The following is a 55815-nucleotide window of genomic DNA, read 5'->3' as shown; positions in this document are numbered from 1 at the left end:
CTCGGGGCCGGCGATGCGCGCGCCGCTGGGGGCGGTCAGGAGCGACAGCGCCCGGAGGTCGGCGCGGACGATTCGCTCGCGGGGCGTCCCGTCGGGGACGAACACCTCGGCCTGCTCGCGGGCGGCATCGCGGAGCGCGTCGGCGGTGGCGTGCTGGACGGAACAGTGTCGGAGGTCGGCGAGGGCGTCGGTCCGCGCCATCTCGTTGTGGTCCGAAAGCTGGGTGACGAGGGTGGTCCGCGCGGCGCGGCCCTCCTGTTCGAGCGGGGCGCTGACGACCACGTCGCCCGAGAGATGGGTGTCCTCGTAGCGGTCGAGGACGGCCTCCCGCGGGAAGTCGAAGGTGTCGTCGGAGAGAATCTCGTCGAATCGCTCGGGAATCTGGCCGCGAACGTCGGTGAGGCCGGTCGACGCGGTGACGTAGTCGTGTTCGTTTCGGTGGAACACCTCGACCGCTTGGGTGTCGTTCGGGCCGCCGGCCTCGTGGATGAGCCGGCCGACTCGCGTCTCTCGCCCCTCGGGTGCGAAGGTGAGGAAGGCGGTCAGGTGGGCGTCGGTGGGAATCGCACCGCGGAGTTCGACGTGCGTCACGTGGGCGCGACCGAGCGTCAGGTCGTACTGGTGGACGGTGTACTCCCCGGCGTCGTACTCGGTCTCGACGAGGCTCGTCTCCCGGTAGTAGTGCTGCCGCACGGACTCCAACTCGTCGAACCAGTGCGTCTCGCCGTCCGTCTCGATGCCGAACCGAGAGCGGTCGATACCGTAGAGACCCGAAAGCGGAGCGGAATAATCCCGGAGAGAGCCGTCGAGTCCGACGTAGACGAGTCGGTCCCCGTGACCCGAAAACGCGCCGTCCGAGGTCCGACACTCCTCTGGGAAGCGCCCGCCCCGGTCGCGTTTGTATTCGTTTAACGCGGTCCGAAGTCGCATAGAGGTAGACGAGGGTCCCGAACCATAAGTATTGGCCGCCCGTTTGCCATCGGTTATGCCTGTGAACCGACGAATTCGGGAGACGCCGAGGCGACTCGGTAGAACCCGTCTCTCACCGGAACGCCGGTCCCACCAGGGGTAAACTCAAAGTCACCCGGCACGTTGATTGTGAGTATGCAACACCCAGGACCGCCGCAGTTCATGGCTGTCGGCGAGTCAGTACAACTCGCGCCTCGCGACCCGGACCCCGACGCCGACTACTCGTGGCGGGTTCGGAGCGCGCCGGTCGCCAGTAGCCTCGAACTCGACGAAGACACGGCAGTCGTGCAGTTCACGCCCGACGCGGCCGGCCAGTACGTGGTCGAACTCGACGCGCCCGACGTGACGTACACGCTCACCGTCCGCGTCTTCCCCGGTTCCTACCTGCCCGCCGGCTCCGCCAGAAGCGGCGCGAGCGGAATGAGCGGAATGAGCGGGTACAGCGGACAGAGCGGCTCAGCGCGCCCGACGGGATTCAGCGGCGGCGCGTCCGGCTCCGGGAGCGCCATCGGGGACGCCGACCGGGGACGGGGGGGTCGCCCGCGCATCAGGCTCGACGCGACCGTCGAAGACGGCGTGGTCGTCGTCCGCGCCGACCCGCAACCGAACCCCGACAGCGACACCGACCGCGACGACCTCGTCGTCGAGTTCGTCGTCGACGACCGCGACGAGGTCGACGACGCGGCCGTCGAGACCGACGGCTGGGAACTCCGCGTCCCGCTTTCGGCGGTCGGAGACCGACTCCGCGTCCACGCGGTCGCCCTCGACGAGACGTACAGCGTCCCCGACGCGGTGACCGTCGAGCGCGAGGCCGTTGCCGACGGCGGATTCGCCGAGGCGGAGACAGAAGCGGTCCAGACCGACGTGACGAGCCACGCCGACGGCTCCGGCGCGGGGAGCGCGTCAGTCTCCCGCCCCAACGACCCGCCGCAGTGGTCTCGGGAGGTGACGCTCTACGAGATTTACGTCCGCGGCTACGCCTCGGACGACGAGGACGCCGACAACACCTTCGAGGCGCTCGAAAAACGCCTCGACTACCTCGAATCGCTCGGCATCGACTGCCTGTGGCTCACGCCCGTCCTCCAGAACGACCACGCGCCCCACGGCTACAACATCGTGGACTTCTACTCCATCGCGGAGGACCTCGGCACCCGCGAGGACTACGAGCGGTTCGTCGAGGCCGCCCACGACCGCGGCATGAAGGTGCTTTTCGACCTCGTGCTCAACCACTCCGCGCGGGACCACCCCTTCTTCGAGGACGCCTACAAGAACCCCGACTCCGAGTACTACGACTGGTACGAGTGGCGCGAAGACGGCGAGCCGGGAACGTACTTCGACTGGGAGTACATCGCCAACTTCGACCACCGGAACCTCGACGTCCGGCGCTACCTGCTCGACGCGGTGGACATGTGGGCCGAGGTGGTCGACGGCTTTCGCTGCGACATGGCGTGGGCCGTCCCCGACACGTTCTGGCAGGAGATTCGGGACCGCGTGAAGGCGAAGGACCCCGAGTTCCTGCTTTTGGACGAGACCATCCCCTACATCGCCGACTTCCACGAGGGCATGTTCGACATGCACTTCGACACGACGCTGTACTTCACGCTCCGGCAGGTCGGCCGCGGCGACGAGCCCGCAGAACGCATCCTCGACGCCATCGAACAGCGAACGCAGGTCGGCTTCCCCGACCACGCGGCGTTCATGCTCTACCTCGAAAACCACGACGAGACGCGCTACATCGTCGAGTGCGGCGAGGACGAGGCGCTGGCCGCCGCGGGCGCGCTGTTTACGCTCCCCGGCGTGCCGATGGTCTACGGCGGCCAGGAAATCGGCCAGCGCGGCCGCCGCGACGCCCTCGCGTGGGACCACGCCCGCGACGACATCCGCGAGCACTACGAGCGACTCATCGAGGTCCGCGACGAGACGCCCGCGCTCCGGTACGACGGGACGTTCCGCCGCATCGACTACGAGACCGACACCGACCGCGCCATCGCCTTCGTCCGCGACCACGACGACGGCTCGTACCTCTGTGCGCTCAACTTCGCGCCCGGCGCGACCACGGTCGATGTCGGTGACCTCGCGGTCGACGCGACCGATGTCGTCTCCGGCGACTCGGTCGCCGCCGAGGGCGGTATCCGCGTCGACGACGTGGTCGTCTGCCCGCTCGCCTGACGCCCGCTCGCTGACGGACCGCCCCAGTCGGAGCGGCCCTCACCACCAGATTCATACGCCCAGAAAACTTTTGGACGCATGTCCACCTCGTAACGAGGTGTATTATCGGGTAATATCGATAATATTCTCCTTATCTAGTTCATTTCTCTAAACATTCGGTAGGTGTTTATGGCTCATTGTGGGCAGCACTTTTCTATGATAGCCCTGTGCGTTTCGCTACATGATGTCCAAACCAATGCAAGGAAATGGTAGAAGTGTGCACGATTGTGTAGGTTCTTCGGGGGATAGCGTATGGGACTCGTAAAGATGACCAAGTGGCGGACGCTGCTTCTCGCCACTATCGGGTTCAACTTCTCGTTTCTCATCTGGTTCTCGTTCGCGCCCTTCACGGGGCCGATGGCGGAGGAGTTCGGCCTCTCGCTGGCCGAAATCGGAATCCTCGCGAGCGCGGCAATCTGGCTCGCGCCCTTCGGCCGCATCCTCACCGGCTGGCTCTCGGATAAATTCGGTGCGCCGGTGGTGTTCGCCATCGTCCTCGGCTACGTCGGGGTGTTCTCGATGGCGAGCGCCTTCGCGGAGAGCTATACCGTGTTCTTCGTCGAGCGCCTCATCGTCGCCACGGCGGGCATCACGTTCGTCATCGGCATCCAGCACGTCTCTGAGTGGTTCGAAGAGGAGAACCTCGGCATGGCCGAGGGCATCTACGCCGGCATCGGGAACGCCGGGGCCGCCGGCGGCGCGCTCATCCTGCCCCGCGTGTTCGGGGCCGACTGGAGCGGCCCCCTGTTCCAGAGCAACTGGCGCGCGGCGTTCTTCTACACCGGCGTCGTCTCGATTCTGCTCGCAATCGCCTACTACGTCCTCGGCGAGGCGGCGTCGAGCAAGGAGCGCCGGCAGGCGACCGCCGACAACGCGACGCTCAAGCAGTGGGTCCACACCGCGACCCGGTACGGGACCGTCGCGCTCGCGCTCGCCTACGTCATGAGCTTCGGCCTCGAACTCTCGATGAACGGCTGGCTCGCCACCTACTACCGCGAGGCGTTCAACACGGACAACCTCGTTCTCGCGAGCACATTCGCGGCCACGTTCTCCATCGCGGCCGGCCTGCTCCGGCCCATCGGCGGCTACGTCAGCGACGTGCTGGCGCGCAAGGAGATGGACATCCTGCCCGTGTTCGAGGGTCGCTACCGCGAACAGTGGACGTTCGTGGCGCTCTCGTTCATCGTCGTCTCCATGCTCGTGATGACGCTCGCCGGCCTCTCGGGGACCGTCCTCGTCGCGGTGGCCGCCGGCTTCATGGTCGGCATGGCCTGCGCGTTCGCTGAGGGCGCTATCTTCGCGCAGGTTCCCGCGATGTTCCCCAACAGTTCCGGGGCCGTCGCGGGCGTCGTCGGCGGCGTCGGCACCATCGGCGGCATCACCTACCCGCTCGTCTACTCGTCGGTGCTCCTGCCGAACCTGCACGTCGGCTACGCGCTCGTCGCGGCGACGATGGTTCCCATCGTCCTCCTGAACGCGTGGGTGTACCGCCCGCACATCGCGAAGCGCGCGACCGTCGACGGCTTCCTCGGCTCGTCGGGCTCGACCGGCCCGGCCGACGACTGAGCCGCCGACCGCGACTGCGACGTTTCATTTTTTTCGCCCGCCCGACTGCCCGCGAGCCGCCGGCTTTCGACGCTCGCCTCAGGCGACGCGCGCGTCGGTCTCGACCGAGACGCCGTCGAGGTAGTCGCCGTCGGGGCCGACCCACTCGCGCTCGTTCCCGCAGTCGGTGGTCAGCCGGCAGACGCGGGTCTCCGGCGGCCAGACGACGCGCACCTCGTCGCCGGAGCGCTCGACCGTCGCGGTCTGTCGGTACGTAACCGTCTCACCGAAGTCGCCGATATAGGTCACCACGAGGTCGACCTCGCTCGCGCCCGCCGGAACCGACAACCGTTCTGGACCGGCGGCCAGCGGGCGGTTCGTCACGGCCACGCCCGCCGACGAGACCGACCACTCGACGGTCAGGTTCTCGGCCGTCGTCGCGTCGTAGCGGGCGTAGCCCTCGTCGGTCTCGACGCGGACCGACGCCGTGTTCGTCCCCTCGGGCGCGCCGAGCGTCGTCGTCGCGTCGACCCGCTCGCCGGCGAGCACGTCGAGTCGGGTCAGTTCGGGTTCGACGGGGTCAACAGCTCCGGTCCACGTCCCCCGATAGGTGAAGCGATACGGCGTCCGGTTCGTCGCGTCGAGGACCGCGAGGTCCCGTTCGGCCCCGCCGTCGATGGCGTACATCACCGGGCCGTCGAAGCCGGGGTCGTTGCGGAGCGCTTGGAAGGGATGGGCCGACCAGTCGCCGTACGGGTCGGGGTGGAAGACGAGCGCCTTCGTCTCGTTGCCCGGCGCGGCCGAGCCACCGCCGATGCCGAGACCGTCGTCACCGCCCCCGAGACCGCCGGCATCGACGCCCGGCACGGACGGGGTCAGCGGCGGCTGTTCGAAGCCGGCGTCGAGGAGCGGTTCGTAGGTCGCCGCGAGGTTCTCAGTTCGGAGCCGGTTTTCGTCGTAGGGGTCTTCGACCGCGCCGACCGTCACGCCGCCAGCGAACAGCGCCGACACGAGAAGCACCGAGAAGACGACGCCGCGGGCCTCCGACGCCGAAAAGCGACGGTGGGCCAGCCGACGGAGGAGGCGAGCGCCGGCAACGACGCCGGCCGCGCCGAACACCGCGAGCGGGACGAGCGCGTCGAAGTGGTAGAACGGGCCGAGAAGGTCGATGAGGCCGTTTCGGAGGCCGTTGTGCGTCCCCCAGAAGGCGGCGTTGCCGACGAACACCGAGGCGAACACGCCCGCGACGACGCAGGCGAGGGCGTCGTCGGAGAGTTCGGTGAACGCGCGGTCGCGGCCGCCGAGGCCGTGGTGGCGGCGTCTCGCGCTCCCGCGGAGGTTCCGGCCGGTCTCGTGGCCCCACCAGCGGCGGGCGGTGACGCCGAGGCCGACCACCGCGGCGACGGTGCCGAGCCAGCCCATCGGCCCCCACTGCGTCACGAGCAGGTCGAGCGCCTCGGCGGCGGTCTCGACGCCCATCGCGGGCGTGTAGACGACTTCGTAGCCGAGGATTGCCCGCTCTCCAAAGCCGATGCCGTCCCGCGGGGCGAAGGCGATGTAGGGGAACGTGAGCGGGTCGCCCGTCACGACGGCGTTGTACGCGAGCGTCAGGCCGACGAACGCGAGGCCGGGGAGCGCGATGGCGGCGTACCGACGGAAGACGACCCAGCCGGTCCCCGCGCGCCGGGCGGTCGCCAGCGCCCACAGCGAGTGGGCGATGAAGGGCAGCGCGAACAGCACGGCGGTGTAGGGGCGGGCGAAAAACGCCGCGCCGACGAGCGCGCCGGCGACGACCGCGTAGCCCGAGGAGTCGCGGCGGGCGGCCCGGACGTAACAGACGGCGAACCCGAGGTTGAGCATCGTCGTCGGCGCGTACGCGAGGAACGTCGACGACGTGAGGAGAAACAACGGCGAGAGGCCGAGCAGGCCCGCCGCGACGACGCCGGTCGTCCGGTCGAACGCGTCGGCCGCGAGCGCGTAGACCAGCGCGGCGGATATCGCGGCGATAGCGCCCAACACGAGGTTCGGAAGCCCGACCGCGAGGCCGACCGCGAACAGCGCCGGCACCGCCGGCGAGTACTTCGAGTAGAGCTGGACGCCGCCGGGGGCGCTCGGCGTCTCCTGTACCACGAAGAACCACGGCCTGACGGCCTCGGTCAGCCGGCCGGGATAGAGAAACAGCTTGCCTTCGAGGAGCATCGCGGCCTGCGTGAGGTAGACGCCCTCGTCGTCGTTGACGGTGTGGTACGGAAAGAGGTCGACCGCGAGCCACGTCACGACGAGCCCGACCAGAAGCGAGACACAGAGCGCTGCGAGTCGCCGCTGCGTCCGGGTTCGGTCGATGTCGATGGTACCGTCAAAATCGAATGCGAGTCCGCGGACTGCGGCTCGCACGCGTTCGCCAAGCGGGAGGGAGCCGCCCGTGTTCGAGTCTCGCCGGCCCATCCTCAGTCCGAGTAGAGGCCGCTCTCGGGGCGCTGTTCGCGCGGGAACCACGCGAGTTCGTGGCCGGCGTCGAGCGTCACCTCGACGCAGCCGTCGGTCGGGACGGTCTCGTCGTGGTTGTGCATACACAGCAGATTGTCGCCGCCGTGAAGTTCGACCTCGTAGAGGATTGTCGGCCCGAGGTAGCGCTTGCCGACGACTTTGCCGTGGCCGTCGCCGCCGCCGTCGCAGGGATGGGCCGACACGTCGTCGGGGCGGACGAGGATGTCGATGTCCGTGTCGTCGTACTCGGGCGCGAGGCCGTGAATCTGGTCGCGGTCGACCGTCCCCAGTTCGGTCTCGACCGCGTCGCCCGCGATGCGTCCCGGCAGGAACCCGGCGTAGCCGAGGAAGCCGGCGACGAACCGCGACTCGGGGTGTTGGAACACCTGTTCCGGTTCGCCCACCTGTTCGAGGTCGCCGTCGTTCATCACGGCCACGCGGTCGGAGATGGACATCGCCTCCTCCTGGTCGTGGGTGACGGAGACGGCCGTCACGCCGGCCTCCTTGAGGATGCGGCGGACCTCCTCGCGCATCTGGACGCGGAGGTCCACGTCGAGATTCGAGAACGGCTCGTCGAGGAGCAGAATAGCCGGCTCCGGCGCGAGCGAGCGGGCGAGGGCGACCCGCTGTTGCTGGCCGCCGGAGAGCTCGTCGGGGTAGCTGTCGCCTTGGGTCTCCAGCCCCACGAGGTCGAGGAGGTCGGCCACGCGCTCGTCGCGCTCGGACTCACTGAGGTCCTTCAGGCCGAACGCGATGTTCTCGGCCGCGGTGAGGTGCGGGAACAGCGCGAACTCCTGGAAGACGACGCCGACGCCGCGCTCTTCGGGCGCGCGGAAGGTGTCGCCGCCGGAGACGACGTTTCCGTTCAGCCGGACCTCGCCCCCGTCGGGGCGGTCGAGGCCGGCGATGAGCCGGAGCGTCGTCGTCTTCCCGCAGCCCGACGGCCCGAGCAGCGTGAGAATCTCGCCCTCCTCGACGCTGAGCGAGAGGTCGTCGATGACCGACTCGGTGCCGTAGGACTTCGAGACGCCGTCGAGTTCGAGGACGCCGCCGGCGTCCGCGTCGTCGGTCTCGGAGTCGGTGGCTTCCGCGCGGTTCGAGCGGTCGGTGGTCGAGAGTGTGCTATTTGACATCGTATCCCTCTTGGGTGATGATGACGAGCATCGAGAGCCCGGAGACGAAAAGCAGGATGAACGCGGGCACGACGGCCTGACCGAAGTAGCCCTGCTCGTAGGCCGTCCAGATGTGGGTCACGAGCGTGCTGAACCCCGAGGGGCGAAGCAGGAGCGTCGCGGGCAGTTCCTTCATCGTGGTCAGGAAGACGAGCGCCGCGCCGCCGAACAGGCCGGGCGCGACGAGCGGGAGCGTGACGTGACGGAACGCCCCCGACGGGGTCTCGCCGAGCGTCCGCGCCGCCTCCGGGAGCGCGGGGTCGACCCGGAGGAACGACGCCCGGAGCGACCCGATGGCCTGCGGGAGAAAGCGGATGACGTACGCGAACACGAGGAGGTAGAGCGTCTGGTAGATGGGCGTCGCGTACGAACTGCCGAAGAAGACGAGCGCCAGCCCGAGGACGACGCCCGGCACCGCGTAGCCGACGTAGGTCGCGCGCTCGAAGACGGAACTCAGCCGCGAGGGGTGCCGGGCGGCGAGGTACGCGACGGGGAGGCCGGCGAGCGTCGCCGCGCCGGCCGTCGCGGCCGCCACGAGGACCGAGTTGAGCGCGTACTCCGGCTGGAACGCGAGCGACCCGCTCGTCGCGGCGACGCCCTGCGCGAGCCACGTAAAGAGGATGCCGAGCGGGACGAGGAGCGCGACGGTGGCGACGAGCGCCGCGAAGCCGAGCGCCGGGTACTTCCAGCGGCCGAGCGGCATCGGGGCTCCCGAGCGCCCGCCGGTCGTCGTGCGCTCGTCGCCCCGAATCTTCGATTCGAGGGTCAGGATGAGGAGCGTCACGGCGACCAGTTGGAGCGACAGGAGCGTCGCGGTGTCGCGGCCGAACGTCCCGAACTCGACGTAGATGACGCGGGTGAAGGCGTCGAACCGCATGATGGCCGGCGTGCCGAAGTCCGAGAGGACGTACAGCGCCGCCAGGAGCGAGCCGGCGGCGACCGCCGGGCGAATCTGGGGGACGGTCACCCGTTTGAACGCCTCCCAGCGGCTGTGGTTCAGCGTCCGCGCGGCGTCGATGAGCGTGGTGTCCATCGACTTCAGCGCGGCCCGGGTGGTGATGAACACGTACGGGTACGTGTAGAGCGTCAGCACTAAAACGGCACCGGGTAGCCCGTAAATCTCCGGGAGCGACTCGATACCGAGGGGAGCTAACAGCCGCTGAAACGCGCCCTGCGGGCCGAACGCCGAGACGAACGCGAACGCGCCGATGTAGCTCGGAATGACGAGCGGGAGCGAGACGACGACGGTCCAAAAGCGTCTGAACGGCAGGTCGGTCCGGACGGTGAGATACGCCAGCGGGACGCCCAGACCGATACACGCGGCGGTGACGAGCGTGACGAGGACGGCGCTGTTCAGAAACACCTCGACGGTCGCCGGCCGGGTGACGAGCGCCACCGCCTCGGCGAACCCCACGTCGAGCGCGGTCCTGACGAGCCACAACAGCGGGACGACGACCGCGGCGGCGACGGCCCCGCTGGCGACGGTCAGGCCGAGCGGTTGCTCGTCGTCTCCCCCACCGGTCCCCGTCTGCTGTTCGGTCGCCATGAGTGAGCTACCTCAGAGAACGCCCACCTCACGCAAGAGTTCCACGGTTCCTTCGAGGTCCGAAAGCTGCGTCAGGTCGAGCCCCTCGGGCGGGCTGAGTTCGTCGATGCTCGGCAGTTCGCCGATGGGGTCGACGCCCGAGACCAGCGGGTACTCGAAGGTGGTCCGCGCGAAGTAGTCCTGCGCTTCGGCCGAAAGCAGGTGGCGGACGAAGTTGCTCGCCAACTCGGTGTCGTCGGCGGTGTCGAGGACGAGCGCGCCCGCGACGTTGAAAATCGAGCCGGCGTCGCCCGCGGTGAACGCGGTCGAAAGCGGCGCGTTCGGCCGCCCCGCGAGGATGCGCTGGATGTAGTAGTGGTTGGCGAAGCCCGCGTTGATTTCGCCGTCCGCGACGGCCTGCGAGACGAGGAACTCGTTGTTGTACTCCGTGACGCCGAGGTCCTGCATCCCTTGGAGCCACTCTCTCGTGGCGTCTTCGCCTTCGAGGACGCGCATCGCCGTGATGAACGCCTGGAACGAGGAGTACGTCGGTGCCCAGCCGATGTTGTCGCGGAACGCCTCCGTGTCCGGGAAGGCCATGATGTCGTCGGGGATGCCCGACTCGTCGAACTGGTCGGTGTTGAACGGGACGGTCCGGGCGCGACCGGAGGTCCCGGTCCACTGGCCGTCGGGGTCGTGGAACTCGTCGCGGACGAGGTCGAGCACCTCGCTCGGGAGGTCCTGCGTGCGACCGGCGTCCTTCAGCGCGCCGAGCGAGCCGGCGTTGACCGAGAAGAACACGTCCGCGGGGCTGTTCTGCCCCTCGGTCTGAATCTGGTTGACCAGTTCGGCCGCCGAGTTGTACCGCGGGCGGATGGTGAAGTCGTCGTAGTACTCCTCGAAGAAGGTGATAAGCTCACCGACGAGCGCCTGCCCGCGCCCGGAGTAGAGCGTGAGTTCGCCCGAGAGGTCCGGCATCTCCGTGACGGACACGCCGCCGGTGATGTCGCGGTCACCGAACGGCGAGCGCCCGGACCCAATCTGCCCGACCGACTCGTTCGTACTTGATTCGGTCGTCGTTTCCGTCTCCTCGTCGCTTCCGCCGGTACACCCGGCGAGTGCGCCGACCCCGAGGGCCGCCGTCGTCGCGATGAACCGCCGACGACTGTGGCCGCGAGGCTCTCGGTCGCGTTCGTGCATATGTGAATTTAGGTCTCCCTAAACCATTTATACCTACCGATTCGTCGGGCGAAGCGGCCGAATCGCGGGCCACGGGTCAGCTTTCTCCCGCGGCGGCGCGGGGTGGCGTTCGCCGTCGCTCACTCAGTCGTCGGCCGGCGCGGCGGCCCGCGGTGCGGCGAGCGCGTCGAGGCAGTCCAGCCAGTCGCGCATGTGCTCGCCGACGTAGTTGAAGAAGTCGCCGTTGCGGTAGTCGGACCAGTCGCCGTCGGCGAGGGCGTCGGCCATCGCCTCGAAGACGCCGGCGTAGCTGTCGGCGTCCCCGCCGACCGCGTCGACGACTTCCCAGAGGTGCTCGTTGAGTTCGAGACCCGGTACCTCGTTGTTGAGGTCGTCGAACGTCGGCCGCGCGGCCTTGTTGTGCTCGCACAGCGGGTAGCCCGTCACGATGTCTTTCCCGAGCACGTCGGCGGCGCGCTTGAGGAACACGCCCGACCAGATGTCGTCGAAGCGGCCGACCTCCCACTCGTTGTCGTCCATCGGGAGCTGGTAGAACGCCGGGATGACCTCGCGCTCGAACGCGAGGTTCATCGAGCAGACGGTGAGGTACTGCCCCGGTTCGGCGACGAAGTCGCCGTCGAAGTCGTCGAAGTCCGTCCGAGTCTGGGCCTGCCCTTCGAGGTCGCCGTCCATCAGGATGCGGACCGCGTCGAGGTCGGGGACGTTCGTCCACAGCCCCTGCGAGGCCACCACGTCGCGGAGTTCGCGCGTCCCGGTCTCGACCGTCTCGTCCATCGCGGAGTAGGGATACCCGCGGGGGTACAGCCCGTGTTCGTCGGCGTTCTGGTAGAGCACGTTCACCCAGCGCTCGTCGCTCGACACCGACTCCACCTCGTCGGTGCGGTCGAGGTTCGCCATGTGGCGACCGAAGAAGTCCCACTCGTCGTGCGGGAGCGTGTCGTCGTCGATGAAGACGCCGTAGTCGAACTCGGAGTGCGCCCACATGTACAGCAGGCCGAAGCTCGTCTGGGCGTGGCTCGCCGCCGGAACGAGATGCGAGTACTCCGAGATGTCGTGGTCGTCGTACCACTCCTCGCGGGCCGTCCCGTCGAAAACCGCGCCCGAAATCCCCTCGTCGTCCAGCATCGACGCCATCCCCTCGGTGTCGCAGAAGTCCTCGGTCACGAGGAGGACGAACAGCCGGTCGAGGTCGAAACCGTGTGCCCGCGCGTTGTCGAAGTACGCCCGCATGCACTCGTACTCCCGGATAGTCGGGACGATAACACAGATATCCGCGTTCATTGCTCCTATGGATTTAGGCAACCCAAAAATAGCTGTTGGTTCGAAATAGCGGCCCTGAAATGCCGATGTAGTGATAATTACTCCGTCGGGCCGACGAAGGCGGGCGATTCACGCCCGACCGCCCGCTTTAGGCTCGCGTCCCCGTCAGCGACTCCAACAGCAGGACCGCCTCGGCTTTCGCCAGCGGGTCGTTCGCGTTCCCGCACTGCGGCGACTGCACGCAGGAGGGACAGCCGTCCTCGCAGTCGCAGTCCGAAATCAACTCGGCCGTCTGGCGCATCAGCCCCTCGACGATGTCGTAGCCGGCGCGCGTGATGCCGACCCCGCCGGGGTGGCCGTCGTAGATGAAGATGGTCGACTGGTCGGTGTGGGCGTGGTACGGCGTCGAGAGCCCGCCGATGTCGCCGCGGTCACAGAGCAGTCGGAGCGGAAACAGCGAAATCATCCCGTGTTCGGCGGCGTGGATGCCGCCGTTGAAGCCGTAGTCGCGGCCCTCCGCGCGGTCGCTCGATAGCTCGCGCATCTCCGATTCCACGTCGCCGGGCACGGTGAAATACAGCGCCTTCGTCCGCAGGCTCGTCTCCGGGAGGTCGAGTAGCTGCTGGCCGATGGTCGTCCCCCGCTTCGGGTCGCGGCGCTCGAACCCCGTTATCTGCTTTCGCATCGTCACCTCCGCGAACCGGACCTCCACGTCGGACCGCGCCGACAGCGGTTTCGACAGGATGTCCCGCTCGACCGTGATGTGTTTGTCGTGGAGGACGCGGGTGTAGTAGTCCGCCCACGTCGGCCGGAGCCGGGCCACGTCGCGGTCCAAATCCAACTCCGCGACCTCGTACGTCTGGCCCTGATGGTGGTAGACTGCGCCGGGGTGGGCGTCCCGGAGCGCGTCGTCGAACGCCAGCGTAGCGATGGTCTCGTCGTTCCGCGAGTCCATCAGTTGCACCTCGCGGTCGGTGATGGTCCGGAGGCTCATCGCGTGCTGCGGGCTCTCGCCCCCGTCGTGGGTCCACCGGAGGCCGTCGTCCGTCTCCCGGCGCGCCAGCGTCCCGTCGGCTTCGAGGTCGGAGACGATACCGGGGAACGACGCGCCGAACTTCGATTCGTCTTCCGTCGAGAGCCAGTTTTCCGCGGCCGCGCAGGCGACGTGCGAGGGGAGGAGATGGTCGTTTTCCGGGTCGGAGACGGCGCGTTCGGGGTCGCCGTCGAAGAACTCGGCGGGGTGGTTCATGAGGTACTGGTCGAGTTGGTCCTCGCCGCCGACGAGGACGACCAGTGCGGGCCTGTCGCCGCGACCCGCCCGGCCGGCCTGTTGCCACGCGGACATCCGCGTGCCGGGGTAGCCGTCGATGAGCACCACGTCGAGGCCGCCCACGTCGACGCCGAGTTCGAGCGCGTTGGTGCTCCAGACGCCCGCGATGTCGCCGTCGTGGAGGCCGGCCTCTATCTCCCGTCGTCGGTCGTGGGTCAGCGAGGCCTGATACGCCGCCACCTCGCCCGCGAGGTCGTGTTCGCCGCGACTCCGGAGGTCGCTCGCGCTCTCGGAGGCGTACCGCTCGGCGGCCTGTCGGGCGCGGGTGAACGCCAGCGTCTGGTGGCCGCGCGCGACGAGGTCGACGAAGAGGTTCTTCGTCTCGACGTGGCCCGAGCGCCGCCGCCCCGACCCGCCGGCGTCGGGGTTCTCGTACTCCGGGGGGTTCCAGAGGAGCCAGTTGGTCTCGCCGGTCCCGCTCGTGTCCTCGTCCACGAGCGTAAAGGAGTCCTCCCGCTCGCCCGTGATGCGCGCGGCGTGTTCGACGGGGTTGCCGATGGTGGCCGAACAGCAGACGAACTGCGGGTCGGCCCCGAACCGCTCGCAGACGCGCTTGAGTCGGCGGATGAGCAGGGCGACGTGGCTCCCGAACACCCCGCGATAGCCGTGGACTTCGTCGATGACGACCGTCTCCAGCGAGGAGAAGAACCACTCCCACAGCCGGTGGGCGTGCGGGAGCAGCGCGTAGTGAACCATGTCGGGGTTCGAAAGCAGCACCGTCGGCATCCGCTTTCTCACCTCGCGTTTCTCCGATTTCGACAGCCGGCCGGTGTACTGGTCGACCGAGACGCGACTGCCGAAGCCGAGGCCGCGCGCGAGGTCCGACAGCGTGTCGAGTTGGTCGGCGACGAGCGCGTTCTGCGGGCCGAGATAGAGCGTCCGCCCGCCGTGGTCCATCGCCCGCTCGAACGCCGGCACGGTGTACGCGAGGCTCTTGCCGCTCGCGGTCCGCGTCGCCAACACGACGTTGTCCCCGTCGCGGACCGCCTCGACCGCCTCGGCCTGATGCCGGTAGAGCCGGTCGATGCCGCGGTCTTCGAGCGCCGACGCCAACCGCGGTTCGAGGTCCACGCCGGCGAACGCCGGCGCGCGCGCCTCGAACCGGCGGCGGGACCGAATCTGCCCCTCGTAGTACGGTCTGGTCCGAAGCCACTCGATGAGGTCGTCCACACGTCTACTGCGGACGTGGTCGCCCTAACGCTGTCGCAGGCCGTAACTGATAGCACACGGCACGCCCGCCGCGCCGTTTTTGTTCTTCGCGTCCCGACGGAAGATATGAACGAGTCCGCGGCCGCCGTGCTCATCTACGACGGCGAGTGCGCCTACTGTTCCGTCGCCGCGTCGGCGCTGAAGCGCCTCGACGACGTGGAAGCTATCTCGTGGTACGACGACGCGGCGCAGGCGTTTCTCGACGCCCAGTTCGCGGACGTGCCGTTCGCCATGGTCTTCGTCGACCGCCGGGAGGGGCGCGTGTACGCCGGCCGCGCCGCCGCCAAAGAACTCACCGACCGAGCCGGAATGCCCGGACTCCTCGGCAGTCTCGTCCGCGACAACTACGACAGAATCGCCAAGGTCGTCGGCGTCGCCAGCGGCCGCGGCCGCGACCCCGACGACGTCCACAGCGTCTACGACCTCGAACCCGACGCAGCCGCCCTGTTTGCGCCCCTCCTCGACAACGCCGAGCCACGACCCGCCGAACTTTCGTAGCCGGGGCGACGCACTCCGACCGATGACTGAACCGAACCACTCCACCGACGACGCGCCGACGATACACTCCCTCGACCCCGCTGCCCTCGGCACCGACGACGACCCGCTGGCGCTCGGCTCTCGGTCGCCCGTCGGAACCTACGCGCTCGTTTTCGACGCGCCCGAGGCGACCGTCGAGGTCGGCGCGCTGGGCGAACACCGCTTTCCGGCCGGTGCGTACGTCTACGTCGGGAGCGCGTTCGGAACCGGCGGCTTACGCCGCGTCCGCCGCCACCGGCGCGTCGCGGCCGGCGACCACGACGCCCGCCACTGGCACGTCGACTACCTCGGCGGCCATCCGGCCGTCGACCTCGCGCGCGTCGTCTGCGTCACCGACCGCGACGTGGAGTGTGCGGTCGCGACCGAACTCGCGTCGTCGCTCGGTTCGGCCCCAATCGACGGCTTCGGCTCGTCGGACTGTTCGTGCGACGCGCACCTCGCGCGCGGCGACTCGGTCGAGACGGTGACGCCGCTCGTCGAAGCAGCGTTTCGAAGCAAAATGTGAAGGGGAATGTCTTCCCCTTCTGACGTCCGAACCGGACCGGGCACCCCGGTTCGAACGATAAGCCGGTTGTCAGAGGCACCCCGGCGTACCTCCATACTCCGGCTACACGCTTTACTTCACCCATCGCATCACTCACTCAGTCAGTGATTTCGAGTATAAAAACGATTCGTTTGTTTATATGCTGATGGCGGGTTCTCCTGTGACTTAAGTAGTGACACGTTCATGCAGTTCGACATGGTTCGGTCCGAGGTCGCCGGGGTGTTCGACGTGCTCGCGTCGCGGGCCGACGTGCTCGAGGCCGTCGTTCGACAGTCTCGAACGACCGCGGAACTCGCGAGCGACCTCCCGGTGTCGCGGTCGACCGTCGACCGCGGCCTCCGCGAGCTAGAGCGCGCGGGCTTCGTCGAGACGCGCGACGCCGTCCACTACTCGACGCTCGCCGGCCGCATGGCGCTCGAAACGTACTCGCAGTTCGTCGAGTGCTTGGACGACATCGACGCCGCCGCCGCGGTGCTCGACGCGCTCGATTCGGACGCGCCGCTCGCGCCGGTGTTCCTCGACGGCTGCGAGGTCGTCCCCGTCACCGACGGCGGCCCCGGGCCCGCGCTCTCGAAGCTCACGTCCTTCGTCGAGGAGGCGGAGTCGGTCCGCGGGTGCGTCCGGGGAGCGTTCCCCTCGCAGGTCGACGCCTACTATCGGGCCGTCGTCGACGACGGCACGCCGGTCGACATCGTCGCCACCGACGACGTGGTCCAACGCCTCGTCACCGCCTACCGACCGCAACTCGCCGAGGCGTGGTCGGTTGACTCTTTTTCGCTTCGGTCGACCGCGGCGCTTCCGTACGGCCTCGTCGTTTCGGACCTCCCGGATGGCCCCGTCGCGTTCCTGGTCGCGTACTCCGAGCGAGGTCTCGCGGGCGTCATCTACAACGACTCGCGGCCGGCGGTGTCGTGGGCCAGCCGGCGCATCGAAGACTGGCGGTCGGACGCCTCGCCGCTCCCCCGGCCGCCGGGCGACGAACCCTGACGACCCGCCGCCGGCAGCCGATGTTCCCGAGACCCCAACGACTTACGGGGGCGGCCGCGAAGGGGTCCCAATGACGGCAACGTTTCCTGGAATCCCCTATCTGGAGTGGATTGTCGACCGGGTGGACGAGGCCACCCACGACCTCGCGACGAGCGACCTCGGCTCCTCCCGGCGCGGTGACGACCTCGTCCCGCCGGTTCTCGCCGGTCGCTCAGACCCCGAAGACGCGACGCTCAGCGGTCAGCTCGCTGCGCGCTACGGCGTCTCCGAGTCGTCGGTCCTCGTCACCGCGGGCGCGACGAACGCGAACTTCCTCGCCGCCTGCGCGCTTCTCGAACTTGCGTCCGGCGACGACGAAGACGGCGACGACGACTCCGACGCCTCGCGCCCGCAGGTGCTCGTGGAAAAGCCCGGCTACCAGCCGCTCGTGGCCACGTCGGAGGCGCTCGGCGCGCGCGTCGACCGTTTCGTCCGGCCGCCGGAGTACGACTACGAACTCGAACCGCACCGCCTCGACGGGGCGTCGACCGACGACTTCGCCTACGCCATCGTCACTAACCGCCACAACCCGTCGGGGAAACTCACGCCGCGCGCCGAACTCGCCGAAGTCGCGTCGGCCGCGGCCGCCGCCGGCGGTTACCTCCTCGTCGACGAGGTGTACGCGCCCTTCGTCGACCCCGCCGCCGACGGTCCCTTCGGCGGCACCACGGCGTCCGGCCTCGACAACACCGTCGTCACCGGGTCGCTGACGAAGTTCTACGGTCTCGGCGGCCTCCGCGTCGGCTGGATTATCGGCCCCGAGGAGGTCGTCGAGCGCGCCCGCTCGGCGTCGATGTACCTGCCCGCGGTCGCCGAGCCGAGCACCAAACTCGCCCGGCGCGCGCTCCACCACGGCGACGAGATAGAGGCCGCCGCCCGCGAACACCTCTCGGCCAACCACGACCTGCTGGCGACGTTCGTCGCTGACCGCGACGAACTCGACGGGCGCATCCACGCCGGCGGGACGTTCGCCTTCCTCGACCACGCCACTGCCGACGGCGACGCGGTCGTCGACGCCGCGTGGGACCGCGGCGTCCTCGTCGTTCCCGGCCGATTTTTCGACGCGCCGGAGTCGTTCCGCATCTCGCTGGGCGGCGCCCCCGAGGCGATGGAAACCGGCCTCGAAGCCTTCGGTGACGCGCTCGACGACCTCGACGAGTAACGCGGCGTTTCTTACTGTTCGGTCTTCTCGATGAGCGGGTGTTGGAGGTAGTCGTTGACCTCCACGTCAGCGAGCGACCGGAGGCCCCCGACGCGAGCCATCCGGCGCAGGCCCAACTCGTCGACGTCCTCCGGCGAGACCGTGAGCACGTGCGCGAGCATCCGGTCGATATCGAGTCGCCTCGCGGCCATCGCCCGGTGGTGACCGTCGACGAGCAGCGTCTCGGAGCCGTGAGAGACGACGATGAGCGGCTCCGCGAGCCCGTTTTGGAGTTCGTACTTCCGGCCTTCGAGCTCGTCGCCGTACACCTCCCGCTGGGTCGGAATCAGCGAGCCGACCTCGACTTCCCGCTCGCCGACGCCGATGGACGTGTCGTGGGTCCGTTCGAGCATCTCGCGGGTGCTCTGGACCTTCGAGGGCGTCGTCCGCTCGATTTGGCTCCGCACCGCGTCGCCGTTCGAAAACAGGCCGAGCAGCACTCGGTCGTCGTCGACGACGGGCAGGAACTGGTGGCCGGTGCGGAAGATGACGCGCGCGGCGTTCTTCACCGTCATCTCCGGGCGGACGACCACGAGGTCGCGGCTCATCACCGACTCGACACGCACGTCGCCGTGGACTTCCAAGAGGTCTATCGCGCCGACGAACCCGAGGAGGTGGTCTTCGTCGTCGACGACCGGGAGCCCGCCGTACTGCGGTCCCGCTTTGAGTCGGTCGACCACGTCCGTGACCCACGCGTCGGGCCCGACCGTCTCCACGCCGGTCGTCATGTACGCGTCGACGCGCACGTCGTCGAGTTCCATCGGTGTCATGGCTGGTTCCCTCGCATCTCGGTCGTTCCGCGGTTGGCCGCCGAGCGTCCTAAACGTATCTGCGGCGAAAAACGAGGGAAGACTGCGACCCGCGTCGCGTCCGAGTCGGGCCCGCAGTGCCGCGCCGTCGGAGCGTCGCCTACGCGTCGCCTACGCGTCGATGGCGCGCGCGAGCACCTCGACGGGGTGCGGCGGGTCGTCGGTCGCGCCGTCCATGTCTTCGAGTTGCGTCCGACACGACGCGCCGGGGGCGACGACCACGTCGCCGGGGCTCTCGGCCACTTGGCCTTCGAGGATGTCCCCGATGGCCTTCGACATGGAGTAGTGTTCGGCCTCGTAGCCGAACGACCCGGACATCCCGCAGCACGTCGAGTCCAGCGGGTCCACCTCGAAGCCGGCGCGGCGGAGGACGCCCACCGCGTGGTGGTCCTTCTTCGTGGACTTCTGGTGGCAGTGGCCGTGGTACGTCAGGGAGTCGTCCTGCGGGCGGAACGACAGCGACTCGTCCAGCCGGAACGCGTCGACGTACTCCATGACGCCGTAGGCGTTGGCCGAAACGGCCTCCACGTCGTCGCCGGAGAGCAGGTCGAGGTAGTCCGACTGGAACATCACCGCGTCGGAGGGCTCACAGAGGACGATGTCCCAGCCCTCTTCGACGGACGGTGCGAGCGCCTCGACGTTCTGCTCGGCGTCGGCGCGGGCCTTGTCGAGAAAGCCCTTCGAGTGCGGCGGCCGGCCGGAGCCGGCGACGCCGTCCGGAATCCGGACGTGGACGTTCGCGGCCTCCAGCGCCTTCACGGCGGCCTTGCCGACCTCGGGGTGGTTGTAGTTCGTGTAGGTGTCGGGGAACAACAGCGCCTTGCGGTCGGCCTCGGCCTTCGGGACGCCGGCTCCTCCGCGGCTCTCGAACCAGTCGACGAAGCTCGTCGAGTGGAACGTCGGGAGCGAGCGCTCCTTGGCGATACCGACGGTCTTCTCCATGACCGTCCGCGCGCCCGGAACTTTCGTCGCCGCGTTGGCGAGCGGGGCGAACGCCGACCCGAGTTTGGAAAGCGAGTCGATGTTGGCGAACAGTTTGTCGCGGAGGCTGGAGCCGTTGCGCTGGTGGTACTCGTGGACGACCTCGGCTTTCATCTTCGCCATGTCGACCTCGCTCGGGCAGTCCTTCGAACAGCCCTTACAGCCGACACAGAGGTCGAGCACCTCGTCGACGAACTCGTCGGTGAACATCTCGTCTTCCGGGAGCCCGCCGCTCATGGCCTGCCGGAGCATGTTGGCGCGGCCGCGAGTCGCCTGAATCTCCTCTTCGGCGGCGCGGAACGTCGGGCACATGACCCCGCCGACCGTGGACTGCTGGCCGCGACAGCCGGCACAGCCGTGGCAGAGTTCGACCATGCCCTCGAACCCGTTGTCGTTGTCCCAGTTCAGCGCCGGTTCGAAGCCGGCGTCGAACTCGTAGTCGGGCGAAAACCGGAGGTTCTCGGTCATGTCGTAGTCGCCGCAGATGTTCCCCGGATTCAGGAGCCAGTCGGGGTCGAACGCGGTCTTGAGGTCGCGGAAGACGTTCCAGAGGTGGTCGCCGTACAGCTTGCGGTTCCACTGGGTCCGCGCGCGGCCGTCGCCGTGTTCGCCCGAGACGGAGCCGCCGTACTTGACGACCAAGTCCGTCACCTCGTCGGCGATGGCCTCGAACGTCTCGACGCCCTCGGCGGTCTTCGTGTTGACCAGCGGGCGGATGTGCAGGACGCCCGGCCCCGCGTGGGCGTAGTACGACGCGAAGGTGTCGTGTTCGTCGAGGATGTCTTGGAAGTCAGAGACGTACGCCGGAAGGTTCTCGGCGGGGATGGCAGTGTCCTCGATGTACGCGATGTGCTTCTCGTCGGTCGTCCGCGAGAGGAGAATCGGCAGCCCCGACTTGCGCATCTTCCAGAACTTCGCGCGGGTGTCGGCGTCGTGGGCCTCCATGAAGTCGGTCGCGCGGCGTTCCGTTTCGGTCACCGAGGCCGAGCCCTCGTCGGGGGTGAACTCGGTCCCGTCGGGGTCGATGACGCGGTCTTCGATGAGGTTCGCCACCTTCTGTTTGCCCGCCTCGTCGGAGTCGGCGTAGAACTCCACGAGGAGCGTCGAGTCCGTCCCCTCGGGGAGCATCCCGACCACGTCCGCGAACTCGGCGGTGTCCCGAGCGAGGTCGAGCAGCACGTCGTCCATCACCTCGACGGCCGCGGGTTCGTGTTCGAGGATGGGCGCGACGTCGTGCATCGCGTCGATGACGTCGTCGTAGGTGAGAAGCGCCACCGACGCGGTGTTCGGAATCTCCTCCAGCGAGACGGTCGCCTTCGTCACGATGCCGAGGGTGCCCTCGCTCCCGGCGATGAGCCGACCGAGGTTGACGCGGCCGGCCTCCCAGTCCTCGTCGATGCCGGTATCGTCCGGCGTGCGGCGCTCGCCGCGCATCTCGTCGACGAGCATGTCGAGGTTGTAGCCCGAGACGTTGCGCTTCAGGTCGGGGAAGCGCTCGGAAATCTCGTCGGCCTCCTCGTCGAGTATCCGCGCGACTTCGGCGTAAACGCGCGCTTCGAGGTCGCCGTCGGGGTCGCCGGACTCGCGGAGTTCGTCGACGCTCACTTCTCCGAACGTCGTCACCGTGCCGTCCGCGAGGACGAGTTCCAACTCCTCGATGTAGTAGTCGGTCTTGCCGTACTTCAGCGAGTGCGAGCCGGTGGAGTTGTTGCCGATTGCGCCGCCGAGTGCGGAGCGGTCGCCCCACGCCGGGTCTGGCGCGAACTTCAGGCCGTGGGGGGCGAGCTCCTCGTTGAGTTCGCCGAGGCGGACGCCCGCTTCGGCCGTGGCCGTCCGCGCTTCGGGGTCGATTTCCTCGACGCCGCCCATGTGGCGGACGAGGTCGAGGACGACGGCCTCGCTGACGGTCTGGCCGGCGAGGCTCGTGCCGCCGCCGCGGGGGAGGACGGGAATCTCGCGGTCGGCGCAGTACTCCATCACCGCCGCCACGTCGGCCGTCGAGGTCGGCATGACGACGCCGATGGGGACTTGCTCGTAGGCCGACGCGTCGGTCGCGTACAGCGTTCTCGTGTAGGTGTCGAAGCGCACGTCGCCCTCGACGAGGGATTCGAGGTCTTCGACCAGCCCCGGCCGCTCGACGTCGTCGCTGACGTAGTCGTAATCGCCAGCGAGCGCGGGGTCGGTGGCCGGTTCGTGCGTGTTGGATGCCATTGATTAGCTCTGTCGTATGTCGGTTTGCGTGAACGGATAAAGACACCCGGTGACGGGCGTCGCTCCGGGTCGCGCGCGGGTGGTTTGCGAGTCGATTCGCGGCCCGAATCGAGTCGAGTCGGGCCGAGGCAAGTCGGCCCGAGTCACGTCTGGTCGGTTCGGACCGAGGTAGCTCAGCCGAACCGAGTCAGGTCGGGCCGGGTCGAAAGCGCCGACCGGTCAGAACACGCCCGGGAACAGCACGTAGCTGAACAGGAGCGTGAGGACGCCGGTCGCGGTCCCGTAGTACAGAAGCGGGATGAGTTCGAGGCGGATGACGCGGCCCTCCTCGCCGACGAGGCCGACGACCGCGAGCGCGGCGACGACGTTGTGGACGGCGATGAGGTTGCCGATGGCCCCGCCGACCGCCTGCGCGCCCAGCATGACGGTCTTCGGCGTGCCGATTTGGTCAGCGACGCCGTACTGGAAGGTGCCGAACAGGATGTCGGAGACGGTGTTCGACCCCGCGAGGAACGCGCCGAACGCGCCCACGAAGGCGGCGAAGAACGGGTAGACGCCGCCCGCGATGCCGGCCATGCCCTCCGAGAGGACGATGAGCATGCTGTCGGTGCCCGTGGCGTTCCCCGACTGGAGCATGATTTGGACGGTCGCGACCGCGAACAACAGCGCGACGACCGCCGGAGTGACTTTCTCGACGGTCTCCGCCCACGTCGCTTTGACCTGTCTCGCGTCCATGTCGTGGAGGCCGATGGTGACGGCGTGGACCACGAGGAACACCGCGCCGGGCAGGTAGAGCAGTTGGAAGTCGCCGGCCAACTCCGTACCCCAGATGTCCGCGTACTCGAAGACGAGATTCGACGTGAGGAAGCTCGTCAGCGGGTCGAACACGCGGGTGACGACGAGGAGCGCCGCGACGAGGACGTACGGCGTCCACGCCTTCCACAGCGACATCTGCTGGACGGCTCCGCCGTCGGCGGCGACCGCGCCGCCGCGCTGGCTCGTCTCGCCGGGTTGGATGTCACCGACCCAGTGGTCTGGCCACTCGGTCTGCGGCGCGAAGTCCCACTCCTCGTCGGGGTGGAAGAAGCCGGCTTTGAGCGCGGAGACGGTGAGGAGCAGTCCGACCATCGCGCCGACGAGGCCGGGGAACACCGGGCCGAGGAAGTAGGCCGTCAGGAAGTACGGCACCGAGAAGGACGCCCACGCGAACAGCGTGAGGGGCAGCACTTCGAGCGCCGGCTTGATGGAGCGCTCCTCGCCGAAGAAGCGCGTCATCATGGCGACGCCGATGAAGGGGAGCACGACGCCGACGACGACGTGGTTCATCGCCGCGAAGACGGCGATTTCGGAGACCCACTGTTCGACGCCCATGCCCTGCGCGTCGAGCGCGTTCGTGATGACCGGCACGTCGTCGAAGATGTCTATCATCCCGATGATGAGCGGCGTGCCGACCGCGCCGAAGGTGATGGCCATGAGGTTCCCCGTCAGCGCGACCACGACGGCCGCGAGCGGTGGGAAGCCGAGGCCCACGAGGAGCGGGCCGACGATTGCCGCGGGCGTGCCGAAGCCGGCGGCCGCCTCGATGAACGAGCCCATGAGGAACACGAGCAGGACGACCTGTACGCGGCGGTCCTCGCTGATGGAGGCGAAGCCGTTGTTGATGGCGTCGAACGCGCCCGTCTGCTTGAGCGTGTACAGGAGCAGAATCGCGCCGAAGACGATGTACAGGATGTTCGAGGCGGTGATGAAGCCGTTGATGGTCGAGGCGATAATCCACTGCGGCGTCATGCCCCAGCCGAGGACGCCGGCTCCGATTGCGACGACCCACGCGACGGGCATCGCCCGCGTCGCGGGCCAGTACCGCCCGACCATCAGATAGGCGATGGTGATGAGCGGGAGCAGTGCGATGAGCGCGTTCGTCGCGCTAACCATGCCGCACACCTCCGCAGTTCGTTCCAGCCTGTGCCGTTCCAGATTCGTGCCTGATGCGGTGCATCGTGGCATCCGCTACACAACTTTTGTGATATATATCTATCGTTCGTCGCTATTCATGGCATATCGGTTGGGGCCGCCTTACTCGGAGTACACAACCCGGTACACTCGTGGATATTCGGTCAAATACGCGGTTAAACGCCGAATCCGTGTTCTACATGGTCTATCCTGTCGGTTCGCGTTCGGAGTCGATTTTGGGAAACCGATTCTCGAAATAGCCACTACATACGTGTTTCACGGTTACAACACACGAATGAACTGGTAATTCACTCGTGTGTAAAGGCTTATGCAGTCGTGTGAAAAGGGATTCTCATGGGCGATGAGTCTCGCGCGCGCTCTCGGAACGAGCACGGACAGTACGTGGGACGCATCTCGCTGGACGCCGTCTTGGAGGTGTTCGAGGCGCGCGACGACGCCGCTCGCCCCCTGACCGCCACCGACGTGATGGAGGCGCTCGACTGCTCGCGGCGTACCGCGCACAACAAACTGAACGAACTCGAAGCACGCGGCGACCTCGCGACCCGGAAAGTCGGCGCTCGGAGCCGGGTGTTCTGGATTCCGATGCCCGCCCGCGGGGAGCCGACTGCGGGGCGGGCCGCCGACTCGACTGACTCGGCTTCGACCGCCGAAACCGCGGCCACGGACGAGGTGGAGGCCGACGGTTCTGACGACCTCGACCACCCGCCCGCCGTCTCGTCGGCCATCGAGCGCGCCGACCTGCCGGGGAGCGGCCCGATGCTCGACGCTCGCCGCGAGGCGCTGTCGGCGGCGTACCAGTACCTCACCGACCACCCGGAGGCGAAGAAGGCGGATTTCCTGCGGGACGTGTACCACGACTACCCCGCCGGCTTCGAGTCCGCCGAGGGCTGGTGGAACGCGATTCAGCCGGCGCTCAAGCAACTGCCCGGCGTCGACCCGCCGGAAGAGCGCGGCCACATCTGGCACTTCCTCGGCGGGTAGTCCGGTTTTCGAACGCGACAGCCACCCTACGAATTTATACACCATCGGGCCACAATTCCGGCAAACGCATCGATGTCAAGCGATTCGCCGTCCGATAGTGTCGTTCCGGGGGGTCTCGTCTCGTGAGCGACGGTCGCCCCGGTTCCGACGCCGACGGGTCCGCGCGGTCGGACGCGCTCGACGACTCGGACGACTCGGACGAGTCTAACACGCACCCCTCGGCGTCCGCGCCCTCGACGGAGCCGAGCGTCGCCGGCGGCGACGACGTCTACGCCTCCGAAGTCGAGGGAAAACAGTACCGCGGGACGTGGTATCTCCCGCTTCGCTACGAGGAGTTGGAGGAGTCCGACGACTCGGACGACTACCCCGAATCGGGCGAAGGCGGGTCGTTCCGCCTCGCTGACCTCCCGCGCGTCCCGCGGGTCGGCCACGTCGTCGGCCCCTCGGCCATCATGCTCGGGGCGTCGCTCGGGAGCGGCGAGACGCTCTTTTGGCCGGTGTTGACCGCGCAGTACGGTTGGGCGGTGTTCTGGGCGTTCGTCGTCGGCGTCTTCACGCAGTTCCTCATCAACACGGAGCTTCAGCGCTGGACGCTCGCCACCGGCGAGAGCATCTTCCGCGCGTTCGCACGCGTGGGGTCGTACTGGCCGTGGGCGTTCCTCGTCGGCGGGCTCATCAGCCTCGGCTGGCCCGGGTGGGCCGCCGGCGCGGCGCAGGTCGCCACGACGGCGCTCGGACTCGACGGGACGGTGGCGCTGTTCGGCGCGTCGCTCGCGACGTGGAAACTCGTCGCCGCCGCCCTCATGGGCGTCATCTGGCTCTCGTACCAGGTGTCGTCGGTCATGTACAACGCCGTCGAGGTGTTCCAAATCGGCCTCCTGTTCGTCGCCATCGGCGCGGCCCTGCTCCTCGTCGCCGTTACCGGCTCGTGGGTCGAGTTCGCTGACCTCCCCGCGGCCGCGGGGTCGGTCGGAACGCTCCCCGAGGGGCTGGACATCGCGGTCTTCCTCGGCGGCCTCGCCTTCGCCGGCGCGGGCGGCTATCTGAACCTCTCCCAGAGCCTCTGGATGCGGGAGAAGGGCTACGGCATGGGCAACTATCAGGGGCGCGTGAAGAACCCGCTCCGCGGCGACGACCCCGAACCCATCGAGCGCGACGGCTTCGCGTTCCGCCCGACGCTAACGAACCTCCGCCGCTGGCGCGGCTGGTGGCGCGTCGTTCAACTCGAACACCTGCTCACGTTCGCGTTCGGCCTGCTCCTCGTCGCCCCCGCGCTGATGAGCGTCGCCATGCGCTACGCCTCGGGGTCGACCGCCAACGCCATCCAGATGTGGCTCGGCGACGTCGTCCCGCTTTTAGGCCCGGTCGGCTCGTTTCTCGTCTTCGCCGTCCTCTTCGTCGCGCTGTTTACCACCGAGTACGCCATCGTCGAGTCGTTCGTCCGCAACAGCGCCGACGCCCTCTACGAGTCCTACGGCCGCGAGGCCGGCTGGGACCTCCCGAAACTGTTCTGGCGGCTCCTCACCGCTTTCTGCGTCTGGGGCGTCGTCATCATCCTCCTGTTTAGCTCGCCGTTCGAGGGCCAAGAGCCGTTTTTCTTCCTCGTCGTCGGGGCCGCGATGTCCGGTGTGATGATGTGGCCCTACACCGCGCTCGTCCTCGTGATGAACACGACGCGGCTCCCCGAACACGTCCAGCCCGGCTGGGCGCGCGTCGTCGGCATGTGGTGGGCGACGGGCTTCTACGGCTACTTCAGCGTCCTCCTCATCGGGACGTGGCTCAACGGCCTCGGGGTCGCGACGTTCCGAACGGTCCCGACGGTCATCGGGAGCGGGACCGGCGGCTACCTCCTCTGGGCGGGCTACTTCGCCGTGCAGGCCTACGCGGTGGCGAAGTCCGCCGCCGGAAAGCGCGGGGCGGCCGGCACGGTCGCCGACGCGGACGAGGCGGTCGGCCGGTTCTCCTGACTTCTATCCTTCATAATTAACCGACAGCATGGTGCTCGAACCCGAAGAACGATTATGTAGAACGCGCTAGCTCAACGTATGTCAACCGGCACGGTTGCGACGTTCGAGGACTCGCTCGAACGACTCGAAGTAGGCTGGACACACGCGTCGCCCGACGGGCTGGCGGACGTACTCGAAGAACGCTGTCCGGAGCCGGCCGTCGGCGTGGAACTCCCGTACGACGGCGTCGACCTCCCCGACTGGGTGAACACCGACCCGACCCCCGCGGACCTCCGGGAGGCGAACGCGGGCGTCACGGCGGCCGGTCTGGGCATCGCGGACTACGGGAGCGTCGTCGTGCAGGGCACGCCCGACGGCATCGAACCCGTGAGCCTGTTCGGCGACCTCCACATCGCCGTTCTCCGGCGGTCGGACATCGTCCCCGGAATGCCCGAGGCGTTCGACTGGCTGGGCGAGGAGTTCCGCACGGGCCACTCCTCGGCCATCATCGCCACCGGTCCCAGCGCCACCGCCGACATGGGCGCGCTGGTGAAAGGAGCGCACGGCCCGAAGGACGTCCACGTGGTGATTCTCGATGAGTAAGGCGCGCGAGGCCAAGGCGGCGAAGATTCGACAGCTGATGGAGACCGAGGGCGACGCCGTCGGCACGAGCACCCGCGGGTTCAACGAGGGCCGCTACGAGTCGGTCCGGTCGCTCGACGACTACGAGGGGCTGAAGTCCGAAGCGCGGGCTATCAAGGAAGATGCCATCGAACGCCTCCCCGAACTCATCGACCAACTGCGCGAGACGGTCGAATCCAACGGCGGCACGCTCTACATCGCCGACGACGCGGCCGACGCGAATCGGTACGTCCGCGAGGTCTGCGAGGACAAGGAGGCCGAACGCGTCGTCAAGTCGAAGTCGATGACATCCGAGGAAATCGAGGTCAACGAGGACCTCGAAGCCGCCGACATCGACGTGGTCGAGACCGACCTCGGCGAGTGGGTCTTGCAGGTCGCAGACGAGTCGCCGTCGCACATCGTCGCGCCCGCCATCCACAAGTCGCGGGAGGCCATCGCCGACCTGTTCAACGAGACGTTCGAGCCCGACGAGCCCCTCGAAACCGCGGAGGAACTCACCATGTTCGCCCGCGAACAGCTCGGCGACCTCATCGAGGGCGCGGACGTGGGGATGACCGGCGCGAACTTCATCACCGCCGACACCGGCACGATGGCGCTCGTCACCTCCGAGGGCAACGCCCGGAAGACGGCCGTCGTCCCCGACACGCACGTCGCGGTCGCCGGCGTCGAGAAGGTCATCCCGACCGTCGAGGACCTCCGGCCCTTCGTCGAACTCATCGGCAAGTCGGGGACGGGTCAGGACATCACCTCCTACATCTCGCTTCTGACGCCGCCGGTCGAGTCGCCAACCGTCGATTTCGACGCCCCCGACACGCCGCTTTCGGAGACCGAGACGGACCGCGACTTCCATCTCGTCCTCATCGACAACGGGCGGTTCGACATGCGCGAGGACGACCAACTCCGCGAGACGCTCTACTGCATCCGGTGTTCGGCGTGTTCCAACGTCTGCGCCAACTTCCAGCACGTCGGCGGCCACGCCTTCGGCGGCGAGACCTACTCCGGCGGCATCGGCACCGGCTGGGAGGCCGGCGTCGAGGGCCTCGACAGCGCCGCCGAGTTCAACGACCTCTGTACCGGTTGTAGCCGGTGCACCACCGCCTGTCCGGTCGAAATCGATATTCCGTGGATTAACACGGTCGTCCGCGACCGGGTCAACCGCGGCGAGGTGTCCGAACTCGACTGGCTCGTCGAGGGGCTCACCCCCGACGAGGAGCCCGGCAGCGTCAGCCTCCAGAAGCGCTTCTTCGGCAACTTCGAGACGGCCGCGAAGGTCGGGAGCTTCTTCGCCCCGGTCTCCAACTGGGCCGCCGGCCTCGGCGTCTCTCGGGACCTCATGGAGCGGTTCCTCGGTATCGACGCCCGCCGCGAACTCCCCGAATTCCAGCGCGAGACGCTGAAAGACTGGTTCGAGAGCCGCACCTCGCGTGTCGACGACCCGGTCCGCACCGCCGTGCTCTACCCCGACGTGTACACGAATCACGTGCAGGTCGAACGCGGGAAGGCCGCCGTCCGCGCCCTCGAAGCCCTCGGCGTCGACGTCGTCGTCCCCGACGTTCGCTCGTCGGGCCGCGCGCCGCTCTCGCAGGGCATGATTGCGACCGCGGAGGACCACGCTCACGACGTGTATGCCGGCCTCGCGGAGCACATCGACGACGGCCGCGACATCGTCGTCATCGAGCCCTCTGACCTGGCGATGTTCCAAAGCGAGTACGAGAAGTTCCTCCCCGAGAAGTCCTTCGAGCGCATCTCCGAGGCCAGCTACGAGGTCATGGAGTACGTCTTCGGCCTGCTGGACAACGGCGCTGACGCCGACGCGCTGTCGGCGGGCGCGGGCGAGGAAATCGCCTACCACAGCCACTGCCAGCAGCGCACCCTCGGCCTCGAAGGCCACACCGAGGCCGTCCTCTCGGACCTCGGCTACGACGTCGCCACCTCCGACGTGGAGTGCTGCGGCATGGCCGGCTCGTTCGGCTACAAATCCGAGTACTACGAACTCAGCGTCGATGTCGGCTCCGAGCTACGGGGACAGTTCCAGACCGACGAGAACAGAGACCGCACCGTGGTCGCCAGCGGCACCTCCTGTCTCGAACAGCTCGATTCGCTCCTCAGCCGACCGACGCAACACCCGATTCAACTGGTCGCGCCGCGGCGGTAACGCGCCCCGTCTCGACCCCGGTCTCGGCCGTCGGCCGCGACGCCCTTTCCCCGTCTTCTCAACCGACCAACACGTCTTCGTCCGGTGATTTCTCGCCGGCGTCGGACGCCCGTCTGCCGCGCGTCTGCGCCCCGACTCGCGGGCTACGAACAATTAAGACCCGGCATCCCATGTTGGCGGATATGGACGGGACGCCCGAAGAGATTACGACGCTCGTAGGCCGAGAGGTCTACTCGAACAACGGTGTGTTCGTCGGCGAGGTCGAAGACGTCCGCCTCGACTTGGACCACGAGACGGTCACCGGCCTCGCGCTGACGGCGCTGAACGACGAACTGTTCCGTAACCAGATCGAACCCGGGAAGGGCGTTCTCATCCCGTATCGGTGGGTCCGCGCCGTCGGCGACGTCATCCTCATCAACGACGTCATCGAACGCCTGAAGAACCCAGAAGAAGACGAAGAGTCGCTGGTCGCCTGACGTTCTAACTCCCGTTTCCGCTCTCGCTGCCCTCGACGCCCATCGCACGGAAGAGCTTGCGCTTCACCGCCTCTTCGGTGAGTTGCAAGAGCGTGTCGCGGTTGTCGTCGTTGGATTCGATGCCCGTGAAGATGCCGAGCGGAATCTCGACCGACCCCTGCGTGGAGTGGCCGCCGGCCTCACCGATGCCGGTGAAGGCGTCGCTCAGAATCTTCCCGATGTTCATGCGGATGTCCTTCGACCGCGCCGCGAGGTAGATGGTGTCGTCGGCGATGCCGAACACCGCCGTCGTGGTGATGCCCTCCAGATTGAGGAGGTGCTGGGCCGCCTGCGTCAGCGCGTCGCGGTCGCGGATGAACCCCGCGTTCGAGACGAGATGCGAGCCCTGTACGTCGCGGTTCTGGATGGCCTCGGCGAGCACGTCCAGCGTCTCCGGCGACATCGACGGCGACTCCACTTTCTCCAGGGTATCGTGGTCAGCGAAGGGGTAGAGATACGCCGCCGCGGTCAGGTCGGCGGGCGTCGTGTCGCGCTTGAAGTCGAGCGTCTCGGCGCGAATCCCGTAGAGGAGCGCCGTGGCGACCGCCTGCGACGGGCTGAGGTCGAACTCCTGGATGTACTTCGTGAGAATCGTCGAGGTCGACGAGACGTTCGGTCGCACGTCGGTAAAGCGGGCGTCGATGCCGTCGTCGGGTTCGAAGTGGTCGATAAAGACCGTGATGTCGGCGTCGCCGAGGTCGGGCATTCCCGACTTCATGTGGTCGACGAGCGCGACCGCGCCGTACTCTTGGAGCGGCTTCGAGTCACTCCGCGGGGTGAGTTCGATGCCGAGGATGTTCACGAACGCCCGGTTCTCCTGATGGCCCATATCGCCCGAGTAGAGGATGTCGGCCTCGACGTCGTACTCGCGGGCGATGGCTTGGAGGGCGACCGCCGAGGCGAGCGAGTCGGGGTCGGGGTTGTCGTGGGTGAGGATTGCCATCCCGTGGTCGGTGTCGCGCAGGATATCGGCCAGTTGGCGGGCCTTGTATTCGAGTTCGCCGGACTCGACGCTTCGGAGCGCGGAGTCCGCGATGACCTCGGAGGGGTTGATGACCACGTCGGCACCGAGCTTCGTCAGTTCGTCCTCGGAGACGGGGTCCGAAGCGCGGACGACGATGAACTGGTCTTCGTCGCGGTCGCGGATGGTCGAGACGGCGGCCTTGTTGGCCTCGACGTCCGACGAGAGGATGAGAATCACGTCGCGTCCGACGACGGCGTCGGCGAGCTCCGGGTCGGCGATGTCCGTGGTCTGCGCGTTCAAATCCTGATCGCGCAGGGCTTCGACGCGGCTTTCGTCCTTGTCGAGGATGAGGACGTCTTTTCCCTCGTCTGTCAGTTCCTCGGCGACCGCGTGCCCGACGCTCCCGCAGCCGAGTATCGCGTACGTAGACATCGAGGAAATGCTGACCCCTGCACTCATCGTTGCCCGCTACTCCGGTCGGCCGACACTTAACACCCACCGTTTGTTCGTTGTTTCTTGCGTGTGCGTCCCTGCCGTCGTCGTGCAGAAAGGAAAGTCATTTTACCTACCGGCAGTTACGAGAGATTGCAAGGGCCGGTAGCTCAGTTAGGCAGAGCGTCTGACTCTTAATCAGACGGTCGCGTGTTCAAATCGCGTCCGGCCCATTCCTTCACCTCAGACTCACTCCGGTAGTCGGAACTCCGTCTCGACCGTTCGTGTCGGATAGCCGACTCGCTCGCACCTTCGGGTGTTTTATGCCCCGCTCCGAACGCTACCGACTATGAACCAGAGCGACAGGACCGAACTGGTCCTCGTCTTCATCACGCTTCTCGTCGCCATCGTCTTCGGCCTGGCCATGGGCATCGGGGACCGCTTCGACGCCGACCGGTTCGTCGCCGCGCTCACCCCGGACCTCGGGGTGTTGTTCGGGGCCGATGTCGTCGCGGGCGCGGTGCTCGTGGCGCTCTTCGGCGGTCTCGCGGTCGGTGCGAAACTGCTGTTCGACTCCTGACTACCGCCCGAGCGCGACCCACGAGTTCCCGCGGCCCGGCGACGGCGCGAGTCGAAGCGGGAACTCCGACTCGGTCGTCGCCGAGGCGAGTCGCTCCCGCAGGCCCGAACTCGCACACCCCACCACGGTTCGCAGTTCTCCGGTTTCGACCACGCGGACGGTCATCGCGCCGTGGTCGTTCATCTCCCGCTCGACGCGGACGAGGCGCGTCTCCGCACCTCTCGCCGCCGTCTTTCCACCCACCAGCTCCATGCTAACATATCTCTCGTCGTGAGTGATAAAGCTCACCGCCGTTATTCGCGGGGGCTTTAGGCCGTCCGCGGCGACGGCCGGTTCCGGAACTTCTTTTCGCCGGTTGGCCGCACACAGCCCATGGACCGCACCCGTCTCAGATTCTGGACGTTGTATCTCACTCGGTTCGCCGGGGGGTTCGGCTTCATCACGCTCGTCACCCTCCTCCCGAAGTACATCAACGAACTCGACCCGGGTGCGGTCGCCGTCCCCGAACTCGCGCTCGGCGGGCTCGCGCTCGGCGGGTTCTCCCTCTCTCGTGGCTTCGTCATCGGGATGTTCACCACCGGCTTCACGCTCGCCCAGACCGTCGCCGTCGTGCCCTTGTCGTGGGCCGGCGACCGCTACGACAAACGCCTCGTGCTCGCGGGGACGGTCGGCCTCGGCGCGGTCGTCTACGCCGCGTTCCCGCTCGTCGACTCCAGTCTCTCGTTTATCCTCGCGCGGGCCGCACAGGGCGTCGCCGTCACCGGCGCGGGGCTGATGTCGCTCGCGCTCGTCGGCGAACTCGCCCGCGAGGGAACGCGCGCGAACCACATCGGGAAGGCGAACGCCGCCCGCTTCGCGGCCTCCATCCTCGGCAGCGTCAGCGCCGGTATCCTCTACGACCTGTTCGGCTTCACGCCCATCTTCATCGTCATCACGATTCTCCTGACCACCGCCGTCGTCGCCATCTGGGTGTTTCTCCCGCCGGACGAGACCCGCATTCGCGGCTTTCCGTTCACGGACCTCGCGCTCAACGAGCGCATCCTGACGATGGCGACGTTCCGCGTCCAGTACGCCGTCGCCGTCACCCTCGTTCGGACGTGGGTTCCCATCTACGCCGGCGTGTCGGCGGCCTCCGGCGGTCTCGCCTACGGCGGCATCGCCGTCGCCGCGACCGTCGTCGCCGAGAAGTTCACCAACATGCTCTGCCAGCCCTACACCGGCCGCATCTCCGACGGCTACGGCCGCGCGCGGTTCGTCTTCGTCGGCGGCGGCCTCTACGGCCTCATCGCGCTCGCCGTCCCCTTCTCGCCCGCGGTCGGCGAGGCGCTCGCGCTCCCCGCGGCGTTCCCCGTCCTCGGCCCGCTCTCGCCCGCGTTCCTCCCGCTCGTCGGCCTCGCGGGTCTGCTCGGCGTCGCCGACAGCCTCCGCGAACCGGCCAGCATGGCGCTGTTCGCCGACGAGGGCTCCGGCGGCGCGGGCGTCGCCAGTAGCTTCGGCATCCGCGAACTCCTCTGGCGACCCGGCAGCGTCGTCGCGCCCCTCCTCGGCGGCTACCTCATGGCCGAAGTCGGCATGGAGTGGGTGTTCTTCGTCGGCGGCGCGACGGCCATCACCGGCGTCCTCGCCTTCCTCGCGGCCCTGACGTGGTCCCACGGGACCGACGCGCTCACGGCGTGGTAGGACTTCGTGCGTTTTGTATCGTGGTATCTGATTTATTCTGCCCCGGCCGGACTTCTCCCCGCCCGTTCCCACTCCCCGACAGGCGGGCCTAGGGTCATTATCGTGTCACTCGTATCACACGGTATGGACCACCTCGAAACCCCGGCGGTACACCGGTTGCTCACTTCGCCCGCCGGCCGACTGTTGACCTCGCGCCCGTTCGAGGCGTTCAAGACCCGCTCGCTCCCCCGCGAGTTCGGCGTCGTCCGCGCTCGCGCCGCGGCCGACGTGGCGCTCTCGGAGGGCCCGGAAGCGTTCCTCCGCGAGGTCGGCGCGCCGCCCGCGCCGCACCTCCACGACCGAATCGAACGCGCCCTCGTGCGGTACGCCCGCCTCCGCGGCGCGTACGACGAGACGATGGACCGCTGGGAGCGCGTCTTCTGGGGCGACGGCGAGTCGACGCCCGACGAGCGCGTCGCCGTCGAGCGAGAGCGCCGCGAGGTGTCGGAACGGCGGGCCAAACCGACCGACATCTTCGGCTTCCTCTCGAAGGAACACCTCGTACCGCCGGTGAAGTTCGAGACACCCCCGCCCGAGGACGCGCGGACCCGCTGGCACCACGAACTCGCTGAACCCGAGCGGCTCTACGGCTTCGTCGAGTCCAGCGCGGCCGAGGAGTTCCCTCGCGTCGAGCGCTCCGCGACCGTCCGCGGGCCGGGAACCGTCGAGTACCTGCTTCGCTTCCGGTCGCCCTCGCCGCACCTCAGCGACCGGGCGACCGCGCGGGTGTACGAACCCGTCGACATCGACGCCAACACAGACGGCGACGTCGACCTGCCGACGCTCGTCTTCCACTCCGGCTGGGGGATGTTCGACGACCAACTCACCTACTGGCCCGAAGAGGAGTCTGTCGCCCGCGCGCTCGCCCCGGAGGGCTACCGGGTCATCCTCCCCGACGCGCCGTGGCACGGCCGCCGCGAGCTACTCGGTCGATACAGCGGCGAGCCCTACATCGCCCGCGCGCCCGTCGGCCTGTTCACGCTCTACTCGGCGGCCGCGCTGGAGACCGCCGTCCTCATCGACTGGGCGCGGACCGAGGGCGCGCCGGCTGTCGGCGTCGGCGGCGTCAGCCTCGGCGGGACCGTCGCGCTCCACGTCGGCGGCCGGTGCGGCGACTGGCCCGAGTCGATGCGCCCCGACCTGCTGTTCCCCGTGGGAATGCCCGGCGCAATCGACCAGACGCTCCTCGCGGGCGGCCTCACGAAACTGCTCGACATCGACGACGCGCTCGACGCGGCCGGCTGGACCGGCGCGGCGCTCCACGAGTTCGCGCCGCTGTTGAATCCACCCAAAACGCCGTGTCTCGCGCCCGAACGCGTCTTCTCGTTCGTCGGCAGCCGCGACGAGATGGCTCCCGCCTCGACGGCCCGCGCGCTCCTCGACGAGTGGGGCGTCCCGCGGCCGAACCGCCGCGAGTGGGACTGCGGACATTTCGGCGTGCTCGCACACCTCATCAGGGACGAATCGTTCCGAACGACGGTCCGGCGAGAGTTGGACGCGGCGGCGCGGGACCGCCGAAACAGAGAATCAGTTACCGCCTGAGCCGACTGCCGGACCTCACTCCTCGTCGGCGAGGAAGTCGGGTTCCGTGCGCTTTTCGTCGTATTCGCTCCGGAGGTGGTCGCGGAACGCCTCGACGCTCACGTCCTTGGCCTCGCGTTCCTTGCGGTCGCGGACGGAGATGGTTCCGTCTTCTTCCTCGTCGCCGCCGACGATGACCATGTACGGGACGCGGTCGGTCTGGGCCTCGCGAATCTTCCGGCCGAGCGTCCACGAGCGGTCCTCGATGTCGACGCGGAAGTCGTTGAGTTCGTACTGGAGCTTCTTCGCGTACCCAATCTGGTCGTCCGAGATGGGCAGGATGCGGACCTGCTCGGGCGCGAGCCAGAACGGGAACTTGCCGTTGAAGTGCTCGATGAGGACCATGAAGAAGCGCTCGTAACTGCCGTAGAGCGCGCGGTGAATCATCACCGGCTGGTGGTCCTCGTTGTCCTCGCCCGTGTAGGTGAGGTCGAAGCGGTCGGGCATGTTGAAGTCGAGTTGGACCGTCGGACCGTCCCACTTGCGACCGAGGGCGTCCTTGAACGCGAAGTCGATTTTCGGCCCGTAGAACGCGCCGTCGCCGGCCTCGATGCCGTAGTCGATGCCGCTGTCGTCGAGGACCGCGCGCAGTTGCGTCTCCGCCTGCTCCCAGATTTCGTCGCTGCCGACGGACTTCTCGGGACGCGTGGCGAGCGCGACTTCGGCGTCCAGCCCGAACGTGTCGAACACCGTCAGGATGTTGTCGATGATGAGGTTGATTTCGTCCTCGATCTGGTCGGGGCGGACGAACAGGTGACCGTCGTCGATGGTAAAGGACCAGACCCGCGAGAGGCCCGACAGCTCGCCGCGCTGTTCCTTCCGGTAGACCTTCCCGTCCTCGAAGTAGCGCACCGGCAGGTCGCGGTACGACCACGACTGCTGGTCGAAGATGGTCGCGTGACCGGGGCAGTTCATCGGCTTCAGGCCGTACTCCTCGTCGTTCACGTCGAGGAGGAACATGTCGTCGACGTAGTTCTCGTAGTGGCCCGACTTCTTCCACAGCTCCGTCCGGAACAGGTGGGGTGTCTCGACGGGGTCGTAGCCCGCGTCGAGGTTGAGCTGTTTCGCGTAGTCCGCGAGCTCGTCGAGGATGCGCTTGCCGTTGGGCTGGTACAGCGGCAGACCCGGCCCCGTCGTCTCGTCGATGGCGAACAGGTTCAGCTCCTGGCCGAGCTTCCGGTGGTCGCGCTCCTTGGCCTCCTCGCGCATCTCGAGGAACTCTTCGAGGTCGGACTCGGACTCGAACGCCGTGCCGTACACCCGCGTCAGCGTGTCGTTGTCCTCGTCGCCGCGCCAGTAGGCCGCGGAGATGTTGAGGAGCTTGACCGCGCCGATTTCGCCCGTCGATTCGACGTGCGGACCCTTACAGAGGTCCTCGAACTCGCCCTGCTGGTAGAACGAGAGCTCGTCGTCGCCGGCGGCCTCCTCTTCGAGGATGTCGCGCTTGTAGGGGTTGTCGGCGTACTTCTCCAGGGCCTCCTCGCGGTCGACGAGGACGCGCTCGATGTCGAGGTCCTCCTCGATGATGTCGCGCATCTCGTCTTCGATGGCTTCGAGGTCCTCCTGTTCGAGGTCGACGCTCGTCACGTCGTAGTAGAAGCCGTCGTCCGTCCACGGGCCGATGGTTAGCTTGGCCTCGGGGTGGAGCCGCTGGAGGGCCTGCGCGAAGACGTGGGCCGCCGAGTGGCGGAGCACGTCCAGATACTCGTCGGACTGGTCGGTGACGATGACGAGGTCCGCGCCGTCGTGGAGCGGCGTCTCCTTGTCCACGAGTTCGCCATCGACGACGCCGGCGACGGTGTCCTTGCCGAGGCCGGGGCCGATTGCGAACGCGGCGTCTCGCACCGTCGCACCCTCCTCGACGGAGAGTTCCGTCCCGTCGGGGAGGATGACAGCGATATCACTCATACGCGCACGGAACGGACGGGGGAGAATAAGTGTTGTTGAGACGGGCGCGTTCGACGCCCGCTCGCGGCCGGTTTCGTGCGATTTGCTAGCACAACTGTGGCGGCGTCGGCGGCCTGACTCGGTTCCCGCCCCCGCGGTCGCGCCCTCGTCGTCGGCTCGCCGTTTCGACCCAAAGTACCAATTGGGTCGCCCGCGGACCCTGTGGGTATGCGACTTTCTCGACAGAGCGGGGTGTTCATGCACGTCACCTCGGTCCCGGGGCCCCACGGCATCGGCGACCTCGGCGACGGCGCGCGCGCTTTCGTGGACTTCCTCGCCGACGCCGAACAGTCGATGTGGCAGTTCTGCCCCCTCGGGCCGACCGAACCCGCCATGGCGAACTCGCCGTACCAGTCGACCTCCTCGTTCGCCGGCAATCCGCTTCTCATCGACCTCACCGACCTCGCGGACCGCGGGTGGCTCACCGACGCCGACCTCGAACCCGTCCCCGACTTCGACCCTCACGCGGTCGACTACGAGCGCGTCGGCGAGTACAAGCGCTCGCGGCTCCGCGCCGCCTTCGACCGCTTCGAGGCCGAGGCCACCGAGGACGCCCGCGCGGCCCTCGACGCCTTCCGCGAGCGCGAGGCCGGCTGGCTCGACGACTACGCGCTGTTCGCCGCCCTGAAAGACGAGTTCCGGCGGGCGTGGATAGACTGGCCGACCGAGTTGAAGACCCGCGACCCCGACGCGCTCGCCGACGCCCGCGCCGAGTACGCCGACGAGATTCGCTACCGCGAGTTCGTCCAGTTCTGCTTCGACGAGCAGTGGCGCGCCCTCGCCGACTACGCCGACGAGAAGGGCATCACCCTCGTCGGCGACCTCCCCATCTACGTCGCGCTCGACAGCGCCGACGTGTGGGCCGCCCCCGAGGCGTTCGACCTCACCGAGTCGAACGAACCCGCCGTCGTCGCCGGCGTCCCGCCGAACCCGGACGACGCCGGCCAGCGCTGGGGCAACCCGCTGTACGACTGGGAGACGCTCCGCGAGGACGGCTACGGCTGGTGGCTCGACCGCCTCCGCCGGCTGTTCGACCTCGTCGACGTGACCCGCATCGACCACTTCAAAGGCTTCGACGAGTTCTGGGCCATCGACGCCGACTCCGACGACCCCGGCGACGGCGAGTGGCGCGACGCGCCCGGCCACGACTTCTTCGAGACGGTCGAGCGCGAACTGGGCGACCTCCCGTTCATCGTCGAGGACCTCGGCTTCCTCGACGCCTCGCTCGTCGACCTCCGCGACCGGTTCGCCTTCCCCGGCATGCGCGTCCCGCAGTACGCCGACTGGTGCCGCGAGGGCGATATGTACCAGCCGATGCACTACCCGGAGAGCTCCGTCGCCTACACCTCGACCCACGACACCGACACGTTCGTCGGCTACTACCGCGACCTCGACGACCGCACCCGCGACTGCCTTCACTACAACATCGGCGCGGACGGCTCGGAGATTCACTGGTCTATCATCGACGCCGTCTGGAACTCCGCGTCCGTCCTCGCGTTCACAACCACGCAGGACCTCCTCGGGCTCGGCTCCGGCGCCCGGTTCAACACCCCCGGCACGCAGACCGGTAACTGGGAGTGGCGCGTCACCCGCGAAGGCCTCGACGACGGCGTCGCTGACCGCCTCGCGAGCCTCACGGACCTCCACATCCGCAACTGAAGCGGCCGGCGACTCTCGCCTCGGTTCGACTGCACCTTTTTCAATCGTCCACCCGACGGCAACGGTATGTCTCGCCGCCTCGGCCTCGGCGCGTTCGCCGCCGGGCTTCTCGCCGCGGTCCTCTCGGCGCTCGTCCGCGCGACGACCCCGCTTTCGGAGTTCGACGTACCCAACGCCGACCTGTTTCTCTCGACCGGGCTGTCGGCCGCCGCGGTCGCGCTCGTCGCCTACGGCGTCTACCGCTTTCTCACCGCGTTCCTCGTCGCGCGCATCGCGGACCGCCGCCGCGCCCACGACGTGCGGAACGTCCTGCGACTCGGGGTCGGCGGAATCGCGCTCGTCGGCGTCCTCGGGGCGTTCACGGACCAGTGGCTCGGCGTGTTGGTCTCCTTCGGCGTCATCGGCTTCGCCGTCACCTTCGCGCTCCAACAGCCGATTCTCTCCTTCATCGGCTGGTTTTACATCCTCGTGAGCCGCCCCTACGCGGTCGGTGACCGCGTCAACATCGGCTCGGTCTCCGGCGACGTGGCCGAAATCGACTTCCTCGTCACGACGCTCTGGGAGACCGGCGGCCCCCTCGCGTCGAACCAGCCGACCGGCCGGACCGTCACCGTCCCGAACTCGCTGGTCCTCTCCTCCGAGGTCGTCAACTACGGCGCGCTGTTCGACCGCGTCTGGACCGAGATACCCGTGCAGGTGTCCTACGAGACGGACCTCCCGTTCGTCCGCCGACTCCTCTTGGACGTGGCCGACGAGGAGCTCGGCGACGACATGGACGCCGCGATGAAACGCTACCGAGACAGGCTCCGCGAGTCGCCGCTGGACCTCGATGTGGCCGACGGCCCGACCGTCAACGTCGCACAGGAGGAGTCGTGGGTCGTCTTCCGACTCCGCGTGCTCGTCCCGCCGACCCGCGCCCAGCACGTCAAAAACCGGCTGTACGAGCGCATCCTCGACCGACTGGGCGACCACCCGGACCGCGTTAGCTTCCCGGTGAGTCGCAACCGCTGAGCGCGACGCGGTTCGACGTGGCGCGACGCGGCGCGCCTCGCTCGTCGCCACCCCGCCTCGTCGCCACCCCGCCTCGCCCGCCGGCATCGAAACCCGCAAATCCCCCGCGCCCAACGTCGAAGCGATGGAGACGGGTGTCATCGACCTCGGGAGCCTCGACGGAGCGTTCGACCTCCAATCGACGCTGGAAAGCGGCCAGTCGTACCTCTGGGACCGCCCCGACGGCCGGATGTACGAGCGCGACGCGGCCCACGGCGGCGACGCGTGGTACCAGACGGTCGTCCCGCCGCTCGACGGCGTCTCCGACGAGTCCGCCGTCGTCAGGGTCCGCCAGACCGACGGCGCGCTGGAGTGGGAGTCCAACGTCGACGCCGTCCCGCTTCTCACCCACTTGCTCCGCCTCGACGACGACCTCGACGCCATCGTCTCGGAGATGCCCGACGAACCGCTGGTCCGGCGGGCCTACGAGGCGTACCCGGGGATGCGACTCGTCCGCGACCCGCCGTTCGGCTGTCTCGTCTCGTTCATCTGCTCGGCGCAGATGCGCGTCTCCCGCATCTTCGGGATGCAGTCGCGGCTCAGAGAGACCTACGGCGAGCGCGTCGAGTTCGACGGCGAGACGTACTTCGCGTACCCGACCCCCGAGCGACTGGCCGAAGCCACCGAAGACGAACTGCGCGACCTCAGCCTCGGCTACCGCGCGCCGTACGTCCGGCGGACGGCCGAGATGGTCGCCACGGGCGAGGCGACGCCCGCCGAGGCCCGCGGCCGCGACTACGAGGACGCCCGCGAGTTCCTGACGACGTTCGTCGGCGTCGGCGACAAGGTCGCGGACTGCGTCCTGTTGTTCTCGCTCGACTACCTCGAAGCCGTCCCGCTCGACACGTGGATTCGGTCGGCCATCGAGGAACATTACCCCGACTGCGACCGGGGGAACTACGCCGACACCTCGCGGGCCATCCGCGAGCGCCTCGGCGGTCGCTACGCCGGCTACACCCAGACGTACGTGTTTCACTACCTTCGCTCAGGCGGGGAGTGAGCGCCACGAGACGGACTGGCAAGAAGGTTGATAGCCTTCGGCACACAACCTCCTCGTATCCATGGACTGCAGAGTCGTCGTCGAGGCCGCGGTCCCGGTGTACGACGTGGAGACCGTCGACGAGGCGATTCGTATCGCCATCTCGAAGACCGGCGAGATGCTCAATCCCGACCTGAAGTACGTCGAGATTAGCATGGGCGCGCGCACCTCGCCCGGCGGCGAGGAGCTTCCCCCCGCCTTTATCGCCGCGGACGAGGCGCTCGTCGCCCTCGAACTGGAGATGACCGTCTTCAACGTCGAACAGGAGGAACACGCCTCGCGCATCGCGCGCAAGGAAATCGGCCAACGCCTCGAAAACATCCCGCTGAAAGTGCTGTCCGTCGACCGCGTCGACGACGAGTCGGTCGAGACCGATGGCGAGGGCGGCACCCGAACCGAAACCGGCGCGTCTGACCCCGACGAAACGCTCGTCGACTTCGACGACCTCGTCGACGGCCGCTGAGGCGTCGGTTCTATCGTCGTCGCTGCGGCGACGCCGCAGCCCCGTTCACAGTTTCTGCTCGCGTGCGGAACTCACTCACTCTCGGCACGGCGGTCGCTCGGGAGCGTCGTCGCGCGGGAGAGCACGGCGCGGTCGCTCTCGGATGTAGGGTCGTAGAGGAGAACGCGTTTCTTTTCTCGGTTCAGTCGGCTTGCGGTGCGAGCGGCTCTGGTTCGGCCTCGCGCATCGCTCCGGTGATTCCTTTCGCCAGTTTAAACACGGCTGCTTTGTGGTCCGTCTTGGACTTGTGGATGGATGTCGGTCGTACGCCGAGTTCGTTGTACTCGACGAGACTGATTTCCTCGTCCTCCCAGGCCTCAATCTGGGTGTGGACTTCTGCGAGCAGACCGTGCAGGTGGATGAGTTCCTGCTTCTTCATGAGCAACCACGGCTTGAGACCGGAGGGATATAGTATTATCTTGAGTCACGTTAGCATCCGACTCCCTTAAACCGCCGATTATGGGGGTCTCAGCGGAAATTTCGTGTTCGACCGTTTTCAATTGGTTTGTTGTTTCGCCCCGTCGCTAGTGAACGACGGCCGAATATCACGAGTGGTTTATATAGCTATGTAGCCCGCGCGCCGAGCGTCGGTCGCGCGCGTCGGGTGGTCGTGAGAATTTTACGCCGCCGCGCGCGTACTGTCGCGCATGGACTACGACGACCAACTGGACCGCGCGCTCTCGGCGTCCCCGGATGTCGCGGAAGGCGACGACCGCTTCAGCGTCCCGGAGCCGACGGTCCGCCAGGAGGGGAACGTCACGGTCTACGAGAACTTCGCGGCGACCCACGACCGACTCGCCCGCGAGGCGACGCACGTCCTGAAGTTCTTCCAGACGGAGTTGGGCACGAGCGCCCAAATCGACGACCGCGGCCGCGCGCGCTTCACCGGCGAGTTCCGCCAGCGCCGCATCGCCGACGCGCTCGACGAGTACGTCGAGTCGTTCGTGCTGTGCAGCGAGTGCGGGTCTCCCGATACGAAGCTCACCACCCAGCGGGGTGCCGACGTGCTGAAGTGCGACGCGTGCGGCGCGCTCTCAACGATTCCCGATCTGTAAAAACGAACGTCCTGCGGGGACAGCCCCGTCCGAGAGACGAGCGCTCTGTTCTCTCGCTACTCGAACTGCTTGAGCGTCTGGAGGTCGCGCTCCGTCCGCATGAACTCGGCCGTGCGCCGCGTCGCGCCACAGCTCTGACACGAGTAGTTGTCGCGGTGAGCGGGGAGTTCGGTCGGATTCGTCTCCCAGTCCTTTCCACACTCGGGGCACAACAGGCGGACGAACGCTTCAACCATACCCGGTATATGCTCCGGGAGCGCGGATAAATGTTGTTGCGTGATAGCACGGCCGAGAAAAAGCACGGCTCACGATGCGCCGCGCGCCCACCGATGGCTTACGCGAGCAGGGTGCCGTCTTGGACTTCGAGCAGCTCCTTGTACCGGTTGCGGATGGTGACCTCGGAGATGTCCGCGACCGTCGAGACCTCGCTTTGGGTTACCTTCTCGTTGGTGAGGAGGGCGGCGGCGTAGACGGCGGCGGCGGCGAGGCCGACCGGCGACTTGCCCGAGTGGATGCCGGTCTCCTTCGCGTCGCGGAGGAGCTGGCGGGCCTGTCGCTCGGCCTCGTCGGAGAGACCGAGTTCGCTGGCGAACCGCGGGACGTACTGCTCGGGGTCGGCGGGCTTGATTTCGAGCTTCAGCTCGCGGACGATGTAGCGGTACGTCCGGGTGAGCTCCATCTTATCGACGCGCGAGACCTTCTCCAGCTCGTCGAGCGACCGGGGAGTTCCGGCCATCCGGGCCGACGCGTACAGCGCCGAGGTGGCGACGCCCTCGATGGAACGGCCCGGGAGCAGGTCGTCGTTGAGCGCGCGGCGGTAGATGACCGAGGCGGTCTCGCGGACGTTCTCGGGGAGGCCGAGCGCCGAGGCCATGCGGTCGATTTCACCGAGCGCCTGCTTGAGGTTGCGCTCCTTGGAGTCGCGGGTACGGAACCGCTCGTTCCACGTGCGGAGCCGCTGCATCTGCTCGCGCTGCCGCGGCGAGAGGGACTTGCCGTAGGCGTCTTTGTTCTGCCAGCCGATGTTGGTCGACAGCCCCTTGTCGTGCATCATCTTCGTCGTGGGCGCGCCGACGCGGGACTTGCTGTCGCGCTCGGCGGAGTCGAACGCGCGCCACTCGGGGCCGCGGTCGACCACGGTGTCCTCGACGACGAGGCCGCAGTCTTCGCAGATGGTCTCGCCGTGTTCCTCGTCGGTGACGAGGTGGCCGCTGCACTCGGGGCAGACCTGCGTTTCGTCTCGCTCTGACTCGCGGGGACGGACGTCCCTGCTCTTTGCGTCGGCACTGTACGTTCGGGTGGTTATCGTGTCGCTCATGGTGGGGTGGAAGGCGCGGATACGTCTCGGCCGGGAAGACCTCAGAAGACGAAAGAATAATCCGGCTTGGACTGGCCTTACCAACAGTAAGTTCGAAAGCCTTATAAAGTTTTCGCCGCTACTGTGCGGGTGAATCGCACGATGTGGGCGCTTTGTCGTCACCTCGCCGACGGGAATCGGGGTTCCGCGCGATTAATGGGATAGTATAGCTCTTTCGTCGCTCAGAGCCAGTGTTCCCGGCGGAAGTAGACGAGGAGGACCACGGAGACGAGCGCCATCCCGAGCATCGTCGCCGGGTAGCCGTAGGCCCAGCCGAGTTCGGGCATGTTGAACGCCGACGCGCCGGGGTCGAAGTTCATGCCGTAGATGCCGACGACGAGCGTGAGCGGGAGGATGATGGTCGCCACGACGGTGAGCGTCTTCATCACCTCGTTCGTCGACTGCGAGAGGGTGTTAAGGTAGATATCTCGCGCGCCGCGCGCGAGGTCGCGGTACGTCTCCGTCAGGTCGACCAACTCGACGAGGTGGTCGTACACGTCGCGGTAGTACTTCTCCGTCGCCTCGCGGACGTAGTCGGGGTCGCCGCGGGCGAGCACCCCGACGGCCTCGCGCGTCGGCCACACCGTCTTTCGGAACGACAGCAGGTCGCGCCGGACCGCGTTCAGCCCTTCGAGCACCTCCGGGTCGGGCCCCTCGAAGATGCTGTCCTCGATGAGCTCGATTTCCCCGCCGACCTCGTCCAACAGCCCGAAGTACTCGTCGACGATGCGGTCGATGACGCGATAGCCCACGTAGTCCGGCCCGAACCGGAGCATCCGCGGCTCTTCGCGCTCGATGGCGTTCCAGACGTAGTTTATCGGTTCCAACTCCCGGCGCGTCAGCGTCACGAGCCAGTCGTCACCGAAGCAGAGCCCCACGGGTCTGGTCTGGACCTCCTCTTCGAACACCTGCTCGCCGGCGCGGAGCGTCGCCATTCGGACGAGGACGAACGTGTACTCGTCGTACTCCTCGGTCTTCGGTCGGGCGTCGTTCCGCACGTCCTCGACCGAAAGCGAGTGGATGCCGAACGCCTCGGCGACGCGGTCGAACTCCTCGCCGGTCGTCGCGCGAACCCACGTCGTCCCGTCGGCGTCGCGCGCCGCGTCCAGCGCGGTCTCCTCGTAGGCCGACGCGCCGTCGTCGCGGTAGACGAGCGCCGAAATCACCGCACGTCACCCCCGATGGCCCAGAGCGTGATGCCGACCATGACGGCCGTCACCGAGAACGCCCGCCCCGGATAGGCGGCGAGGGTCCCGACGCCGTAGCCGACGACGCCGAGCGCCGTCACCGCGATACCTGCGGTCCGTACGCGAGTCATGGAACCACCGACCCGCGGCGACGAGAAAAAGGCTCCCCCGAGGCGACTCGCCAGAGCGACCTACGCTTCGGACGGGTGTTCGACCGAGCGAATCAGTTCCAAGACGTTCTCCTCCTCGCCGTCGAGCTGTTGGGGGTACAGCCCGATTGCGACGACGAAGTCCTCGTTGTGCTGGACCTTCGTCACGTGGACGTACACGTCGACTTCGTCCCCGCCGAACCGTGCGGTGGCGCTGTACTTCGTGACGTTGGCCGTCTGTCCGAGCATCTGGACGTTCCGCGAACTGACTTGGTCGACGTCGCTGAGGCCCTGATACCGGTTGTCGACGAGGCGGATGAGGTCGTCGTTCGAGTAGTCGCCGATGGGGCTCCGCGGCTGGCCGGCGACCTCGACCGCGGGCGTCGAGATGACGCTGAACGAACCGAGTTTGGCCTCACCGAAGAAGCCGAGGTCAAGCGTCTTCTCGTACGTCGTGATGTGGTTGCTGGCGGCGATTTGACGCTCCTGTCCGCCGAACGAGAGCGTGCGGTTCACCGCGAACGTCTCGGTCCCGTTCGTCTCGTAGCCGGCGTTCCCGGCGACGGTCGCGTCCGCCGTGGCCGGCTCGGATTCGAACGTCAGCGTCTCCTCGCCGGTCAGAAAGCCGATACAACCGCTCGTGAGCACGAGTGCGGCGAGCGCGAGCACCGCGACTACGCGTCTGGAACTCATTGCCCCGCCATTTCCCCGCACCCGGCATAAGTTCGGTGGCCGGACGGGTCGGTCTTCGGCGTGGTGCGGCCCGCGTCGAACGCTGCGGGTTTCGCCTCAGCCGTCGAGGTCCCGCGACTCGTTCTCGCGGCGAATCACGCGGCCGCTGTGGACGTAGTAGGCGGGCGCGACGAACGGGAGCGCGAACGCCGCGCCGAACCAGAGATGTCGGGACGCGCCCCAGTCGATGCCCTGTCCGCGGAGCGACCTGATATCGGCGCGAATCAGCCCCGCGTAGAAGACGTGGGTGACGAGGTAGACCGCGAACGCCGGTTCCGGCCCGATGTACAGCGAGACGACGGTGAACATGACGAAGCCGATGGCATAGATGACCGGCAGCACCCCACGGTAGCGGCCGCGCGCCGGACGCTGTTTCCGCTGTCGCTCGCGCTCGACCGCCGTCCCGCGGCGGTACTCGTCGGTGCTCATGTCGCTACGGTGTCCCCCGCGGGGAAAAAGTGGTTCGCTCAGCCGAGGTATTTGACCTCGACCTCGTGCGGGCCGTCGTCTGTCGGGAGCGCGACCGCCTCGCGGAGGTGGTCGCGGACCGCCGAGCGCCACGCTCGAACCGCCTCCGTGTGGCGCTCGTGGTGCGCTTCGACCTCGTACGGGTCCGGTCGCGTCTCGTCGGGTTCGGGGAACGCGGGGGCGTCGTCAGCGACGAAGATCCGCGGCTGGAGGTGTATCGGCTCGGGGTCGGCGTAGTCCGAGGCCTCGCCGCCGGTGCGGTGAATGCGCGCCCGCATCCGCCCGTAGAACGGCGGCGTGACGCGGAGGACGACGGGGTCGTCGCCTCTGCGGTTCGCCTCCAAGGCGGTCACGAGGTCGTCGGTCGTGACTGCGAGCGAGCGGACGGCGGTCGGGTCGGACGACCCGCGCGCGCCGTTCAATCTCCGGCGCGCCGGCGACTCGTCATCGACGTGGGCCGCAGTTCGCCGCTGCACTCGGGGCAGGTCGAACGGTACGACGCGGCGCTCACGGTCGTTTGACACTCACGACAGACGTACGAAGCGCGTTCCATCGAGCATTCGTACGAGACATGGTGTGTTAAAACTTACCACAGAACGACCGGACGGCGGCCCGCGCCCGCGGGTCCGTGCCCTTTTACCCGAACGGGGCGCAATCCGCCAGTATGACAGACGCATGGTTCGCCGGCGCGGACCCCGACGACCCCGAACCCGGGGCGACGCGAGTCCGAACGGGTAGCGCCTCCGCCCCCGCCGACTGGCCGGCCGAGGCCGTCGACGCCGGGTTCGCCGCCGACGAAAGCGATTACTACGCCAAACTCCGCTCGGCGACGCTCGCCGCCGCCAGCGAGGCCGTCGCGGAGCGCGAGCGCGCCGACGACGTGCAGCTCGCCCACGCCGTGCGCGCGATGGACGACGCCGAACGGACCGCGAACGAACTCGCCGAGCGGGTCGTCGAGTGGGCCGGCACGCTCTACGAGGAGGTTCCGCGCGGCCTCGACGGCGTCCGCGATATCGCCGCCCGCGAGCCGAAGACCGCCGCCGAAGAGCGCGTCGTCTCCTACGCCACCCGCGCGGTGGACCTGCTCGACGAGCGCGACGACCTCCGAGCGTTCATCGAGGAGCGCGCGCCCACGACCGCGCCGAACCTCGCCGAGATGGCCGGGCCGGTCCTCGCGGCGCGGCTCATCGCGCTGGCGGGCGGCCTCGAACCCCTCGCCAAGAAGCCGAGCGGGACGGTCCAAGTGCTCGGAGCCGAAGACGCCCTGTTCGCCCACCTGAAGGGCCGCGCCACGTCGCCCAAACACGGCGTTATCTTCACCCACGAGTACGTCCGCGGGACGCGCCCGGAAGACCGCGGGTCCGCCGCCCGCGCGCTCGCCGGGAAACTCGCTATCGCCGCCCGCGTCGACCACTACTCGGGCGACTACCGGCCGGACCTGCACGCCGAACTCACCGACCGGATGGAGACGATTCGCGCCCGCGCCGACGAGGGGGGCGACGAATGAGCGACGACAGTGGCCTCCCCGACGGCGTCGAACGCCGGACGTTCGGCGGCCGCGAGCGCCTCTCGACGCGGGGCGAACCGGTCTACGGCGAACCCGTCGATTCCGACGGCTGGCGCGCGTGGGACGCCGGGCGTTCGAAGCTCGGCGCGATGCTCGAACTCGGCATGGACACGGGCCTCGTCGGCGGCGAGTCGGTGCTCTACCTCGGGGCCGCCTCGGGGACGACCGTCTCGCACGTCGCCGACTTCGCCGGGCCGACCTACGCCGTGGAGTTCGCGCCGCGACCCGTCCGCGACCTCGTCGGCGTCGCCGAGGACCGCGACAACCTCTTTCCGCTTCTGAAGGACGCGCGCGACCCCGACTCCTACGCGCACGTCGTCGAAGCCGGCATCGATTGCCTCGTCATGGACGTGGCGACCCGCGGGCAGGCGACCGTCGCCGTCCGCAACCGACAGTTCCTCGCGGACGACGGCCGACTCCTGATGGCCGTCAAGGCGCGCAGCGAGGACGTGACTGCGGAGCCGGACGACGTGTTCGACGACGTGGTCGCTGAACTCGACTCGGCGTACGAACTCCTCGAAACCGCCCGCCTCGACCGCTTCCACGCGGACCACCTCGGTATCGTCGCCCGGCCGAAGTAGGTCGCCGCCGCCGGCTGGCTCCCCGAATCACGGGGGTCGCCGCCGGTGTTGGGCGTCCGCGGAACCATTCGGTCGCTGTCACGTCGTCGGATTCGACCGGCGGCGGTCGTGCGACGCGTTCGCCGGCTCCCACGGTGTTTTTAATTCGGCGCAACTTACGCCGTTGCGATGGAACTAGGGTCGGCGGATGCCTTCGACCGAATGGGGACGCTCGGCGTCGAAGAGGAATTCTACATCGTCGATGCCGACGGCCGCCCCACCTCGGGTATCGACGACTTAGTCTACGGACCGGAACCTCCCGAACCGCTCGCCGGACGGCTCGACCACGAGCTGTTCCAGTTCACTATCGAGACGCAGACGCCGCTCATCGAGGACCCCGACGAGGCCGGCGCGGCCGTCGAGACGGTCCGCGAGGCGCTCGTCGACCACGCCGCGGCCCACGGCTACCGCATCGCCGCGGCCGGGCTCCACCCCGCCGCCAAGTGGCGCGAACTCGACCACGCGACCAAACCCCGGTATCAGGCGCAACTCGACCGGATTCAGTACCCGCAACACCGGAACACGACCGCCGGCCTCCACGTCCACGTCGGCGTCGACGACGCGGACAAGGCCGTCTGGGTCGCCAACGAACTCCGCTGGTATCTCGCGCCGCTCCTCGCGCTCTCTGCGAACTCTCCCTTCTGGAACGGCTTCGACACCGGTCTCGCCTCCGCCCGCGCCAAGGTGTTCGAGAACCTCCCGAACACCGGCATGCCGACCGCCTTCGACGACTTCGAGGACTTCCAACGCTTCGAGCGCCGGATGGTCGAGTACGGCTCGATAGACGACCGGGGCGAACTCTGGTACGACGTGCGCCCCCACACCGGCCACGGGACGGTCGAAATCCGCACCCCCGACGCCCAGACCGACCCCGAACGCGTCACCGACTTCGTCGAGTACGTCCACGCGCTCGTGTTGGACCTCGCCGACCGCTACGAGGCCGGCGAGTCGGGAACGTCGGTCCGCCGAGAACTCCTCGACGAGAACAAGTGGCGCGCGACCCGCTACGGCCGGGACACGGACTTCATCGCCCCCGACTCCGAGGGCGTGGTGAGCCTCGACTCGTTCGTCGAAACCGAGTCCGACCGCCTCGGCGTCGACGGCCTCCGGTCGCTTCTCGACGCCGAATCCGGAACCGCCGTCCAGCGGCGGATTCACGAGGAATCCGGGCTCGACGGCCTGTGCGAACACCTGACGCTGGACTGAGTCGCACGCCGACGCGCGACAGGAAACATTTTTTAGCGCCCCAGTTTTGACCTTTGCCGTAGCACAAATGTCTGCGGACCAGAGCACAGAGGGGAGCGCGGAGTCGACGGACGAAGACGACTCGGGCGGCGCGGCCGACTGCGCCGTCTCCGAGTTCGACGACGGGTTGGTGGACCTGCTCGCGTGGATTCTCGATACCGAGACCCGCGCGCGAATCTACGTCCACCTCCGACAGCACCCACATTCGACGAGCGAGGAAGTCGCCGAGGGGACCGGCCTCTACCCCAGTACGGTTCGGGAGGCGCTGGCCGAGCTCGCGGACGACGAGACGGTCGAGCGCCGCAAGCGGAAGAGTTCCGGGGCGGGCAACAACCCCTACGAGTACGTCGCCATCGCGCCGAGCGACCTCGTGAAGGGCGTCTCCGGACAGGTGCAGGCGCAGTTGAACGCCGTGTTCAACCTCGACCGACACCTCGGCACCGACCGCTCCGACGAGACCGAACCGGTCACGATTACGGTCCGCGAGGAGTAGCGCGGCGTCCCGACTGCTGCGACGATTCGCGCACCCTCGGAGCCCCCGCTGGCCGCGGGCGTTGGGCCGTTAGGCTAACCCGACCCGCTTAAGTCGCGCCGTACCCACCCCGAGAGTATGCACGTCGCGTTGGGCGGGACGTTCGACCCTGTCCACGATGGACATCTCGCGCTGTTCGAGCGGGCGTTCGAATTGGGTGCCGTCACGGTCGGACTCACGAGCGACGAACTCGCGCCGAAGACGCGACACGTCGACCGCTACGTCCGGCCCTTCGACGACCGCAAGGCCGACCTCGAAGCCGAACTCCGACCGCTCGCCGAGGAGTACGACCGCGAGTTCGAGGTCCGCGAACTCGACAAACCGACCGGCATCGCGACCGAGGAAGGCTTCGACGTGCTCATCGTCTCGCCCGAGACGCGGGGTGGCGGCGAGCGCGTCAACGAGATTCGCGAAGAAAAGGGCCTCAAACCCCTCCGTATCGAGGTCGTCGAACACGTCCCCGCCGAGGACGGCGAGCGCATCTCCTCGACGCGCATCGTCTCCGGCGAAATTGACCGCCACGGCAACCTCACGCCCGACCGCGAGGGCCGCGGTCGGACGCCCCCGAGCGACGAATAGTTTTCACGCTCACGGTCGTATCGCCGCCCATGCGACACGCGCGTTTCGCCAGTTTCGCCGTCGGCGTCGTCGCCGCGCTCGTCGGCATCGCCGTCACCGAGGTAGCCTCGCGGTGGATATTCTTCTCGCTTTTCGTCGGTATTCCGGCCGGCGTCGCCGCCGGCGTCGTCGCCACCGCGGTGACCTACGCGGTCCTGACTCGTCGGATGGCTCCCGCGCGCTCCTCGGAGTGAGCGCCTCCAAACTACCAGCTCGGCGGTCGGAAGCCGGCCTCCCGGAGGAGGTCCTTCCAGCGCTGTTGGATGCTGAGCCGCGACACGTCCATCGACTCGGCGACGGCGGTCTGTGAGCGCTCCTCACCGGCGATGAGCGCGCCGGCGTAGAGGCTGGCGGCGGCGACGGCCTTCTTCGAGCGCTCCTCGTCGGGCAACTGCGTGAGAAACATGTCCGAGGCGTACGAGCGGGCCTCGCTGCCGAGTTCGAGGCCGTCGGCGGCGGCGTCGATGCGGGCCAGCCACTCCCGGTTGTCTCGCTGGTCTCGGGCGCTGTACATGGTCGTCGTTGCGGCCGCGGGAGCATAATCCCCGCGGCGGGCCCTCGTGACGTTTATATATCGTTGCGGGAAATGTGCGGTCGAAGGGCGGGCGTCGCCCGATTGCGCGCGGGTAGCCAAGTGGCCAAAGGCGCAGCGCTTAGGACGCTGTGGTGTAGACCTTCGCAGGTTCGAACCCTGTCCCGCGCACTGAGCGAACGAAGTGAGCGAGGGAGCAGACAGGTTCGAACCCTACGAGACGAGCACCGCGAGTCTCGGCCCGGTTCGAACCCTGTCCCGCGCATTTTCTGTCCGACGCGGACGCGAACGGCGAAGCCGTGAGCGACAGCGAGGACGAAAATCGCGACGGAAGGGTTCGAATCAGGGAGCAACGCGAAGCGTTGCGACCGTGGTTCGAACCCTGTCCCCGTGATTCTTGACTGTGGTTCGAATCTGTCTCCCGCGTTTGTCTCGGGTATGGTCAAACGCGTAAATCGTAAATCGTCCGCAAGGACCAATGCGAGTTGAATAATCGTGATTACTGGAGTATTAGAACCAACAAATGCCGGCAGCCGAGATATGACGTTATTTATTCATCGGAATCTTCTTCAGAATCTCTGTCGGATTCGGTGGCATCATCAGCACTATCAGATAGTGCAGTCATTTCAAAGCCATCAGGTGCGTCTTCAGGCTTCTCAACTTCCTCCTTATCGTTTTCTTCGTCAGTCATGTCGACAAATAATCACTCCAGTGTATTATCTTTTCCCCAAAGAACTAGCACAGGAATGACAATTAGTAGTGGGTACTCAAGCTCAAACGAAATCCCGCCGGAGATGTGAATCATTCCAGCAACAGAAAAGAACAGAATTGCTGCAATTGAAGCCCACAACCCGTTTTGAAAACACGACTTCTCATGTTCATGTGCATCTTCGGCCTTCTGTATCGCGTCTGTGTAGGAATACAAGACTTTCCGATAAAATTCGCTACTTGATATGCCATTTGAAATTGCTTTGTCCATGTCGATGCCTCCTTTTCTTCCAATCCCACGGTTAAACTCTCGAGGGTGGTAGACCTGAATGCAAGACCAAATAGAGTACAAAAATGAGACGAAACCTGCTGCAAGAGTCAAGCTAACATTTAACCCCGCGAATGAGACTCCTGTAACGATGACACTCAAAGAGAGTATATTGATTTTCACTAAATCTATGGCACGCTGACTGATCTCGTGATGGGAATCAAGTATATTCTCCAAAGTATTTCGCAATTCATCCGTGGACATGTTATATAGCTCAGAATCCTGTGTATTGTTTGAATCACCCGAACCTGAACACATTGTCTGACATTACTAATTGGGAATACAAATACGTGCCCACTCCCATTACTACTCATTGCGTTCTGAGAACAGCACGGACCTGTGTTCAGGCGAGATTACCGGATTTGTTGGGTGTTGAGTCGATCAACCGTTCGGCCGTTCAGGACACTTCCCTCCGCGTAATCGTCGAATTTAGTTCGACTTGATTGTTGTTAGCGAGCAAGAACTTAGTGTGGCGGATACCTCTCAATACATCGTCTGCTGTGTTTCGGGACTGACGGTCTCCGTCCAACGCTTATCGGCCGCTACGCGCCAGATCGATCTCTGATTTTTCGATGGCTGCGAACGTGACTACGAGGAACACCCACCCGAGTGCCATGTAAACGACGAGTTCGAGTCGGAAATAGTCAGAGAGGCGAAAGGGACCCGGCGTAAACAGTGGGGTGTAAATCAGCGCCGAGAGGATGAGAGCGACCCCCGCGATAACAGCGAATCTCGCCGTAGTGTTCACGCCCGAGATACTGACAACTGTGCTATAAATTTGTCCCCGGTCGTATCCCGGAACTCGACGTAGTATCTTGATTCTACGGACTCAGACCCATCTCCGGAGAATTCAAACAGAACTACCGGAACTTCACGTACTCCCACTTCAACTTCCAATCCACTCTTAAACACCCCGCATACGTTCGGAGGAAACCTTACCGTCGTGGTGTCCAACTCCCCGACGAATGCCTGCGCAGTCACTCTACGCTCGCATCGGCGGCCGTGAGGCCGTCGAAGCAGTCGTCTCGGACTTCTACGACCGCGTCCTCGCGGACGATTCGGTCGCCCACTACTTCGACGACATCGACATGGTCGAACAGCGCGCCCATCAGGTCAAGTTCATCAGCGCCGTCGCGGGCGGTCCCGTCGAGTACGACGGGGCCGATATGCGGGCGGCCCACGACCACCTCGACCTCTCCGGTGAGGACTTCGACGCCATCGCCGAGCACCTCGCGGCCGCGCTCGACGAAAACGGCGTCGCCCCGGAAGACGCCGACGCGATTCTCGACGAAGTCGCCGCGCTCAGAGCCCCGATTCTGGGGCAGTAGGTCCCGTTCGACCCCCTTCCGGGAGACTCAGTCGCCGGTTTCGACCGGCCGAATCGCGCACGCCACGCGTCAGACGCGACACAACCCTTTTTCTCACCCGGTGTCTCTCTCCACCAATGGCGGCGTTATCCGAATTATTGGGCGACCTCGTGGCGGACGTCGATGGGTTGTTTCTGTTCACGCCGAGCAGCTCCCACTACGAGCAGTTCGCCGAGACGGACGTTCCGACGGTGGTCATCGCGCCGGAGAACACGGTCGAAGCAGAGACGTTCGTGGAGTTGCCCCTGCAGTTCCAGAACGTCAAAGACCGCATCCGCTTCGGCGTCGAAGGCGCGATGGAACAGAGCATCGTCGAGGCCGGCGACACCATCGCCTGCAACGTCGGCATCTTCGGCGGCGACCCGGACTCGCTCGTCCGCGTCCGCGTCGAGGAGAACATGCGGTCGGGCATCTACGACCTCTTTGCGAACTCGCGGGCGGACCCCGGCGTCATCCGCGATGTGTTCGAGGTGGCCATCGAACTGGGCAAGAAAGGGCAGAAAGGCGAACCCGTCGGCGCGCTGTTCATCGTCGGTGACGCGGGCAAGGTGATGAACAAGTCGCGGCCGCTGTCGTACAACCCCTTCGAGAAATCCCACGTCTACGTCGGCGACCCCATCGTCAACGTGATGCTCAAGGAGTTCTCGCGGCTCGACGGCGCGTTCGTCATCTCCGACTCGGGGAAAATCGTCTCGGCGTACCGCTACCTCGAACCCTCGGCGGAGGGCGTCGACATCCCGAAGGGGCTGGGCGCGCGCCACATGGCCGGCGGCGCTATCACCCGCGACACCAACGCCACGGCCATCGTCCTCTCGGAGTCCGACGGGCTCGTCCGGGCGTTCAAGGGCGGCAAGATGATTCTCGAAATCGACCCGGAGGCGTACTGAGATGCCGGGGTTCGCTTCGGCGTCCCTCATCCACTCGTCGGTCGGTTCCGCGTCCACAGCCGCACTCACATCCGCATCCGCGTCCGCGTCCGCATCTACCGCCCCGCTTCAGACGGTCGGCGGCGTCGTCGACGACATCGTCAGAATCGCCGGCCTCCGGTTTCTCGGCGTGCTCGCCATCCTCCTCCTCGGGCTGGTGCTCGCGTACGTCGCGGGGACGCTCGTCCATCGGCTGCTCGTCAGCGTCGGCGTCCCGGAGGCCATCGAGGGGACCGCGTTCGAGCGGACCGCCCGCGACTTCGACACCTCGACGGTCGAAATCCTGTCGTGGCTGACGCGGTATTTCGTCCTCGGCATCAGCATCTTCGCCACCCTCTCGTTCGCCGGGGTCAACTACGCCGACCGGTTTTGGGGGCTCGTCATCGCCATCCTCCCGCAGTTGTTCATCGCCATTCTGGTCCTCATCATCGGGGTCGTCGTCGGCGACAAGGTCGAACTGCTCGTCGCCGAGCGACTCCGCGCGGTCAAACTCCCGCAGGTAAACATCCTCCCGGCGCTCGCGAAAT

Annotated in this window: 54 protein-coding genes and 2 tRNA genes (2 of these 56 cut by a window edge); 30 read left to right on the top strand and 26 right to left on the bottom strand. The window is 67.2% G+C overall.

What is annotated here, in order from left to right; genetic code table 11:
• Positions 1–930 carry the 5' end (the start) of a glycoside hydrolase family 15 protein gene (locus E4P24_RS08840; protein WP_188148374.1) on the bottom strand. Its footprint begins 3606 nt before the window's first position, so only the first 930 of its 4536 coding nucleotides appear in the window; the start codon lies at positions 928–930; the stop codon falls past the left edge of the window.
• A gap of 174 nt (positions 931–1104) precedes the next feature.
• On the opposite strand from E4P24_RS08840, the gene malA reads away from it, so the two are divergent.
• Both malA and E4P24_RS08830 read left to right on the top strand, forming a co-directional pair.
• The gene (gene malA / locus E4P24_RS08835; RefSeq protein ID WP_275879505.1) at positions 1105–3138 is read left to right on the top strand and encodes an alpha-amylase MalA; all 2034 of its coding nucleotides are present in this window, start codon (positions 1105–1107) and stop codon (positions 3136–3138) included.
• Between the two features lie 306 nt (positions 3139–3444).
• Positions 3445–4743 carry an MFS transporter gene (locus tag E4P24_RS08830; protein ID WP_188148667.1) on the top strand — a complete coding sequence of 433 codons (1299 nt, stop codon included), beginning with the start codon at positions 3445–3447 and terminating at the stop codon, positions 4741–4743.
• 78 nt (positions 4744–4821) lie between these two features.
• On the opposite strand, the gene E4P24_RS08825 is transcribed toward E4P24_RS08830, so the two are convergent.
• The 6 genes from E4P24_RS08825 to E4P24_RS08800 form a co-directional block, all read right to left on the bottom strand.
• On the bottom strand, positions 4822–7167 hold the full coding sequence (locus tag E4P24_RS08825) for a glycosyltransferase family 39 protein (RefSeq protein ID WP_188148373.1): 2346 nt from the start codon (positions 7165–7167) through the stop codon (positions 4822–4824).
• A 2-nt stretch (positions 7168–7169) separates the two neighbouring features.
• On the bottom strand, positions 7170–8342 hold the full coding sequence (locus E4P24_RS08820; RefSeq protein ID WP_006600211.1) for an ABC transporter ATP-binding protein: 1173 nt from the start codon (positions 8340–8342) through the stop codon (positions 7170–7172).
• Entirely contained in the window at positions 8332–9927 is a 1596-nt protein-coding gene (locus tag E4P24_RS08815; RefSeq protein ID WP_004063129.1) for an iron ABC transporter permease, read from the bottom strand. Before E4P24_RS08815 ends, E4P24_RS08820 begins: the two co-directional genes overlap by 11 nt.
• A 12-nt stretch (positions 9928–9939) precedes the next feature.
• Entirely contained in the window at positions 9940–11106 is a 1167-nt protein-coding gene (locus tag E4P24_RS08810; RefSeq protein ID WP_004063130.1) for an iron ABC transporter substrate-binding protein, read from the bottom strand.
• Positions 11107–11229: 123 nt separating this feature from the next.
• Positions 11230–12387 (bottom strand): alpha-1 4-glucan-protein synthase, encoded by a 1158-nt coding sequence (locus E4P24_RS08805; protein ID WP_115859751.1) that lies wholly within the window; start codon positions 12385–12387, stop codon positions 11230–11232.
• A gap of 127 nt (positions 12388–12514) precedes the next feature.
• Positions 12515–14866 (bottom strand): DEAD/DEAH box helicase, encoded by a 2352-nt coding sequence (locus E4P24_RS08800; protein WP_188148372.1) that lies wholly within the window; start codon positions 14864–14866, stop codon positions 12515–12517.
• A 105-nt stretch (positions 14867–14971) separates the two neighbouring features.
• Here E4P24_RS08800 and E4P24_RS08795 point away from each other — a divergent pair, with 105 nt between their 5' ends.
• From E4P24_RS08795 to E4P24_RS08780, 4 genes are all read left to right on the top strand, one after another.
• The gene (locus E4P24_RS08795) at positions 14972–15403 is read left to right on the top strand and encodes a DCC1-like thiol-disulfide oxidoreductase family protein (protein WP_006600215.1); all 432 of its coding nucleotides are present in this window, start codon (positions 14972–14974) and stop codon (positions 15401–15403) included.
• A gap of 22 nt (positions 15404–15425) precedes the next feature.
• Positions 15426–15947, top strand: coding sequence for a DUF123 domain-containing protein (locus tag E4P24_RS08790; RefSeq protein ID WP_004063134.1), 522 nt, complete (start codon positions 15426–15428; stop codon positions 15945–15947).
• Between the two features lie 222 nt (positions 15948–16169).
• A complete protein-coding gene (locus tag E4P24_RS08785; protein WP_115802692.1) occupies positions 16170–16973 on the top strand; it encodes a winged helix-turn-helix domain-containing protein in 804 nt (267 codons plus the stop codon).
• Between the two features lie 70 nt (positions 16974–17043).
• Positions 17044–18174, top strand: coding sequence for a pyridoxal phosphate-dependent aminotransferase (locus tag E4P24_RS08780; protein WP_188148371.1), 1131 nt, complete (start codon positions 17044–17046; stop codon positions 18172–18174).
• 11 nt (positions 18175–18185) lie between these two features.
• On the opposite strand, the gene E4P24_RS08775 is transcribed toward E4P24_RS08780, so the two are convergent.
• The 3 genes from E4P24_RS08775 to E4P24_RS08765 form a co-directional block, all read right to left on the bottom strand.
• The gene (locus E4P24_RS08775; RefSeq protein ID WP_004041587.1) at positions 18186–18974 is read right to left on the bottom strand and encodes a CBS domain-containing protein; all 789 of its coding nucleotides are present in this window, start codon (positions 18972–18974) and stop codon (positions 18186–18188) included.
• Between the two features lie 159 nt (positions 18975–19133).
• Positions 19134–22214, bottom strand: a complete 3081-nt coding sequence (locus tag E4P24_RS08770) for an FAD-binding and (Fe-S)-binding domain-containing protein (RefSeq protein ID WP_188148370.1) — start codon at positions 22212–22214, stop codon at positions 19134–19136.
• Positions 22215–22433: 219 nt separating this feature from the next.
• Positions 22434–24146, bottom strand: a complete 1713-nt coding sequence (locus E4P24_RS08765) for an L-lactate permease (protein ID WP_115802689.1) — start codon at positions 24144–24146, stop codon at positions 22434–22436.
• Between the two features lie 372 nt (positions 24147–24518).
• On the opposite strand from E4P24_RS08765, the gene E4P24_RS08760 reads away from it, so the two are divergent.
• The 5 genes from E4P24_RS08760 to E4P24_RS08740 all read left to right on the top strand — a co-directional run bounded on the left by E4P24_RS08760 (position 24519) and on the right by E4P24_RS08740 (position 30385).
• Positions 24519–25166, top strand: a complete 648-nt coding sequence (locus E4P24_RS08760; protein WP_115802688.1) for a helix-turn-helix domain-containing protein — start codon at positions 24519–24521, stop codon at positions 25164–25166.
• Positions 25167–25288: 122 nt separating this feature from the next.
• The gene (locus E4P24_RS08755; RefSeq protein ID WP_188148369.1) at positions 25289–27133 is read left to right on the top strand and encodes an Nramp family divalent metal transporter; all 1845 of its coding nucleotides are present in this window, start codon (positions 25289–25291) and stop codon (positions 27131–27133) included.
• A 78-nt stretch (positions 27134–27211) separates the two neighbouring features.
• Positions 27212–27715: an LUD domain-containing protein gene (locus E4P24_RS08750; protein WP_115802686.1), complete on the top strand. Its 504-nt coding sequence runs from the start codon at positions 27212–27214 to the stop codon at positions 27713–27715.
• Complete coding sequence (locus tag E4P24_RS08745; RefSeq protein WP_188148368.1) at positions 27708–29909, top strand: LUD domain-containing protein; 2202 nt, start codon at positions 27708–27710, stop codon at positions 29907–29909. The genes E4P24_RS08750 and E4P24_RS08745 overlap by 8 nt, the downstream gene beginning before the upstream one ends.
• A 182-nt stretch (positions 29910–30091) precedes the next feature.
• A complete protein-coding gene (locus tag E4P24_RS08740) occupies positions 30092–30385 on the top strand; it encodes a PRC-barrel domain-containing protein (RefSeq protein WP_004041580.1) in 294 nt (97 codons plus the stop codon).
• Between the two features lie 4 nt (positions 30386–30389).
• On the opposite strand, the gene E4P24_RS08735 is transcribed toward E4P24_RS08740, so the two are convergent.
• On the bottom strand, positions 30390–31847 hold the full coding sequence (locus tag E4P24_RS08735; protein ID WP_004041579.1) for a DHH family phosphoesterase: 1458 nt from the start codon (positions 31845–31847) through the stop codon (positions 30390–30392).
• 132 nt (positions 31848–31979) lie between these two features.
• Between E4P24_RS08735 and E4P24_RS08730 the strand changes: the two genes are divergently transcribed.
• Positions 31980–32053: transfer RNA gene (locus tag E4P24_RS08730), tRNA-Lys, on the top strand.
• A gap of 116 nt (positions 32054–32169) precedes the next feature.
• Positions 32170–32400, top strand: coding sequence for a hypothetical protein (locus tag E4P24_RS08725; protein ID WP_115802684.1), 231 nt, complete (start codon positions 32170–32172; stop codon positions 32398–32400).
• On the opposite strand, the gene E4P24_RS08720 is transcribed toward E4P24_RS08725, so the two are convergent.
• Positions 32401–32652 (bottom strand): hypothetical protein, encoded by a 252-nt coding sequence (locus tag E4P24_RS08720; RefSeq protein WP_004041577.1) that lies wholly within the window; start codon positions 32650–32652, stop codon positions 32401–32403.
• 120 nt (positions 32653–32772) lie between these two features.
• On the opposite strand from E4P24_RS08720, the gene E4P24_RS08715 reads away from it, so the two are divergent.
• Entirely contained in the window at positions 32773–34080 is a 1308-nt protein-coding gene (locus E4P24_RS08715; RefSeq protein ID WP_188148367.1) for an MFS transporter, read from the top strand.
• A 123-nt stretch (positions 34081–34203) separates the two neighbouring features.
• Positions 34204–35661, top strand: coding sequence for an alpha/beta hydrolase family protein (locus E4P24_RS08710; protein WP_188148366.1), 1458 nt, complete (start codon positions 34204–34206; stop codon positions 35659–35661).
• A 15-nt stretch (positions 35662–35676) separates the two neighbouring features.
• Here the strand turns inward: E4P24_RS08710 and thrS are convergent, their stop codons facing one another.
• Complete coding sequence (thrS, locus tag E4P24_RS08705) at positions 35677–37608, bottom strand: threonine--tRNA ligase (protein ID WP_115802682.1); 1932 nt, start codon at positions 37606–37608, stop codon at positions 35677–35679.
• A 207-nt stretch (positions 37609–37815) separates the two neighbouring features.
• On the opposite strand from thrS, the gene malQ reads away from it, so the two are divergent.
• The 4 genes from malQ (at position 37816) to E4P24_RS08685 (ending at position 41858) form a co-directional block, all read left to right on the top strand.
• Positions 37816–39306 carry a 4-alpha-glucanotransferase gene (malQ, locus tag E4P24_RS08700; protein WP_188148365.1) on the top strand — a complete coding sequence of 497 codons (1491 nt, stop codon included), beginning with the start codon at positions 37816–37818 and terminating at the stop codon, positions 39304–39306.
• Positions 39307–39372: 66 nt separating this feature from the next.
• Complete coding sequence (locus tag E4P24_RS08695) at positions 39373–40317, top strand: mechanosensitive ion channel family protein (protein ID WP_188148364.1); 945 nt, start codon at positions 39373–39375, stop codon at positions 40315–40317.
• A 124-nt stretch (positions 40318–40441) separates the two neighbouring features.
• A complete protein-coding gene (locus E4P24_RS08690; protein ID WP_004041571.1) occupies positions 40442–41356 on the top strand; it encodes a DNA-3-methyladenine glycosylase in 915 nt (304 codons plus the stop codon).
• Positions 41357–41417: 61 nt separating this feature from the next.
• Positions 41418–41858: a DUF555 domain-containing protein gene (locus E4P24_RS08685; RefSeq protein WP_006600225.1), complete on the top strand. Its 441-nt coding sequence runs from the start codon at positions 41418–41420 to the stop codon at positions 41856–41858.
• Between the two features lie 181 nt (positions 41859–42039).
• Here the strand turns inward: E4P24_RS08685 and E4P24_RS08680 are convergent, their stop codons facing one another.
• Complete coding sequence (locus tag E4P24_RS08680) at positions 42040–42276, bottom strand: UPF0058 family protein (protein ID WP_004041569.1); 237 nt, start codon at positions 42274–42276, stop codon at positions 42040–42042.
• Between the two features lie 268 nt (positions 42277–42544).
• Here E4P24_RS08680 and E4P24_RS08675 point away from each other — a divergent pair, with 268 nt between their 5' ends.
• Complete coding sequence (locus E4P24_RS08675; protein WP_188148363.1) at positions 42545–42952, top strand: translation initiation factor IF-2 subunit beta; 408 nt, start codon at positions 42545–42547, stop codon at positions 42950–42952.
• 56 nt (positions 42953–43008) lie between these two features.
• On the opposite strand, the gene E4P24_RS08670 is transcribed toward E4P24_RS08675, so the two are convergent.
• The 8 genes from E4P24_RS08670 to E4P24_RS19430 all read right to left on the bottom strand — a co-directional run bounded on the left by E4P24_RS08670 (position 43009) and on the right by E4P24_RS19430 (position 47398).
• Positions 43009–43188, bottom strand: a complete 180-nt coding sequence (locus E4P24_RS08670) for a hypothetical protein (RefSeq protein ID WP_004041567.1) — start codon at positions 43186–43188, stop codon at positions 43009–43011.
• Positions 43189–43286: 98 nt separating this feature from the next.
• Positions 43287–44270 (bottom strand): transcription initiation factor IIB family protein, encoded by a 984-nt coding sequence (locus E4P24_RS08665; RefSeq protein WP_115859764.1) that lies wholly within the window; start codon positions 44268–44270, stop codon positions 43287–43289.
• Between the two features lie 221 nt (positions 44271–44491).
• Positions 44492–45475, bottom strand: a complete 984-nt coding sequence (corA, locus tag E4P24_RS08660) for a magnesium/cobalt transporter CorA (RefSeq protein ID WP_006600226.1) — start codon at positions 45473–45475, stop codon at positions 44492–44494.
• Positions 45472–45627 (bottom strand): hypothetical protein, encoded by a 156-nt coding sequence (locus E4P24_RS08655; protein ID WP_004041564.1) that lies wholly within the window; start codon positions 45625–45627, stop codon positions 45472–45474. Before E4P24_RS08655 ends, corA begins: the two co-directional genes overlap by 4 nt.
• A gap of 60 nt (positions 45628–45687) precedes the next feature.
• Complete coding sequence (locus tag E4P24_RS08650; RefSeq protein WP_004041563.1) at positions 45688–46314, bottom strand: DUF6517 family protein; 627 nt, start codon at positions 46312–46314, stop codon at positions 45688–45690.
• 120 nt (positions 46315–46434) lie between these two features.
• Positions 46435–46806, bottom strand: coding sequence for a hypothetical protein (locus E4P24_RS08645; protein WP_004041562.1), 372 nt, complete (start codon positions 46804–46806; stop codon positions 46435–46437).
• 38 nt (positions 46807–46844) lie between these two features.
• Positions 46845–47267, bottom strand: a complete 423-nt coding sequence (locus E4P24_RS08640; RefSeq protein WP_188148362.1) for a hypothetical protein — start codon at positions 47265–47267, stop codon at positions 46845–46847.
• Positions 47264–47398 carry a rubrerythrin-like domain-containing protein gene (locus E4P24_RS19430; RefSeq protein ID WP_115802679.1) on the bottom strand — a complete coding sequence of 45 codons (135 nt, stop codon included), beginning with the start codon at positions 47396–47398 and terminating at the stop codon, positions 47264–47266. Before E4P24_RS19430 ends, E4P24_RS08640 begins: the two co-directional genes overlap by 4 nt.
• Positions 47399–47509: 111 nt before the next feature.
• On the opposite strand from E4P24_RS19430, the gene E4P24_RS08630 reads away from it, so the two are divergent.
• The 6 genes from E4P24_RS08630 to E4P24_RS08605 all read left to right on the top strand — a co-directional run bounded on the left by E4P24_RS08630 (position 47510) and on the right by E4P24_RS08605 (position 51621).
• On the top strand, positions 47510–48352 hold the full coding sequence (locus E4P24_RS08630; protein ID WP_115859766.1) for an NOP5/NOP56 family protein: 843 nt from the start codon (positions 47510–47512) through the stop codon (positions 48350–48352).
• Complete coding sequence (locus tag E4P24_RS08625) at positions 48349–48993, top strand: fibrillarin-like rRNA/tRNA 2'-O-methyltransferase (RefSeq protein ID WP_115859768.1); 645 nt, start codon at positions 48349–48351, stop codon at positions 48991–48993. The genes E4P24_RS08630 and E4P24_RS08625 overlap by 4 nt, the downstream gene beginning before the upstream one ends.
• Positions 48994–49161: 168 nt before the next feature.
• On the top strand, positions 49162–50238 hold the full coding sequence (locus tag E4P24_RS08620) for a glutamate--cysteine ligase (protein ID WP_188148361.1): 1077 nt from the start codon (positions 49162–49164) through the stop codon (positions 50236–50238).
• 67 nt (positions 50239–50305) lie between these two features.
• On the top strand, positions 50306–50770 hold the full coding sequence (locus E4P24_RS08615; RefSeq protein WP_004041557.1) for a winged helix-turn-helix domain-containing protein: 465 nt from the start codon (positions 50306–50308) through the stop codon (positions 50768–50770).
• Positions 50771–50887: 117 nt separating this feature from the next.
• Positions 50888–51388: a phosphopantetheine adenylyltransferase gene (locus tag E4P24_RS08610; RefSeq protein ID WP_004041556.1), complete on the top strand. Its 501-nt coding sequence runs from the start codon at positions 50888–50890 to the stop codon at positions 51386–51388.
• 29 nt (positions 51389–51417) lie between these two features.
• Positions 51418–51621, top strand: coding sequence for a hypothetical protein (locus E4P24_RS08605; protein ID WP_188148360.1), 204 nt, complete (start codon positions 51418–51420; stop codon positions 51619–51621).
• An 11-nt stretch (positions 51622–51632) separates the two neighbouring features.
• Here E4P24_RS08605 and E4P24_RS08600 read toward each other — a convergent pair whose 3' ends face one another.
• Positions 51633–51941 carry a transcription factor tfiib repeat-containing protein gene (locus E4P24_RS08600; RefSeq protein ID WP_004063163.1) on the bottom strand — a complete coding sequence of 103 codons (309 nt, stop codon included), beginning with the start codon at positions 51939–51941 and terminating at the stop codon, positions 51633–51635.
• Positions 51942–52047: 106 nt separating this feature from the next.
• On the opposite strand from E4P24_RS08600, the gene E4P24_RS08595 reads away from it, so the two are divergent.
• Positions 52048–52130, top strand: a tRNA-Leu gene (locus E4P24_RS08595).
• Between the two features lie 379 nt (positions 52131–52509).
• Here E4P24_RS08595 and E4P24_RS08590 read toward each other — a convergent pair.
• From E4P24_RS08590 to E4P24_RS08580, 3 genes are all read right to left on the bottom strand, one after another.
• Entirely contained in the window at positions 52510–52650 is a 141-nt protein-coding gene (locus E4P24_RS08590; protein ID WP_188148359.1) for a hypothetical protein, read from the bottom strand.
• 12 nt (positions 52651–52662) lie between these two features.
• Positions 52663–53199: a hypothetical protein gene (locus tag E4P24_RS08585; protein ID WP_188148358.1), complete on the bottom strand. Its 537-nt coding sequence runs from the start codon at positions 53197–53199 to the stop codon at positions 52663–52665.
• Positions 53200–53527: 328 nt separating this feature from the next.
• Entirely contained in the window at positions 53528–53743 is a 216-nt protein-coding gene (locus tag E4P24_RS08580; RefSeq protein WP_188148357.1) for a hypothetical protein, read from the bottom strand.
• Positions 53744–53960: 217 nt separating this feature from the next.
• Between E4P24_RS08580 and E4P24_RS08575 the strand changes: the two genes are divergently transcribed.
• The 3 genes from E4P24_RS08575 to E4P24_RS08565 form a co-directional block, all read left to right on the top strand.
• Entirely contained in the window at positions 53961–54323 is a 363-nt protein-coding gene (locus tag E4P24_RS08575; RefSeq protein WP_004063165.1) for a group 1 truncated hemoglobin, read from the top strand.
• Positions 54324–54439: 116 nt separating this feature from the next.
• Entirely contained in the window at positions 54440–55249 is an 810-nt protein-coding gene (gene dacZ, locus E4P24_RS08570) for a diadenylate cyclase (protein WP_004063166.1), read from the top strand.
• 1 nt (position 55250) lies between these two features.
• On the top strand, positions 55251–55815 hold the 5' portion of the coding sequence (locus E4P24_RS08565) for a mechanosensitive ion channel domain-containing protein (protein ID WP_115802672.1). It continues 326 nt past the right edge of the window; only the first 565 of its 891 coding nucleotides appear in the window; the start codon lies at positions 55251–55253; its stop codon lies off the right edge, out of view.

This window comes from Haloferax sp. AS1, from assembly GCF_014530665.1.
GTDB classification, from domain to species: Archaea; Halobacteriota; Halobacteria; order Halobacteriales; family Haloferacaceae; genus Haloferax; species Haloferax volcanii.
This window is presented reverse-complemented; position numbering and strand designations above follow the sequence as displayed.

Bases quoted from the DNA above. Each gene is read 5' to 3' on its own strand.
- malQ (WP_188148365.1), top strand. From the start codon at position 37,816: ATGCGACTTTCTCGACAGAGCGGGGTGTTCATGCACGTCACCTCGGTC.
- E4P24_RS08590 (WP_188148359.1), bottom strand. From the start codon at position 52,650: ATGACTGACGAAGAAAACGATAAGGAGGAAGTTGAGAAGCCTGAAGAC.
- E4P24_RS08675 (WP_188148363.1), top strand. From the start codon at position 42,545: ATGGACTACGACGACCAACTGGACCGCGCGCTCTCGGCGTCCCCGGAT.
- E4P24_RS08715 (WP_188148367.1), top strand. From the start codon at position 32,773: ATGGACCGCACCCGTCTCAGATTCTGGACGTTGTATCTCACTCGGTTC.
- malA (WP_275879505.1), top strand. From the start codon at position 1,105: ATGCAACACCCAGGACCGCCGCAGTTCATGGCTGTCGGCGAGTCAGTA.
- dacZ (WP_004063166.1), top strand. From the start codon at position 54,440: ATGGCGGCGTTATCCGAATTATTGGGCGACCTCGTGGCGGACGTCGAT.
- E4P24_RS08815 (WP_004063129.1), bottom strand. From the start codon at position 9,927: ATGGCGACCGAACAGCAGACGGGGACCGGTGGGGGAGACGACGAGCAA.
- E4P24_RS08600 (WP_004063163.1), bottom strand. From the start codon at position 51,941: ATGTACAGCGCCCGAGACCAGCGAGACAACCGGGAGTGGCTGGCCCGC.
- E4P24_RS08785 (WP_115802692.1), top strand. From the start codon at position 16,170: ATGCAGTTCGACATGGTTCGGTCCGAGGTCGCCGGGGTGTTCGACGTG.
- thrS (WP_115802682.1), bottom strand. From the start codon at position 37,608: ATGAGTGATATCGCTGTCATCCTCCCCGACGGGACGGAACTCTCCGTC.
- E4P24_RS08775 (WP_004041587.1), bottom strand. From the start codon at position 18,974: ATGGAACTCGACGACGTGCGCGTCGACGCGTACATGACGACCGGCGTG.
- E4P24_RS08695 (WP_188148364.1), top strand. From the start codon at position 39,373: ATGTCTCGCCGCCTCGGCCTCGGCGCGTTCGCCGCCGGGCTTCTCGCC.
- E4P24_RS08790 (WP_004063134.1), top strand. From the start codon at position 15,426: ATGACTGAACCGAACCACTCCACCGACGACGCGCCGACGATACACTCC.
- E4P24_RS08735 (WP_004041579.1), bottom strand. From the start codon at position 31,847: ATGAGTGCAGGGGTCAGCATTTCCTCGATGTCTACGTACGCGATACTC.
- E4P24_RS08630 (WP_115859766.1), top strand. From the start codon at position 47,510: ATGACAGACGCATGGTTCGCCGGCGCGGACCCCGACGACCCCGAACCC.
- E4P24_RS08805 (WP_115859751.1), bottom strand. From the start codon at position 12,387: ATGAACGCGGATATCTGTGTTATCGTCCCGACTATCCGGGAGTACGAG.
- E4P24_RS08770 (WP_188148370.1), bottom strand. From the start codon at position 22,214: ATGGCATCCAACACGCACGAACCGGCCACCGACCCCGCGCTCGCTGGC.
- E4P24_RS08725 (WP_115802684.1), top strand. From the start codon at position 32,170: ATGAACCAGAGCGACAGGACCGAACTGGTCCTCGTCTTCATCACGCTT.
- E4P24_RS08605 (WP_188148360.1), top strand. From the start codon at position 51,418: ATGCGACACGCGCGTTTCGCCAGTTTCGCCGTCGGCGTCGTCGCCGCG.
- E4P24_RS08810 (WP_004063130.1), bottom strand. From the start codon at position 11,106: ATGCACGAACGCGACCGAGAGCCTCGCGGCCACAGTCGTCGGCGGTTC.
- E4P24_RS08760 (WP_115802688.1), top strand. From the start codon at position 24,519: ATGGGCGATGAGTCTCGCGCGCGCTCTCGGAACGAGCACGGACAGTAC.
- E4P24_RS08690 (WP_004041571.1), top strand. From the start codon at position 40,442: ATGGAGACGGGTGTCATCGACCTCGGGAGCCTCGACGGAGCGTTCGAC.
- E4P24_RS08710 (WP_188148366.1), top strand. From the start codon at position 34,204: ATGGACCACCTCGAAACCCCGGCGGTACACCGGTTGCTCACTTCGCCC.
- E4P24_RS08620 (WP_188148361.1), top strand. From the start codon at position 49,162: ATGGAACTAGGGTCGGCGGATGCCTTCGACCGAATGGGGACGCTCGGC.
- E4P24_RS08680 (WP_004041569.1), bottom strand. From the start codon at position 42,276: ATGAAGAAGCAGGAACTCATCCACCTGCACGGTCTGCTCGCAGAAGTC.
- E4P24_RS08685 (WP_006600225.1), top strand. From the start codon at position 41,418: ATGGACTGCAGAGTCGTCGTCGAGGCCGCGGTCCCGGTGTACGACGTG.
- E4P24_RS08750 (WP_115802686.1), top strand. From the start codon at position 27,212: ATGTCAACCGGCACGGTTGCGACGTTCGAGGACTCGCTCGAACGACTC.
- E4P24_RS08825 (WP_188148373.1), bottom strand. From the start codon at position 7,167: ATGGGCCGGCGAGACTCGAACACGGGCGGCTCCCTCCCGCTTGGCGAA.
- E4P24_RS08830 (WP_188148667.1), top strand. From the start codon at position 3,445: ATGACCAAGTGGCGGACGCTGCTTCTCGCCACTATCGGGTTCAACTTC.
- E4P24_RS08575 (WP_004063165.1), top strand. From the start codon at position 53,961: ATGCCTGCGCAGTCACTCTACGCTCGCATCGGCGGCCGTGAGGCCGTC.
- E4P24_RS08740 (WP_004041580.1), top strand. From the start codon at position 30,092: ATGGACGGGACGCCCGAAGAGATTACGACGCTCGTAGGCCGAGAGGTC.
- E4P24_RS08820 (WP_006600211.1), bottom strand. From the start codon at position 8,342: ATGTCAAATAGCACACTCTCGACCACCGACCGCTCGAACCGCGCGGAA.
- E4P24_RS19430 (WP_115802679.1), bottom strand. From the start codon at position 47,398: ATGGAACGCGCTTCGTACGTCTGTCGTGAGTGTCAAACGACCGTGAGC.
- E4P24_RS08655 (WP_004041564.1), bottom strand. From the start codon at position 45,627: ATGACTCGCGTACGGACCGCAGGTATCGCGGTGACGGCGCTCGGCGTC.
- E4P24_RS08780 (WP_188148371.1), top strand. From the start codon at position 17,044: ATGACGGCAACGTTTCCTGGAATCCCCTATCTGGAGTGGATTGTCGAC.
- E4P24_RS08615 (WP_004041557.1), top strand. From the start codon at position 50,306: ATGTCTGCGGACCAGAGCACAGAGGGGAGCGCGGAGTCGACGGACGAA.
- E4P24_RS08670 (WP_004041567.1), bottom strand. From the start codon at position 43,188: ATGGTTGAAGCGTTCGTCCGCCTGTTGTGCCCCGAGTGTGGAAAGGAC.
- E4P24_RS08645 (WP_004041562.1), bottom strand. From the start codon at position 46,806: ATGAGCACCGACGAGTACCGCCGCGGGACGGCGGTCGAGCGCGAGCGA.
- E4P24_RS08610 (WP_004041556.1), top strand. From the start codon at position 50,888: ATGCACGTCGCGTTGGGCGGGACGTTCGACCCTGTCCACGATGGACAT.
- E4P24_RS08795 (WP_006600215.1), top strand. From the start codon at position 14,972: ATGAACGAGTCCGCGGCCGCCGTGCTCATCTACGACGGCGAGTGCGCC.
- E4P24_RS08720 (WP_004041577.1), bottom strand. From the start codon at position 32,652: ATGGAGCTGGTGGGTGGAAAGACGGCGGCGAGAGGTGCGGAGACGCGC.
- E4P24_RS08765 (WP_115802689.1), bottom strand. From the start codon at position 24,146: ATGGTTAGCGCGACGAACGCGCTCATCGCACTGCTCCCGCTCATCACC.
- E4P24_RS08745 (WP_188148368.1), top strand. From the start codon at position 27,708: ATGAGTAAGGCGCGCGAGGCCAAGGCGGCGAAGATTCGACAGCTGATG.
- E4P24_RS08665 (WP_115859764.1), bottom strand. From the start codon at position 44,270: ATGAGCGACACGATAACCACCCGAACGTACAGTGCCGACGCAAAGAGC.
- E4P24_RS08625 (WP_115859768.1), top strand. From the start codon at position 48,349: ATGAGCGACGACAGTGGCCTCCCCGACGGCGTCGAACGCCGGACGTTC.
- E4P24_RS08585 (WP_188148358.1), bottom strand. From the start codon at position 53,199: ATGTCCACGGATGAATTGCGAAATACTTTGGAGAATATACTTGATTCC.